This window comes from Pseudomonas sp. NFX15 (assembly GCF_049132105.1).
Taxonomy (GTDB): domain Bacteria; phylum Pseudomonadota; class Gammaproteobacteria; order Pseudomonadales; family Pseudomonadaceae; genus Aquipseudomonas.
Window position 1 is genome coordinate 172,518 of record NZ_JAFMPV010000004.1, and the last position, 56,819, is coordinate 229,336.

At 61.1% G+C, this 56,819-nt stretch carries 52 protein-coding genes (2 of these 52 cut by a window edge); 17 read left to right on the forward strand and 35 right to left on the reverse strand.

The genetic code is table 11. From position 1 onward, the window contains the following. Both J1D76_RS06155 and ilvD read left to right on the forward strand, forming a co-directional pair. On the forward strand, nt 1–175 hold the 3' end of the coding sequence (locus J1D76_RS06155) for a class I SAM-dependent rRNA methyltransferase (protein WP_421137506.1). Its footprint begins 1,022 nt before the window's first position; only the last 175 of its 1,197 coding nucleotides appear in the window; its start codon lies off the left edge, out of view; it ends in the stop codon at nt 173–175. Between the two features lie 376 nt (nt 176–551). After that, on the forward strand, nt 552–2,393 hold the full coding sequence (ilvD, locus tag J1D76_RS06160; RefSeq protein ID WP_421137507.1) for a dihydroxy-acid dehydratase: 1,842 nt from the start codon (nt 552–554) through the stop codon (nt 2,391–2,393). Between the two features lie 104 nt (nt 2,394–2,497). On the opposite strand, the gene J1D76_RS06165 is transcribed toward ilvD, so the two are convergent. Then, nucleotides 2,498–3,553, reverse strand: a complete 1,056-nt coding sequence (locus tag J1D76_RS06165; protein WP_421137508.1) for a haloacid dehalogenase-like hydrolase — start codon at nt 3,551–3,553, stop codon at nt 2,498–2,500. A gap of 240 nt (nt 3,554–3,793) precedes the next feature. Between J1D76_RS06165 and J1D76_RS06170 the strand changes: the two genes are divergently transcribed. Beyond that, nucleotides 3,794–5,185 carry an L-cystine transporter gene (locus J1D76_RS06170; protein WP_421137509.1) on the forward strand — a complete coding sequence of 464 codons (1,392 nt, stop codon included), beginning with the start codon at nt 3,794–3,796 and terminating at the stop codon, nt 5,183–5,185. A 98-nt stretch (nt 5,186–5,283) separates the two neighbouring features. Here the strand turns inward: J1D76_RS06170 and J1D76_RS06175 are convergent, their stop codons facing one another. Then, complete coding sequence (locus tag J1D76_RS06175) at nt 5,284–5,796, reverse strand: dihydrofolate reductase (protein ID WP_421137510.1); 513 nt, start codon at nt 5,794–5,796, stop codon at nt 5,284–5,286. Between the two features lie 85 nt (nt 5,797–5,881). Between J1D76_RS06175 and J1D76_RS06180 the strand changes: the two genes are divergently transcribed. After that, the gene (locus J1D76_RS06180) at nt 5,882–7,252 is read left to right on the forward strand and encodes a DUF2868 domain-containing protein (RefSeq protein WP_421137511.1); all 1,371 of its coding nucleotides are present in this window, start codon (nt 5,882–5,884) and stop codon (nt 7,250–7,252) included. Further along, nucleotides 7,245–8,621, forward strand: coding sequence for a GTPase/DUF3482 domain-containing protein (locus J1D76_RS06185; RefSeq protein WP_421137512.1), 1,377 nt, complete (start codon nt 7,245–7,247; stop codon nt 8,619–8,621). The genes J1D76_RS06180 and J1D76_RS06185 overlap by 8 nt, the downstream gene beginning before the upstream one ends. Before the next feature lie 12 nt (nt 8,622–8,633). Here J1D76_RS06185 and J1D76_RS06190 read toward each other — a convergent pair whose 3' ends face one another. From J1D76_RS06190 to J1D76_RS06225, 8 genes are all read right to left on the reverse strand, one after another. Continuing rightward, nucleotides 8,634–9,164: a hypothetical protein gene (locus J1D76_RS06190; RefSeq protein WP_421137513.1), complete on the reverse strand. Its 531-nt coding sequence runs from the start codon at nt 9,162–9,164 to the stop codon at nt 8,634–8,636. 108 nt (nt 9,165–9,272) lie between these two features. Continuing rightward, nucleotides 9,273–9,842: a phosphonate degradation HD-domain oxygenase gene (locus J1D76_RS06195; RefSeq protein ID WP_421137514.1), complete on the reverse strand. Its 570-nt coding sequence runs from the start codon at nt 9,840–9,842 to the stop codon at nt 9,273–9,275. Further along, nucleotides 9,842–10,975, reverse strand: a complete 1,134-nt coding sequence (locus J1D76_RS06200; protein WP_421137515.1) for a TIGR03364 family FAD-dependent oxidoreductase — start codon at nt 10,973–10,975, stop codon at nt 9,842–9,844. Before J1D76_RS06200 ends, J1D76_RS06195 begins: the two co-directional genes overlap by 1 nt. Before the next feature lie 117 nt (nt 10,976–11,092). Then, complete coding sequence (locus J1D76_RS06205) at nt 11,093–12,118, reverse strand: putative 2-aminoethylphosphonate ABC transporter substrate-binding protein (protein WP_421137516.1); 1,026 nt, start codon at nt 12,116–12,118, stop codon at nt 11,093–11,095. 37 nt (nt 12,119–12,155) lie between these two features. Further along, nucleotides 12,156–13,880 carry a putative 2-aminoethylphosphonate ABC transporter permease subunit gene (locus J1D76_RS06210; RefSeq protein ID WP_421137517.1) on the reverse strand — a complete coding sequence of 575 codons (1,725 nt, stop codon included), beginning with the start codon at nt 13,878–13,880 and terminating at the stop codon, nt 12,156–12,158. Further along, a complete protein-coding gene (locus tag J1D76_RS06215; protein ID WP_421137518.1) occupies nt 13,880–14,956 on the reverse strand; it encodes a putative 2-aminoethylphosphonate ABC transporter ATP-binding protein in 1,077 nt (358 codons plus the stop codon). The genes J1D76_RS06210 and J1D76_RS06215 overlap by 1 nt, the downstream gene beginning before the upstream one ends. Nucleotides 14,957–15,177: 221 nt before the next feature. Next, nucleotides 15,178–16,041, reverse strand: a complete 864-nt coding sequence (locus tag J1D76_RS06220; protein WP_421137519.1) for a LysR family transcriptional regulator — start codon at nt 16,039–16,041, stop codon at nt 15,178–15,180. Between the two features lie 15 nt (nt 16,042–16,056). Continuing rightward, complete coding sequence (locus tag J1D76_RS06225; RefSeq protein ID WP_421137520.1) at nt 16,057–18,318, reverse strand: heavy metal translocating P-type ATPase; 2,262 nt, start codon at nt 18,316–18,318, stop codon at nt 16,057–16,059. Between the two features lie 93 nt (nt 18,319–18,411). On the opposite strand from J1D76_RS06225, the gene cadR reads away from it, so the two are divergent. After that, complete coding sequence (cadR, locus tag J1D76_RS06230; protein WP_421137521.1) at nt 18,412–18,861, forward strand: Cd(II)/Pb(II)-responsive transcriptional regulator; 450 nt, start codon at nt 18,412–18,414, stop codon at nt 18,859–18,861. A 92-nt stretch (nt 18,862–18,953) separates the two neighbouring features. On the opposite strand, the gene J1D76_RS06235 is transcribed toward cadR, so the two are convergent. The 3 genes from J1D76_RS06235 to J1D76_RS06245 form a co-directional block, all read right to left on the reverse strand. Continuing rightward, nucleotides 18,954–19,925, reverse strand: a complete 972-nt coding sequence (locus J1D76_RS06235; RefSeq protein WP_421137522.1) for a thymidylate synthase — start codon at nt 19,923–19,925, stop codon at nt 18,954–18,956. Between the two features lie 50 nt (nt 19,926–19,975). Then, a complete protein-coding gene (lgt, locus tag J1D76_RS06240) occupies nt 19,976–20,788 on the reverse strand; it encodes a prolipoprotein diacylglyceryl transferase (RefSeq protein WP_047534642.1) in 813 nt (270 codons plus the stop codon). 83 nt (nt 20,789–20,871) lie between these two features. Continuing rightward, a complete protein-coding gene (locus tag J1D76_RS06245; protein WP_421137523.1) occupies nt 20,872–21,654 on the reverse strand; it encodes a sulfite exporter TauE/SafE family protein in 783 nt (260 codons plus the stop codon). A gap of 123 nt (nt 21,655–21,777) precedes the next feature. Here J1D76_RS06245 and J1D76_RS06250 point away from each other — a divergent pair, with 123 nt between their 5' ends. Next, complete coding sequence (locus tag J1D76_RS06250; RefSeq protein ID WP_421137524.1) at nt 21,778–22,524, forward strand: NRDE family protein; 747 nt, start codon at nt 21,778–21,780, stop codon at nt 22,522–22,524. A 114-nt stretch (nt 22,525–22,638) separates the two neighbouring features. Here J1D76_RS06250 and ptsP read toward each other — a convergent pair whose 3' ends face one another. Further along, on the reverse strand, nt 22,639–24,918 hold the full coding sequence (gene ptsP / locus J1D76_RS06255) for a phosphoenolpyruvate--protein phosphotransferase (protein ID WP_421137525.1): 2,280 nt from the start codon (nt 24,916–24,918) through the stop codon (nt 22,639–22,641). Between the two features lie 22 nt (nt 24,919–24,940). Beyond that, nucleotides 24,941–25,420 carry an RNA pyrophosphohydrolase gene (locus J1D76_RS06260; RefSeq protein ID WP_003229203.1) on the reverse strand — a complete coding sequence of 160 codons (480 nt, stop codon included), beginning with the start codon at nt 25,418–25,420 and terminating at the stop codon, nt 24,941–24,943. A gap of 143 nt (nt 25,421–25,563) precedes the next feature. Between J1D76_RS06260 and J1D76_RS06265 the strand changes: the two genes are divergently transcribed. Continuing rightward, nucleotides 25,564–26,220, forward strand: coding sequence for an HAD family hydrolase (locus tag J1D76_RS06265; protein WP_421137526.1), 657 nt, complete (start codon nt 25,564–25,566; stop codon nt 26,218–26,220). 93 nt (nt 26,221–26,313) lie between these two features. Here the strand turns inward: J1D76_RS06265 and J1D76_RS06270 are convergent, their stop codons facing one another. Then, on the reverse strand, nt 26,314–26,739 hold the full coding sequence (locus tag J1D76_RS06270; protein ID WP_421137527.1) for a DUF2269 domain-containing protein: 426 nt from the start codon (nt 26,737–26,739) through the stop codon (nt 26,314–26,316). 39 nt (nt 26,740–26,778) lie between these two features. Then, nucleotides 26,779–28,293 carry a threonine ammonia-lyase, biosynthetic gene (ilvA, locus tag J1D76_RS06275; protein WP_421137528.1) on the reverse strand — a complete coding sequence of 505 codons (1,515 nt, stop codon included), beginning with the start codon at nt 28,291–28,293 and terminating at the stop codon, nt 26,779–26,781. Between the two features lie 272 nt (nt 28,294–28,565). Here ilvA and rpiA point away from each other — a divergent pair, with 272 nt between their 5' ends. Continuing rightward, nucleotides 28,566–29,240 (forward strand): ribose-5-phosphate isomerase RpiA, encoded by a 675-nt coding sequence (gene rpiA / locus J1D76_RS06280; protein ID WP_421137529.1) that lies wholly within the window; start codon nt 28,566–28,568, stop codon nt 29,238–29,240. 132 nt (nt 29,241–29,372) lie between these two features. On the opposite strand, the gene J1D76_RS06285 is transcribed toward rpiA, so the two are convergent. From J1D76_RS06285 to J1D76_RS06300, 4 genes are all read right to left on the reverse strand, one after another. Then, nucleotides 29,373–30,290 (reverse strand): SdiA-regulated domain-containing protein, encoded by a 918-nt coding sequence (locus J1D76_RS06285; RefSeq protein WP_421137530.1) that lies wholly within the window; start codon nt 30,288–30,290, stop codon nt 29,373–29,375. 106 nt (nt 30,291–30,396) lie between these two features. Next, on the reverse strand, nt 30,397–31,323 hold the full coding sequence (locus tag J1D76_RS06290; RefSeq protein ID WP_421137531.1) for an SdiA-regulated domain-containing protein: 927 nt from the start codon (nt 31,321–31,323) through the stop codon (nt 30,397–30,399). Nucleotides 31,324–31,494: 171 nt separating this feature from the next. Beyond that, nucleotides 31,495–32,160, reverse strand: coding sequence for a fumarylacetoacetate hydrolase family protein (locus J1D76_RS06295; RefSeq protein ID WP_421137532.1), 666 nt, complete (start codon nt 32,158–32,160; stop codon nt 31,495–31,497). Nucleotides 32,161–32,200: 40 nt separating this feature from the next. After that, nucleotides 32,201–33,595 (reverse strand): FAD-binding oxidoreductase, encoded by a 1,395-nt coding sequence (locus J1D76_RS06300; protein WP_150719339.1) that lies wholly within the window; start codon nt 33,593–33,595, stop codon nt 32,201–32,203. Nucleotides 33,596–33,801: 206 nt separating this feature from the next. Between J1D76_RS06300 and serA the strand changes: the two genes are divergently transcribed. Continuing rightward, nucleotides 33,802–35,031, forward strand: coding sequence for a phosphoglycerate dehydrogenase (gene serA / locus J1D76_RS06305; protein WP_421137533.1), 1,230 nt, complete (start codon nt 33,802–33,804; stop codon nt 35,029–35,031). A 180-nt stretch (nt 35,032–35,211) separates the two neighbouring features. Here serA and J1D76_RS06310 read toward each other — a convergent pair whose 3' ends face one another. After that, on the reverse strand, nt 35,212–35,640 hold the full coding sequence (locus tag J1D76_RS06310) for a DUF4399 domain-containing protein (RefSeq protein WP_421137534.1): 429 nt from the start codon (nt 35,638–35,640) through the stop codon (nt 35,212–35,214). A 136-nt stretch (nt 35,641–35,776) separates the two neighbouring features. Between J1D76_RS06310 and J1D76_RS06315 the strand changes: the two genes are divergently transcribed. Next, nucleotides 35,777–36,358, forward strand: coding sequence for a transporter substrate-binding domain-containing protein (locus J1D76_RS06315; RefSeq protein ID WP_421137535.1), 582 nt, complete (start codon nt 35,777–35,779; stop codon nt 36,356–36,358). Between the two features lie 103 nt (nt 36,359–36,461). On the opposite strand, the gene J1D76_RS06320 is transcribed toward J1D76_RS06315, so the two are convergent. Continuing rightward, nucleotides 36,462–36,938, reverse strand: coding sequence for a DUF523 domain-containing protein (locus tag J1D76_RS06320; RefSeq protein ID WP_421137536.1), 477 nt, complete (start codon nt 36,936–36,938; stop codon nt 36,462–36,464). A 2-nt stretch (nt 36,939–36,940) separates the two neighbouring features. Continuing rightward, entirely contained in the window at nt 36,941–37,573 is a 633-nt protein-coding gene (locus J1D76_RS06325; protein ID WP_421137537.1) for a 2OG-Fe(II) oxygenase, read from the reverse strand. A gap of 108 nt (nt 37,574–37,681) precedes the next feature. On the opposite strand from J1D76_RS06325, the gene J1D76_RS06330 reads away from it, so the two are divergent. Continuing rightward, on the forward strand, nt 37,682–38,434 hold the full coding sequence (locus J1D76_RS06330; protein ID WP_421137538.1) for a DUF2059 domain-containing protein: 753 nt from the start codon (nt 37,682–37,684) through the stop codon (nt 38,432–38,434). A 129-nt stretch (nt 38,435–38,563) separates the two neighbouring features. On the opposite strand, the gene J1D76_RS06335 is transcribed toward J1D76_RS06330, so the two are convergent. After that, nucleotides 38,564–39,511 carry an alpha/beta hydrolase gene (locus J1D76_RS06335; protein ID WP_421137539.1) on the reverse strand — a complete coding sequence of 316 codons (948 nt, stop codon included), beginning with the start codon at nt 39,509–39,511 and terminating at the stop codon, nt 38,564–38,566. Between the two features lie 97 nt (nt 39,512–39,608). Here J1D76_RS06335 and J1D76_RS06340 point away from each other — a divergent pair, with 97 nt between their 5' ends. Continuing rightward, nucleotides 39,609–40,190, forward strand: coding sequence for a DUF6436 domain-containing protein (locus J1D76_RS06340; RefSeq protein WP_421137540.1), 582 nt, complete (start codon nt 39,609–39,611; stop codon nt 40,188–40,190). A 103-nt stretch (nt 40,191–40,293) separates the two neighbouring features. After that, complete coding sequence (locus tag J1D76_RS06345; protein ID WP_421137541.1) at nt 40,294–42,693, forward strand: penicillin acylase family protein; 2,400 nt, start codon at nt 40,294–40,296, stop codon at nt 42,691–42,693. A 112-nt stretch (nt 42,694–42,805) separates the two neighbouring features. On the opposite strand, the gene J1D76_RS06350 is transcribed toward J1D76_RS06345, so the two are convergent. Then, a complete protein-coding gene (locus tag J1D76_RS06350; RefSeq protein WP_421137542.1) occupies nt 42,806–43,771 on the reverse strand; it encodes a GlxA family transcriptional regulator in 966 nt (321 codons plus the stop codon). A gap of 200 nt (nt 43,772–43,971) precedes the next feature. Between J1D76_RS06350 and J1D76_RS06355 the strand changes: the two genes are divergently transcribed. After that, a complete protein-coding gene (locus J1D76_RS06355) occupies nt 43,972–44,613 on the forward strand; it encodes an HD domain-containing protein (protein WP_421137641.1) in 642 nt (213 codons plus the stop codon). A gap of 107 nt (nt 44,614–44,720) precedes the next feature. Here the strand turns inward: J1D76_RS06355 and J1D76_RS06360 are convergent, their stop codons facing one another. The 7 genes from J1D76_RS06360 to J1D76_RS06390 form a co-directional block, all read right to left on the reverse strand. Then, nucleotides 44,721–45,611 carry an ABC transporter permease subunit gene (locus J1D76_RS06360; RefSeq protein WP_421137543.1) on the reverse strand — a complete coding sequence of 297 codons (891 nt, stop codon included), beginning with the start codon at nt 45,609–45,611 and terminating at the stop codon, nt 44,721–44,723. Next, complete coding sequence (locus tag J1D76_RS06365; protein ID WP_421137642.1) at nt 45,608–46,489, reverse strand: ABC transporter permease subunit; 882 nt, start codon at nt 46,487–46,489, stop codon at nt 45,608–45,610. Before J1D76_RS06365 ends, J1D76_RS06360 begins: the two co-directional genes overlap by 4 nt. A 35-nt stretch (nt 46,490–46,524) precedes the next feature. After that, nucleotides 46,525–47,667, reverse strand: a complete 1,143-nt coding sequence (locus tag J1D76_RS06370) for an ABC transporter ATP-binding protein (protein WP_421137544.1) — start codon at nt 47,665–47,667, stop codon at nt 46,525–46,527. A gap of 73 nt (nt 47,668–47,740) precedes the next feature. Continuing rightward, nucleotides 47,741–48,838, reverse strand: a complete 1,098-nt coding sequence (locus tag J1D76_RS06375) for a polyamine ABC transporter substrate-binding protein (protein WP_421137545.1) — start codon at nt 48,836–48,838, stop codon at nt 47,741–47,743. Between the two features lie 243 nt (nt 48,839–49,081). Further along, the gene (locus J1D76_RS06380; protein WP_421137546.1) at nt 49,082–50,194 is read right to left on the reverse strand and encodes a polyamine ABC transporter substrate-binding protein; all 1,113 of its coding nucleotides are present in this window, start codon (nt 50,192–50,194) and stop codon (nt 49,082–49,084) included. A 187-nt stretch (nt 50,195–50,381) separates the two neighbouring features. Continuing rightward, nucleotides 50,382–51,746, reverse strand: coding sequence for an aspartate aminotransferase family protein (locus J1D76_RS06385; protein ID WP_421137547.1), 1,365 nt, complete (start codon nt 51,744–51,746; stop codon nt 50,382–50,384). A gap of 58 nt (nt 51,747–51,804) precedes the next feature. Further along, nucleotides 51,805–53,163 (reverse strand): glutamine synthetase family protein, encoded by a 1,359-nt coding sequence (locus J1D76_RS06390; RefSeq protein ID WP_421137548.1) that lies wholly within the window; start codon nt 53,161–53,163, stop codon nt 51,805–51,807. A 668-nt stretch (nt 53,164–53,831) separates the two neighbouring features. Here J1D76_RS06390 and J1D76_RS06395 point away from each other — a divergent pair. Both J1D76_RS06395 and J1D76_RS06400 read left to right on the forward strand, forming a co-directional pair. Beyond that, a complete protein-coding gene (locus J1D76_RS06395; RefSeq protein WP_421137549.1) occupies nt 53,832–55,208 on the forward strand; it encodes a glutamine synthetase family protein in 1,377 nt (458 codons plus the stop codon). A 200-nt stretch (nt 55,209–55,408) separates the two neighbouring features. Then, nucleotides 55,409–56,041, forward strand: a complete 633-nt coding sequence (locus tag J1D76_RS06400) for a TetR/AcrR family transcriptional regulator (protein ID WP_421137550.1) — start codon at nt 55,409–55,411, stop codon at nt 56,039–56,041. Nucleotides 56,042–56,203: 162 nt separating this feature from the next. On the opposite strand, the gene J1D76_RS06405 is transcribed toward J1D76_RS06400, so the two are convergent. Together J1D76_RS06405 and ssuB are read right to left on the reverse strand one after the other, a co-directional pair. Further along, a complete protein-coding gene (locus J1D76_RS06405) occupies nt 56,204–56,419 on the reverse strand; it encodes a TOBE domain-containing protein (protein ID WP_007967989.1) in 216 nt (71 codons plus the stop codon). Between the two features lie 33 nt (nt 56,420–56,452). Continuing rightward, nucleotides 56,453–56,819: the end of an aliphatic sulfonates ABC transporter ATP-binding protein gene (ssuB, locus tag J1D76_RS06410; protein ID WP_421137551.1), read on the reverse strand. It continues 440 nt past the right edge of the window; 367 of the gene's 807 nt are visible here — the last part of the coding sequence; its start codon lies beyond the right edge, outside the window — the gene reads right to left on this strand; it ends in the stop codon at nt 56,453–56,455.

Below are 56,819 nucleotides of genomic sequence, written 5' to 3' on the forward strand. Positions count from 1 at the left end.
GCACCTGCCGGAAGACGACCTGCAAAACATCCTGCTGACCAGCGCCCGCCACCTGGACCGCAATATCCAGATGCTGGAGCGCGGCGGCCAGGGCCCGGATCACCCGGTGCATCCAGCGATTGCTGAAACCCGCTACATCAAGAGCATTACTTGCCGGTTGCTGCCTAACAGCTAACCCCTTGTAGGAGCGAGCTCGCTCGCGATGGTCGTCAACGATAACCTGCGTGTCTGGTTATTCGTCGCGCCCTCAGGCTCATCGCGAGCAAGCTCGCTCCTACAGTAAATCGCTCTGTGATGTGCCGCAGGCCTGGCCGCACGTCTTGTGAATCCTGCCTCCACGCTTGCAGCCATTCCCTCCAGCCGCCAGCCGTGTAGAATCGCGAACATTCATCGCCAGTCATCCCCGGCGGGTTTATGAGCTCAAGCTGAAGCGCGCGGCGATCCCGCAAAGTTATCGGCAACTTCCGGACACCCGGCTATTTCTGAGTGTTCCAGACGTCAATAGAAGCTCACTTCCCTTTTGATACCTGATTAGCCGCCCGGAGTGCTTCATGCCTGATTACCGTTCGAAAACATCCACCCACGGCCGCAACATGGCCGGTGCCCGCGCACTGTGGCGCGCCACGGGGATGAAAGATGACGACTTCAAAAAGCCGATCATCGCCATTGCCAACTCGTTCACCCAGTTCGTACCGGGCCACGTGCACCTCAAGGACCTGGGCCAACTGGTCGCCCGCGAGATCGAACGCGCCGGTGGCGTGGCAAAAGAATTCAACACCATCGCGGTCGACGACGGCATCGCCATGGGCCATGACGGCATGCTGTATTCGCTGCCGAGCCGCGAGATCATCGCCGACTCCGTCGAGTACATGGTCAACGCCCACTGCGCCGACGCCATCGTCTGCATTTCCAACTGCGACAAGATCACCCCGGGCATGCTGATGGCATCCCTGCGCCTGAACATCCCGGTGATCTTCGTCTCCGGCGGCCCGATGGAAGCCGGCAAGACCAAACTCGCTTCCCACGGCCTCGACCTGGTCGACGCCATGGTGATCGCCGCCGACGCCAGCGCTTCTGACGAGAAAGTCGCCGAGTACGAGCGCAGCGCCTGCCCGACCTGCGGTTCGTGCTCCGGCATGTTCACCGCCAACTCGATGAACTGCCTGGTTGAAGCCCTGGGCCTGGCATTGCCGGGCAACGGTTCGACCCTGGCCACCCACAGCGACCGCGAACAGCTGTTCCTGCAGGCTGGCCGCACCATCGTCGAGCTGTGCAAGCGTTACTACGGCGACAACGATGAGTCGGTGTTGCCGCGCAACATCGCCAACTTCCAGGCGTTCGAGAACGCGATGACCCTGGACATCGCCATGGGCGGTTCCACCAACACCATCCTGCACCTGCTGGCCGCTGCCCAGGAAGCCGAGATCGATTTCGACCTGCGCGACATCGACCGTCTGTCCCGGCACGTGCCGCAACTGTGCAAGGTCGCGCCGAACATCCAGAAGTACCACATGGAAGACGTGCACCGCGCCGGCGGGATCTTCAGCATCCTCGGCTCGCTGGCCCGCGGCGGTTTGCTGCACACCCAACTGCCGACCGTGCACAGCCGCAGCATGGAAGAAGCCATCGCCAAGTGGGACATCACCCAGACCACCGACGAAGCCGTGCACCACTTCTTCAAGGCCGGTCCTGCAGGCATCCCGACGCAAACTGCATTCAGCCAGTCGACCCGTTGGGAAACCCTGGACGACGATCGTGAAAACGGCTGCATCCGCAGTGTCGAGCACGCGTACTCGCAAGAAGGCGGCCTGGCCGTGCTCTACGGCAACATCGCCCTGGACGGTTGCGTGGTGAAAACCGCCGGCGTCGACGAGTCGATCCACGTGTTCGAAGGCAACGCGAAGATCTTCGAAAGCCAGGACAGCGCCGTGCGCGGCATCCTCGCCGACGAAGTGAAGGAAGGCGACATCGTCATCATTCGCTACGAAGGCCCGAAAGGCGGCCCGGGCATGCAAGAGATGCTCTACCCGACCTCGTACCTGAAATCCAAAGGCCTGGGCAAAGCCTGCGCCCTGCTCACCGACGGCCGTTTCTCCGGAGGCACCTCGGGCCTGTCCATCGGCCACGCTTCGCCTGAAGCGGCTGCCGGTGGTGCAATCGGCCTGGTGCAGGACGGCGACAAGGTGTTGATCGACATCCCGAACCGCTCGATCAATCTGTTGGTCAGCGATGAAGAACTGGCCGTACGCCGGGTCGAGCAGGACAAGAAAGGCTGGAAACCGGTGGAAGTGCGTCCACGTAAAGTGACCACCGCGCTGAAAGCCTACGCCCTGCTGGCGACCAGCGCCGACAAGGGAGCTGTGCGTGACAAGGCGATGCTTGACGGTCTGTAAGCGTCAATCACCGACATAAAAATGCCCCGCCATGTGCGGGGCATTTTTTTGACCGCTCCGCTTCCTGTAGGAGCTGGCTTGCCAGCGATTGGAGCGCCTCGGTGTTACTGGATTTCTTCAGGCTTGACGATCACCCAGTTCTTGTCGGCCGTCACCGTCAACCCTTCCTTGGCCTGGGCTGCGGCGTTCTTGGCCATCATGCCCTGGAGCTGGGTCATGTATTTGTCCTTGCGGTTGACCCACAGGTGGATGCCGCCCTTGGCCACGTCAACGCTGTGGAACAACATGTAGCCGTCGCTGCTCGGGGTGTCGCCGCCGACCAGCACCGGTTTTTTCCACTCATCGATGTAGGTCAGGATCGCCGCTTGCTTGCCGGCCATCCAGGTGGCCGGGGTCCACAGGTACGGAGTCAGTTCGAGGCCGAGGTTGGCCTTCTCGTCATATTTGCCGGCGGTGATCTGCTTGCGTGCGGTGGTCAGCTCGCCGGTCTTCGGGTCCTTGAGCAGCAGCGAGACGCCGATCACGTTTTGCGGCTTGACGTTGTAGCCGTACTTCGGATCCGCCGCGACCATGCGCACCAGTTCTTCGGAGGCGGCGGTCATCACGTAGACCTCGATGCCGTTCTCCATCAACTTGTTGTACAGCTCTTGCTGGCCAGTGAAAAGCTTCGGCGGGTTGACGTCGAGTTTCTTGACCACATCGCCTTCGTAATACGTGGCCGGTACCGGTTTGCCGGACGCCATCATTTCGTCGACGTAGCCTTTGAGTTCCTTGAGCGTGAAGCCGGAAAACACCTGGGCGACCCATGGATAACAAACCATGTCGTCGACTTCGCAGAGGCGGTAGTAGTAGCTGAACAGGCTTTCCTTGTGGTCGGCGGTGTCCTTGAACGGCATCAGTTTCAGGGAGGGATCAAGCTTCTCGCGGGTGATCAGGCCCTTGTTCTCCATGTATGGCAGCAACGACTCTTCGAGGTCGTAGCGGTAACTGGTGTTGTCCATGTCGAACACCGCGTAGTTACCCTTGTTGGCGTTGGCGGCGATCATCGCGTCCAGCGCCTTGGCCTGGTCGGCCGGCCAGTGTTTCAGATCCGTTGCGAGAGCCTGGCCGGCAAGGCCGAGGCAAATGGCTGCAGCCAGAAATTTCGGTGCGAACTTCATGTGCATATCTCCCTGAATGAAAGACATCGACGCTAACAAATAAGTGTGACAGTCCTCGTCTGTCAGCGACCGCTGACGTACCTATCGCGCCAAGTGCATTACCGACAGCGACATCCGCTTATTCCAAAAACGACAGTCACCATGCGTTTTCGATATTAATTCATTACTTTTCAAGCTGTTAGGCTTGCCGGTTCGCGGTTGCCCCAGGGTGCAACCAGCACAAGTCTTATCGGAGTCTTCATGAATCTGCCGCTGATCCTCAATCTGCTGGTGTTCCTCGCCCTGCTCGTCGCGCTGGCACAAACCCGCCGCACCACCTGGAGCCTGGCGAAAAAAGTCCTGCTCGCGCTGGTGCTGGGCGTGGCATTTGGTGTGGCGTTGCACGCTGTTTACGGTGCCGGTGATCCGGTACTGAAAGCCTCGATCGGCTGGTTCGATCTGGTGGGCAACGGGTACGTGCAACTGCTGCAAATGATCGTGATCCCGCTGGTGTTCGCCTCGATCCTCAGCGCGGTGGCCCGCCTGCACAATGCTTCGTCGCTGGGCAAGATCAGCTTCTTGACCATCGGCACGCTGCTGTTCACCACGGCCATCGCCGCGTTGATCGGTATTGGCCTGACCAATCTGTTCGGCCTGACTGCCGAAGGCCTGGTGGCCGGCACCCAGGAATTGGCCCGGCTGCAAACCATCCAGACTGACTACGCCGGCAAGGTCGCCGACCTGAATGTGCCGCAGCTGTTGCTGTCGTTCATCCCACAGAATCCATTCGCCGACCTGGCACGGGCCAAGCCGACGTCGATCATCAGCGTGGTGATTTTCGCCGCGTTCCTCGGTGTCGCGGCGCTGCAGCTGCTCAAGGATGATGCCGAAAAAGGTCAGAAAGTGATAAACGCCATCGACACCCTGCAAGCCTGGGTGATGCGTTTGGTGCGCCTGGTAATGAAGCTGACCCCGTACGGCGTGCTGGCACTGATGACCAAAGTGGTCGCCGGCTCCAACCTGCAAGACATTATCAAGCTCGGCAGTTTCGTGGTGGTGTCCTACATCGGCCTGGGCCTGATGTTCGTGGTGCATGGCGTGCTGGTGTCGGCCGCCGGGATCAATCCGCTGCGCTTCTTCCGCAAGGTCTGGCCAGTGCTGACGTTTGCCTTCACCAGCCGCTCCAGCGCGGCGACTATTCCTTTAAGCATCGAAGCGCAGACCAGCCGCTTGGGCATCCCGCAATCCATCGCCAGTTTCGCCGCCTCGTTCGGCGCGACCATTGGCCAGAATGGCTGTGCCGGTCTATACCCGGCGATGTTGGCGGTGATGGTCGCGCCGACCGTGGGCATCAACCCGCTGGACCCACTGTGGATTGCAACGCTGGTGGCGATTGTCACGCTGAGTTCGGCCGGTGTGGCCGGGGTCGGTGGTGGCGCGACGTTTGCCGCCTTGATCGTGCTGCCGGCGATGGGCTTGCCGGTGTCACTGGTGGCGTTGCTGATTTCGGTCGAGCCGCTGATTGATATGGGGCGTACGGCGTTGAACGTCAGTGGTTCGATGACGGCCGGGGCGATCACCAGCCAGGTGATGCAGCAGACCGACAAGGCGCTGCTGGAGGCCGACGAGCATTCGGAGCTGGCTCACGCTTAAATTCTTTAGCGTCTGATCTGGCCTCTTCGCTGGCAAGCCAGCTCCTACAAGGGTTGAGTTGTACCCAACCTGTAGGAGCTGGCTTGCCAGCGAAGCTCTTAAACCTTCTCCCACACCTCAAAGTTGTACGCTGGCTTGTCGCCTTCCGCCGGGTTCGGCACATTCGACACCCGTTTCCATTGATTCAAATCAAACTCGGGAAACCACGCATCCCCTTCCGGGCTCAGCGCCACGCGGGTCAGGTACAAGCGATCGGCCTGGGCCAGCCCTTGCGTATACAACTGCGCGCCGCCAATCAGCATCAGCTCATCAACGCCCTGCTCTTTCGCCCAGGCTTGGGCGCGAACGATGGCCGCTTCCAGCGACGGATAGACTTCCGCGCCTTCGAGCTGTAAATCCGCCTGGCGGCTGACCACGATGTTCAAGCGCCCTGGCAACGGGCGACCGAGGGAATCCCAGGTCTTGCGACCCATGATGATCGGCTTGCCCAAGGTGGTGGCCTTGAAGTATTTGAAGTCCCCCGGCAGGTGCCAGGGCATGCTGTTGTCGACGCCGATCACACGGTTTTCACCGAGGGCTGCGATCAGGCTGAGGGGGAGTGATTTAGTCATGCGGGCGAGGATACCAGAGCCGTGCTTTCGCCGATAAGCGCCACAGCGGTTATGCTCACAGCTCAATTGAGCGACGGGATGCCGCGTGACTGAACTGAATAACCTCTGGCTGACAGAAACCATCCGCCTGCGCGAAGAACATGCCGGCCCCCTGGAAGACCTGGAAGCCAACCGACTGGCCCGCAGCGCTGGCGGCGATTTGCCGACGCGCATTCAACGCCGAGCCCTGTGGCTGGCGGAACGCGATGGCCTGGCCACCGCCCTCAACCACTGGCTGCAAGGCGCACGCCTGGCGCTGCTGGTGTTGGCGATATTGGCCGTCATCAGCGGCGCCGGCCTGGCGTTCGCCGCATTGAACGACGGGCAAACGCCGGTGAATGTGTTCTGGGCCTTGGGCAGCCTGCTCGGGCTCAATCTGATTCTGCTGCTCAGTTGGGCGCTGGGCCTGGTGTTTGCCGGCGAACACGGGGCCAGCCTCGGGCGCCTGTGGCTATGGCTCAGTGAAAAACTCGCCCGCGACGCCAAAGCCGCGCAACTGGCGCCCGCCCTGCTGTTGCTGCTGCAACGCCGGAAACTCAATCGTTGGGCCATCGGTGTGCTGGTCAACAGCCTGTGGTTGCTGGCGATGCTCAGCGCGCTGGTGATCCTGCTGATGTTGATGGCGACCCGGCGCTACGGCTTCGTCTGGGAAACCACCATTCTCAGCGCCGATACCTTCATTACCGTGACCCAGGCCCTCGGCGCGGTGCCAGCTCTGCTCGGCTTCAGCGTGCCGACGGTGGAGATGATCCGCGCCAGCGGCGATGCCGCGCTGAACATCGAAAGTGCCCGCCAGGCCTGGGCGGCTTGGCTGGTGGGTGTGCTGCTGGTCTATGGCGTTGTGCCGCGCCTGTTGCTGGCGCTGTTTTGCCTGTGGCGCTGGAAGACCGGGCGAACAGCACTGCGTCTGGATTTGAACCTGCCCGGTTACGCGCAACTGCGCGAACGTCTGATGCCCACCAGCGAACGCCTCGGCGTCAGCGATGCCGCGCCGGCACAACTGCATCGCGTGGAAAGCGGCGTCAGCGAGCATCAAAGCGACGGCGCGCTGCTGGTCGCCATCGAACTGGACGGCGACCGCCCATGGCCGCCGCCATTGCCGAAAAACGTCAGCAACGCCGGCGTCCTCGACAGCCGCGAATCGCGGCACAAACTCCTCGAACAACTGAGCCGCTTCCCGCCTGCACGCCTGGCTATCGCCTGCGACCCAAGGCGCTCGCCGGATCGCGGCAGCCTGGCCTTGATCGCCGAACTGGCCCGCAGCGCCAGCGCCACCCGCGTGTGGTTATTGCAGGCACCACCCGGTGAAGCGCTGGACGCCGAACGCCTCGGCGACTGGCACGTGGCGCTGCAACAGCTGGAGTTGCCGTTCGCCGATTGCGCGCCGATGAACTGGCTGGAGACGGGTCATGACTGACGTTCGCAAACCGCCGCTGAAACTCGCCGTGGTCGGCCACACCAACGTCGGTAAAACCTCGTTGCTGCGCACCCTTACCCGTGACGTGGGTTTCGGCGAAGTGTCCCATCGTCCCAGCACCACGCGGCATGTCGAGGGTGCACGGTTGTCGGTGGACGGCGAGCCCTTACTTGATCTCTACGATACGCCGGGGCTGGAAGACGCCATCGCCCTGCTCGACTACCTCGAACGCCTGGAGCGCCCCGGCGAACGCCTCGACGGGCCGGCGCGCCTGGCGCGTTTCCTGGAGGGCAGCGAAGCCCGGCAACGCTTCGAACAGGAAGCCAAGGTCCTGCGCCAGTTGCTCGCGTCGGACGCCGGACTCTATGTGATCGACGCCCGGGAACCGGTGCTGGCCAAGTATCGCGACGAGCTGGAAGTACTGGCCAGTTGCGGCAAACCCTTGCTGCCGGTGCTGAACTTCGTCAGCAGCGCCAACCACCGCGAGCTCGCCTGGCGGGAAGCGCTGGCGCGGCTGGGTTTGCACGCCCTGGTGCGCTTCGACAGTGTCGCGCCGCCGGAGGATGGCGAGCGTCGACTCTATGAAAGTCTCGCCCTGTTGCTGGAAACTGCCCGACCGCAACTTGAACGGCTGATCGCCGATCAGCAAGCCCAGCGCCTGGCTCGCCAACAAAGCGGCCAGCGATTGATTGCCGAATTGCTGATCGATTGCGCGGCTTGTCGGCGCAGCGTGGTCAGTGAAGCCGAGCAGGAACAACAGGCGACCAGCGAACTGCGCAAGTCCGTGCGGCAACGTGAACAACGTTGCGTCGAAGCCTTGCTCAAGCTCTACGCCTTCCACCCACAGGATGCCGCGGCCAGTGATTTGCCGTTGCTCGATGGCCGTTGGGGCGATGACCTGTTCAACCCGGAAACCCTCAAGCAACTGGGCGTGCGCGTCGGTGGTGGTATCGCCGCAGGCGCGGCTGCCGGAGCCGGGGTCGATTTGCTCGTGGGTGGGATTACGCTGGGTGCGGCGGCACTGGCCGGTGCCATCGCCGGCGGCGCGCTGCAAACCGCGCGCAGCTATGGCAGCCGCTTGCTCGGCAAGATCAAGGGCCAGCGTGAACTGACGGTGGACGACAATGTGCTGCGCCTGTTGGCACTGCGCCAGCGGCAATTGTTACAAGCGCTGAACACCCGAGGGCATGCAGCGATGGACGGCATTCAGGTGGCCACGCCCCAGGACAAGAGCTGGTGCGAAGGCAAACTGCCCGAGGCTTTGAACAAGGCGCGGGCGCATCCGCAGTGGTCGTCGCTCAATCCTCATCCCAAATTGAATCAGGCGGAGCGGCAGGAACAGGTTGAGGGTTTGGCGCAGCAACTTTGATGCGCTTTATCGTCAGCGCCATTTGAATTTCAGGTAAGTAGTGCTCAGCAGCGAAACCAGTTTCTGGTCCACCGCATCCTGATCACCGTCGTTGTCCATATCGAAATGGATCAACCAGTCCAGTTTGCCGTCATTGTTGGTGTCGTAAGCCGAAGCGGTGTAAACGATGGTTTCATCCTGCGGCTTACCGACGCCTTCATGAAAATGCAGACGTACGGTGTCTGGCGAACCGTCCTTGGCAAAGTCTTCGACGAATATTTTCAGATAGCGTGCCCAGGTGTTCTCGCAATTGAACCAGTTGAGCCGCAAAAAGGCATCCGCAAACGACTTGAGCAAACGCTCGTCCTTGGTGTTTTCCTTGCCGTCGTTGTTTACATCGCCGACCTGGAAATCGACCTTGCCATCGGCGGTGATATCCAGCGCGTAAGCCTTGTGGATGAGCGTGTCTTCGCAGCCGCTGGATTCCTCGAAAAAATGCAGGAGTACTGTATCGGCCCGGCCGTTCGCGCTCCGGTCTTGTGCGGTGACTTTCAAATAACGCATGGGGATAGCTCTCCTCAGTTAGGGGCCGATCAAGCTATCCCGTCTCGCTGAAACACTCTGCGCGAATAGTCTCTATTTCTCGTAGGGTGTTTCATCTGCGCTGGTCGTTTAAGCCGTATGGGGCAAAAGGGCTAAAGCCTTGCTCTTCAGAATGTGGAGATCCAGAAGCGGTACGTTCATTTCCTTGGCCAACTCATCCCACTGGCGCATGCGCAAACTCACCGCGCACAACGGGTCCTTTTCGAACGCCTCAGCCTCGGCCTCGGCCTCGGTCATCACCCCGCCCTGATATTCCAGGGTGCGGCGGCTGGCTTCGCTCAAGCGCTCGTAGTACCCCGGCTCTTTCAACGTCAGGTAACGCTTGGCCTGAACGTGGTATTCCACCAGCCGCGCCATGCGCTCGCTGAAACCGGCGCGACGCAGGTAGTCGGCACCGAGGCGTTCGTGGCTGACCACGCCGAAGCCGCCCATGTTCTCGCCGCTGTCGGCGCAGATATGCCCGATGTCGTGAAAGAACGCCGCCAGCACCACTTCATCGTCGAAGCCTTCGGCCATGGCCAATTCCGCGGCCTGGGACATGTGCTCGATCTGCGACACCGGCTCGCCGATGTAATCGCTGTCGCCAAAGCGTTCGTACAGGCCGAACACCTCGGCAATCACTTGCTCATTGCGCTGCATCAGATTTCCTCCAGTACGGTGGCGACGTTGTGCTCGGCCATCGCCGGGCCGACGCTCATGCCGACGCCGGTGTGCATCAACGCCACGCTCAGGCCTTTTGCCGGGCGCAGGAACGAGAACGGTCCCGGCCCCCGTGAACCATAGACACCCTGCCAGCGTTCGACCACTTGCACCTTGCAACCGAGGGTCTGCTCGGCCAGTTCGATCATCCAGTCATCGATCTGTTCGGCATTGAACGGCGACGGATCGCTGCCGTAATGGTGCGAGTCGCCGATGATCAACTCGCCATAGGGTGTCGGGCTGATCAGCAGGTGGATGCCGTTTTCGTGCAGGTGCGGTGCGTGCTGCAGGATCTCTTCCTGCACCGCAGCCGCCTCGGGCAAGTCGGCGAAAGCACCGTAATGCACGCAACTCAAACCGGTGAGCAACGCGTGTTGCAGGTTGAGGTTGATTTGCGGTCGGGCACGCAACATTTGCAGGCGACAGATTTGCGGGTCGAGTTCGGCGATCTGCTCGGCCAGCAAGGTCTGGTAGTCGTGGCCGGAGCAGACGATGATCTGCTCGGCACTGAAGCTGCCGGCGGTGCTGTACAAGCGACCTGGCTCAATGTCGCGCACCAGCGTGGAGAAGTGAAACTCGACGCCGAGGTCGCGGCGCAGGAAGTCGATCAGCGCCGGAATCGCTTCGCGCGAATACAGCTGCTGATCGTCCATGCCATGCAACGCGGCGCGGTGATGGCGGAACTGGCCGCCGTACAAGTCGCGCAATGCAGCACCGCGCAGCAGGTCGACGTGGTAGTCGTGTTCAATCGCACGGCCCGCGCAAAAGGCTTCAAGCAATTGTTCCTCTGCTTCGGTGCGGGCGAACAGGTACGAGCCATTGCGCTTGAGTTGCAGGCCGGCGAGTTGCGCCCAGTCACCCCAGATGCCGCGACTGGCACGGGCCAGTTCCAGCATCGGCCCTGGCGGCTGGCCGGTGACCAGGGCCTGGCCGAAATTACGCACCGAAGCGCCGACCGGCGTTGCGCTGCGTTCGAAAACGGTGACCTTGAGACCGCGCTTGGCAGCGGCATACGCGTGGGACAAACCCAGGATGCCGGCGCCGACGATCAGCATGTCGTTGTGTTGTGTCATTAAGTTTTGTCCTGCATTCGAGACCGCCTTCGCCGGCAAGCCGGCACCTACAGGGTTCGCGTCGCACTTGTAGGAGCTGGCTTGCCAGCGAAGAGGCCCTTTCAGCCGATAAAGATCTTACTTAGCCACGACTTTCTCGGACTTGCCGTCATAGCGCTTGCGCCATTCGGTCAGGATCTCGTCGCGGTTCTTCGACGCCCAGGCAAAGTCGTTCTTGATCAGGCGCTGCTCGTAGTCCGCCGGCAGCTCGGTCTGTGGCTTGGCGATGCCAGGCTGGGCCAGCACGGCGAAGTTTTCTTTGTACAGTTCCATCGCTTCAGGGCTGGCAGAGAAGTCAGCCAGTTTCTTCGCGGCTTCTTCGTGGGCGGTGCCCTTGATCACGGCAGTCGCTTCGATTTCCCAGCCCAGGCCTTCCTTCGGCAGGATGATGTCCAGCGGTGCGCCCTGGCGTTTCAACTGGACGGCCGGGTATTCAAAGGAAATACCGATCGGGAATTCGCCAGCGGCCGCCAGTTTGCAAGGCTTGGAACCGGAGTGAACGTACTGGCCGATGTTCTGGTGCAGTGCGTCCATGTAGGCCCAGCCCTGCTTCTCGCCGAAGGTTTGCAGCCAGGCGCTGACGTCGAGGAAACCGGTGCCGGACGAGGCCGGGTTCGGCATGACGATCTTGCCTTTGTATTCAGGCTTGGTCAGGTCTTGCCAGCTCACGGGCTTGGTCAGGCCCTGCTTCTCGGCTTCGACGGTGTTGAAGCAAATGGTCGCGGCCCAGACATCCATGCCGACCCAGGCTGGCGGGTTGGCGGCGTCGCGGTAGTTGCCGCCGATCTTGCCCAGGTCCTTCGGCGCGTAGCTTTGCAGCATGCCTTGCTGGTCGAGGATCGCCAGGCTGGAAGCCGCCAGGCCCCACACCGCGTCAGCCTGCGGACGGGCTTTTTCGGCCAGCAGCTTGGCGGTGATGATGCCGGTGGAATCGCGCACCCACTTGATTTCAACGTCCGGGTTGGTCTTTTCGAACGCGGCCTTGTAGGCGGTCAGCTGTTCGGCTTCGAGGGCGGTGTACACCGTCAACTCGGTTTTCGCCGCATAGGCGTTCAGGCTGAAAGCGGTGAGGACAGCAGCGGCCAGGGCCATAGGCTTGAACATGATCTTTTCCTGTTGTTGAGTTGAGGGTTGGGCACAATCAATGACCGGGCGCGGTCTGCCGCCAGGCTTGGGAGCGGCGCAGCAAACCACGCGAAGCCCAGGCCAGCAGCAGGGACACGCCCGCCGAGGTGAACAGAATCAGGGTCGACATCGCCGCCGCGCCGCCGACGTTGCCGGCGTCATCCATGTTCAGCACCGCCACCGCCGCAAGGATGGTGTCGGGGCTGTAGAGGAAGATCGCCGCCGAGACGGTGGTCATCGCCGAGACGAACAGGTAGCGCACGATGTCCAGCAGCGCAGGCAGGCAGATCGGCACGGTGACGCGCAGGTAGTGGCGGTACAGCGGCGCCTTGAGCGACAGCGCGGCGGCTTCGAACTCGGCATCGAGCTGGCGCAGCGCGGTGGTGGCGGTCATTTGCGCGGTGGTCAGATAGTGCGCAATGGTGCAGACGATGAGCAGCGTCATGGTCCCGTAGAGCACATGCAGCGGGTTGCCGGTGAGGTTGAAGAAGAAGACGTAACCCAGCCCCAGCACCAGGCCGGGCACCGCCATCGGCACGAAGCTGAGCATGCGCAAGGTCAGGTTCAGCCCGCGCTGGCCCTTGGTTTTTTCCATCAGGTAGGCGCCGGTGAAGATCAGCATGGAACCGACCAACGCCGTGCCCAAGGCCATTTTCAGGCTGTTGCTGTAGGCCAGCCAGCCACCGCCGGCGGTTTCGTTGAACTGGTAGTGGTTGAGCGACAGCGACAGGTTGTACGGCCAGAACTTCACCAGGGACGAGTACACGGCCATGCCGAACACCAACAGCAACGCGGCGCTGATCAACAACACGATGACCAGGTAGCAACCATCGCGCCGTTTCGACGGCGCCGGCTTGAACACCTGGGCTCGACCGCTCATGGAATCGCCGTGACGACGACGTAACCAGGCATCGACGCCGAAGCTGAACAGCGCTGGCAGCAACAGCACCATGCCGATCAAGGCACCGCGACCGAATTGCTGCTGACCGACCACCGCCTTGTAGGCTTCGAGCGCCAGCACTTGATAGTCGCCACCGACCACCACCGGCACACCAAAGTCAGTGATGGTCAGGGTGAACACCAGGCAGAACGCGGCAAACACAGCTTGGCGGGTCGCCGGCCAGGTGATGCTGCGGAAGGCTTTCGCCGGGCTAGCGCCCATGCTGGACGCGGCATCGAACAGCCGCGCATCCGCCAGGGACAGTGCCGACAACAAAATCATCAAGGCATGCGGGAAGGTGTAGATCACCTCACCCAGCACAATGCCCCAGAAGCCGTAGATGTTGTCCGAGAGCAGGCCACGCAACATGCCCTGGTTGCCGAACAGATAAACCAATGCGATGCCGGGCAACATCGACGGCGCCATCAAGGGCAGCAGCGAGATGCCGCGCCAGATGCCCTTGGCCGGAATCAACGTGCGTTGCAGGGCGTAGGCAAACAGGTAGGCCAGCGGTACGACAATCGCCGCGACGCTCAGGGAAACTTTCAGGCTGTTACCGAGCAACCAGTGGAAGTTCTCGCTGGTCACCAACTCCTTTGCTGCGACCCAACCACCGCCCTGCCCGGCTTCGGCACTGAAACCGCGCCAGAAAATCGCCAACAGCGGCATCAGCACGGCGACGGCCAACAACACCAGCAAAAAGACTTTGCCGCCGACCACGAACAGTCGGTCACCGATTTCTGCACGGGAGGTCTGCCGAGCCTGCTTGTGCGGTATCGGCAGCGCGATGTTCACGCTCATCAGGCGAACACCTGCAGGCTGCGCGGTGGCAAGGCGACCATGATCTGCTGGGCGCCGAGGCGCGGCATGGCTTCCGGCGCCAGCTCTGCCAACAACGCGTGGCCCGGCAGTTGATCGAGTTCGAAACTCATGCGGCAGCGGTTGCCGAGGAAGGTGATTTCACGAACCCTGGCCGGAAACAGGTTTTCCTCGTGCACCGGCGGGTTGACGTTGATCGCTTCCGGACGACAAAACAAACGGCCCGACGCGGTCTTGGCGCCGCCATCGGCCAGGCGCATGCTCAGGCCGCCAACCTGGGCGTGGCTGTCGCTGCTGCGCTGGAACGGCAACCAGTTGCCCTGGCCGACGAACTCCGCCACGAACGGCGTGGCCGGGCGGTTGTAGATTTCCTGCGGCGTGGCGTACTGCTCGACCTTGCCGTTGTTCATCACGGCGATACGGTCGGCCATCAGCATGGCCTCGTCCTGGTTGTGGGTGACCATCAGGGTGGTGATGCCGAGGCTGCGTTGCAGCTGGCGCAGTTCGGTGCACAGATGCTCGCGCACCCGGGCATCGAGCGCCGACATCGGCTCGTCGAGCAGCAACAGCGAAGGCGCCGGGGCCAGGGCTCGAGCCAATGCCACACGTTGCTGCTGGCCGCCGGACAATTGGCCGGGGTACTTTTTTTCGCTGCCGGTCAGGCCAACCAGTTCCAGCATCTGACCGACACGACGGCGCACTTCGTCACGACCACTGCCGGCGAGGCCGTAGGCAATGTTCGCTTCGACGGTGAGATTAGGGAACAACGCGTAGGACTGGAACAGGATTCCGTAGTCCCGGGCCTGGGGTGCCAGGTGGGAAACGTCGCGGTCACCCAGGTACAACTCGCCGCTGTCCTGCTTCTCCAGGCCGGCGATGCAGCGCAGCAAGGTGGTCTTGCCACAGCCCGACGGGCCAAGCAAGCACACCAGCTCACCGGCCGCCACGTCGAGGGAAACGTTATCCAGCGCCGTGAACGCGCCAAAGCGTTTCTGTACGCCGCGCACTTTCATCGGGGCGCCGGGGTGGGTCAGCGCAGTTGCGATCGAGTTGTTCATGGACAGGCCTCATCAAGCAGATGGGGCCATCCTAAAGTTGTAATGCGTCCGTCATGTGGCAGTGAGGCAAAAACTGCCGATAGTGGTATTCGAGGATTTTGGTTCAGGTGATGTGTTGTCAGGGCTGACGCCTTCGCTGGCAAGCCAGCTCCTACAAGGTTTCGCATTCCTCTGTAGGAGCTGGCTTGCCAGCGAAGAGGCCCGAACAGTCACCGCAGCGCTCAGACCGGCGCCATTTCCTGCGCCACGCCAAGGAACGCCGCCGGCAACCGGGCACCCTTGCGCTCCTTGAGGCAATACAGGTACTCGGGGATCTGCGGCGCATTCTCGAGGGTCAGCACCCGCAGCTGCGGATCGTGGGGCACTTCCTGACGGGCAATGATGCTGATACCGATGTTGCGCAGCACCGCTTCACGGATCGACTCACGGCTACCGATCTCCAGCAGCGGGCCGAAACTCACGCCGGCGCTGGCCAGCAGCTCTTCGGTCAGGCGACGGGTGGTCGAGCCCGGTTCGCGCATCAACAGGGTATGCCCGGCCAATGCACTCAGCGGAACATGATCGTGAACCGCCAGCGGATGGTGGCGATGCACCGCCAGCACCAGCGGGTCGCTGCCGAGCACCCGGCGAACCAGCCGAGCATCTTCGAGCAACTGCGACGACGCCGCGACATCCACCCGGTATTCCTCCAGCGCTTCAAGCACTTGCTGGGAGTTGCCGATCTCTACCGACACTTCCACCTGCGGCAGGCGTGCGCGAAAGGTCTTAACAAGGTCGAGGATGTAGTAAGGCGCCGTGGCCGCGATGCGCAAGGTGCCCTGGACCTGGCCGCAATTGCGCAGGAAAAACTCGATATCGGCTTCCTGCTGCATCAGCACCTTGACCATCGGCAACAACCGCGCGCCCTCTTCGCTGACGCTCAGTCGCCGGCCGCCACGGTAGAACAGCTCGACCGAATACTGGCTTTCGAGGTTGCGGATCTGCGTCGTCACCGTCGGCTGGCTCAGGCCGAGCTTTTTTGCAGCCTGGGTGATGCTGCCCAGGCGGGCCACCATGTAAAACGCCTTCAGCTCGGCACTCAGCACAACCGTCCCTCATTCTTACTTGCGCAGCAGGCGCAAACCGTTGAACACCACCAGCAGACTGACGCCCATGTCGGCGAATACCGCCATCCACATGGTAGCGAGCCCGGCGAAGGTTACCCCAAGAAAGATCGCCTTGATGACCAATGCCAGCGCAATGTTCTGCTTGAGGATGCTCGACGTTTGTCGCGACAGGCGAATGAACGCCGGAATCTTGCGCAGATCGTCGTCCATCAGGGCGACATCGGCGGTCTCGATGGCGGTATCGGTGCCCGCGGCGGCCATGGCAAAACCGATCTCGGAACGCGCCAGCGCCGGGGCATCGTTGATACCGTCGCCCACCATGCCGACCCGATGGCCTTGGGTATACAGGGCCTCGATAGACTGCAATTTATCACCCGGCAACAGGTCGCCCTTGGCCTCGTCGATGCCGACCTGCGCGGCAATGGCTTGGGCGGTGTGGACGTTATCGCCGGTGAGCATCAGGGTCTTGATGCCCAGTTCGTGCAACTGCTCAATGGCTTCGCGGCTGGATTCCTTGACCGTGTCCGCCACGGCAAACAGCGCCAGCGGGCCGGACTGATCGAGCAACAGCACCACTGATTTGCCCTGTTTTTCCAGGGCGAAGAGTTTCTCTTCCAGCGCAGGCGAGCACAGGCCCAATTCTTCAACGAGGCGATGGTTGCCCAAGTGATACAGCTGGCCGTTCACCTCGCCCCGCACGCCACGCCCGCCCAACGCTGCGAAGTTATCCACAGTCAGCGACGGGTAATCCTTATCCACAGCCGCGTTGGCAATGGCCAGCGACACCGGGTGATCGGAGCGGCCAGCCAGCGCCGCGGCAATGGCCGGGGCCGACGCGTCGGCGGTCGGGTCCAGCGACAGGTAATCGGTCTGCACCGGCTTGCCGTGGGTGAGGGTGCCGGTCTTGTCCAGCGCCAGGTAATCGAGCTTGTAACCGCCCTCCAGGTACACACCACCCTTGACCAGGATCCCTTTGCGCGCCGCCGCCGCGAGGCCGCTGACGATGGTCACCGGCGTGGAAATCACCAGCGCACACGGGCAGGCCACCACCAGCAACACCAGCGCTCGGTAGATCCAGTCGAACCACACGGCGCCCATGAACAACGGCGGGATCACGGCCACGGCCACGGCCAGCGCGAATACCGCCGGGGTGTAGATTTTCGAGAACTGATCAACGAACCGCTGGGTCGGCGCCCGCGCGCCCTGGGCCTGCTCGACGGCATGGATGATGCGGGCCAGGGTCGAGTTATCCGCCGCCGCCGTCACCGCGTATTCCAGGGAGCCGGCCTGGTTGATGGTGCCGGCAAACACTTTGTCGCCGACGGTTTTCTCCACCGGCAGGCTTTCGCCGGTAATCGGCGCCTGGTCGAGGGTCGAGCGACCGGACAGCACTTCGCCGTCCAGGCCAATACGCTCGCCGGGACGCACCCGCACCCGCGCGCCGAGCGCGACGGTTTTGACATCCTGCTCCAGCCAGCTGCCGTCGGCCTGCAACACGGTTGCCGTGTCCGGGGTCATCTGCATCAGGCCGCCGATGGCATTGCGTGCGCGGTCCAGGGATTTGGCCTCGATCAATTCGGCCACGGTGAACAGGAACATCACCATCGCCGCTTCCGGCCACTGCCCGATCAGCACCGCGCCGGTCACGGCAATGCTCATCAGCGCATTGATGTTCAGGTTGCGGTTTTTAAGGGCGATCCAGCCTTTTTTGTAAGTGCCCAGGCCGCCGCTGAGAATGGAGACCAGCGCGATAACCGCCACCACCGCGTTCGGTGCGGCGCCGGTGAAGTGGATGACTTCGGCCAGCAATGCACCAACACCGGACAGCGCCAGGGGCCACCATGACTTTTTCTGGGGCAAAGGCGCTGTGGCATCGGTGTCTTGATCCAGCGGTTCAGCGTGCATGCCGAGGGATTTGATCGCTTCGACAATCGGTTCCACACCCGGCAAGTCGTGGGTCACGCCGAGCACCCGGTTAATCAAATTGAACTCCAGCTGCTGTACGCCGGTCAGCTTGCTTAGCTTGTTCTGGATGAGCGTCTGCTCGGTCGGGCAATCCATCGCCTCAATGCGAAAACGGCTCAGTCGGGCCGCGGCCGTTGGCCCATCGCTCAGTTTGACCAGGACTGGCGTCGCTGTTTCGGTCCCGCAGCAGGTACCGCCGTGACCATGATGGTCATGCTTTTGCACGGGTTTGAGCGTGTGGCTGTGCTCATGCTCAGCCCCGGGTTTGTGGGAGTGCAGGGAATCGCTCATTGGTTGCGTCCATAAGAGTGCCTGTTGCCAAGTAAAGACCCTGTAGCCACTATAGGGTCAAGCACCCATTTTGGAGTTTTGGAGATTGTCGTCATGAAGATTGGTGAATTGGCGAAACTCACGGACTGCGCCGTGGAGACGATCCGCTATTACGAGCGCGAAAATCTGCTGCCAGAACCGGCCCGCAGCGACGGCAATTACCGGGTCTACACCCAGGCCCACGCCGAGCGCCTGACCTTCATCCGCAACTGTCGCACCCTCGACATGACCCTCGAGGAAATCCGCAGCCTGCTGGCGTTTCGCGACAGCCCGCAGGACCAGTGCGAGAGCGTCAACACGCTGATCGACGAACACATCCACCACGTCAAGGCACGGATCGACGGCTTGCTGGCCTTGCAGACACAACTGCTCGACCTGCGCCAACGTTGCGGCGAGGGGCCGGGAATCGATCAATGCGCGATTTTGCAGCGGTTGGAAGTGAGTGGTGGGGTGGTGGCGACGGAGGTTGAGCATTCCCACGTGGGCCGTAGTCACGGCCACTGAGCGCGTCTTCGCTGGCAAGCCAGCTCCTACAGGTTATCGCATCCCTTTGTAGGAGCTGGCTTGCCAGCGAACACCGCGAAGCGGTGTCGGATTCAGACCGCCATCGGCGCGGTCATTGGCGCGTGGTGTTGGTAGCCTTCGAGCGAGAAATCGCTCGGCTCGACCAACTCCAGCCACTCTGGCTGATACACACCCGTCTCGGCAAACGCCGGCACGCGGTCGGAAATCACCAGTTTCGGCATCGGGAACGGCTCGCGCTTGAGCTGTTCGTTGAGCATGTCCAGGTGGTTTTCGTAGACGTGGGCGTCACCGATGAAATAGGTGAACCAGCGCGGCGTGTAGCCAGTCAGGCGGCCGATCAGGCTCAGTAGCGCCGCGCCTTCGGTCAGGTTGAACGGCGTGCCCAGCCCCAAATCATTGGAACGAATGTAGAGCGTCAGGGAAATTTCCCTGGTCTGGACGTTCGGGTGGAACTGATACAGCAAGTGGCACGGCGGCAAGGCCATTTCATCGAGCTGGGCGCAGTTCCAGCCGTGGAACAGGATGCGACGGCTGCCCGGGTCCTTGATGATGGTGTCGACGCATTGGCGAACCTGGTCGATGGCCTTGTACAGCACCACATAGGCCTGGCCGTCTTCCTCGCCCTGAGCGATTTGCTTGTAGCCCTGGCTCAGCGTCTGCTCGATGGCGGCCGGATTGCTCAACGGGATCTGCTTGTACGCCGGCCATTTGCGCCATTGCACACCGTAGATTTCGCCGAGGTCGTCGTCGCCCTGACGGAACGGGTTGGCCAGCCACTGCGCGTTTTCGTTGGCGTTCTGGTCCCAGACCTTGCAACCCAATGCGCGGAATTGGGCAGCGTTGTTCACCCCACGCAGGAAACCGCACATTTCGCCGATGGCCGACTTGAAGGCCATCTTGCGGGTGGTGATCGCCGGGAAACCTTCCTGCAGGTCATAACGCAGCATCGCACCGGGAAAGCTGATGGTGTTCACGCCGGTACGGTTGGCCTGCTTGGTGCCGTTCTTGATGACGTGGGCGACCAGTTCGAGATATTGCTTCATGAGTTACCTGTGTCCTTGAGCCCCGCAACCATCGCTGCGGGGTTCGAATGTTATACGGCTGCCGCTGGCGTCGCCGGGGCGCGATGATAGGCCAGCCAGATCAGGAACAGCCCGCCGACGATCATCGGCACGCACAACACCTGGCCCATGGTCAGCCAGTTCCAGGCCAGATAGCCCAGTTGCGCGTCCGGTACACGGACGAATTCGACGATGAAACGGAAGATGCCGTAGAACAGCGCGAACATGCCCGAGACCGCCATGGTTGGCCGCGGCTTGCGCGAGAACAGCCACAAGATCAGGAACAGCGCCACGCCTTCGAGGGCGAACTGGTACAGCTGCGACGGGTGACGCGGCAACTGCGCCGGGTCGCTGAACGGCGGGAAGATCATCGCCCACGGCACGTCGGTCGGCTTGCCCCACAACTCGGCGTTGATGAAGTTGCCGATACGCCCGGCACCCAGGCCGATCGGTACCATCGGCGCGACGAAATCCATCAGTTGGAAGAACGACTTGTTGTTCTTCTTTCCGAACCACAACGCCGCCAGCATTACGCCAATGAATCCGCCGTGGAAGGACATGCCGCCCTTCCACACCTCGAAAATCAGCGTCGGGTTGGCCAGGTAAGCGCTCAGATCGTAGAACAGCACATAACCGAGTCGTCCGCCGACGATCACCCCCATCGACATCCAGAACACCATGTCGGAGAGTTTCTCCTTGGTCCAGGTCGGGTCGAAGCGGTTCAAGCGGCGGGACGCCAGCAGCCAGGCGCCGCCGATGCCGATCAGGTACATCAGACCGTACCAGTGGATTTTCAGCGGACCGATGGCCAGGGCCACCGGATCGATCTGCGGGTAAGGCAGCATTGCGACTCCTCGTTAGCGTTGAAACTTGAAAAATTCCCGGGTGACGCTGCCACCTCAGGATTAAGCCAGGATTGCGCTGTGCGTCAGAGCAGGAAGTTCAGGCCGACGCAGAACAGCAAAGCGGCAAACAGTCTTTTCAGCAACCTGGGCGACAGCTTGTGGGCCAGCCGTGCGCCGATCCGGGCGAAAAACATGCTGGTCAGGGCAATGCCCAGCAGCGCCGGCAAATAAAGAAAGCCGAGACTATGGGCCGGAAGCAACGGATCGTGCCAGCCCAGAATCATGAAACTTAATGCGCTGGCCACGGCAATCGGCAGGCCGCACGCCGATGACGTGGCCACGGCTTGTTGCATCGGCACGCTGCGCCAGGTCAGGAACGGCACGGTCAGCGAACCGCCGCCAATCCCGAAAATCGCCGAGGCCCAGCCAATCACGCTTCCCGCCGCCGTCAGACCGAGTTTGCCCGGTACAGTTCGGCTGGCCTTGGGTTTGACCTCCAGTGCCAACTGCGCGGCGATCACCAGGGCGAACACACCAATGAGTTTTTGCAGGTTCGGGCCGGAGATCGCTTCTGCCGTCATCGCACCAAACCCGGCGCCGATCAGGATACCGACGGTCATCCACATGAAAATCGGCCAGCGCACCGCACCCCGGCGGTGATGCTCGCGCACCGCATTGACCGAGGTAAAGATGATGGTCGCCAGGGACGTGCCCACCGCCAGGTGCGTGAGAATCGACGGATCGAAGCCCTGCGCCTTGAAACTGAACACCAGCACCGGGACGATGATGATCCCGCCGCCCACCCCGAACAGCCCGGCCAGCACGCCTGCGCAGGAGCCCAGCGCCAGATAGAGCAGAAATTCCATGGTGCATCCCCAATTGAGAGCGGCATGGTAACGGAAGCAGGCCCCAAGGCTCCACTGTGCAAGGCGATGGATCGATGAGCGATGTCTGCGTAGAGTGGGCAAAAAACACACAAGGACCGCCTTATGTGCCTGATTGTTTTTGCCTGGCGTCCAGGTCACGCCCAGCCGCTGATCGTCGCGGCCAACCGCGATGAGTTCTACGCCCGCCCCAGCCTGCCGCTGGCGCAGTGGCCCGATGCACCGCATGTGCATGCCGGCCGCGACCTGGAGGCTGGCGGCACCTGGCTCGGCCTCGGCGCCAATGGTCGCTTCGCCGCCCTCACCAATATTCGCGACCCTCATCAGCCGCCGGCCAGAAAATCCCGGGGCGAACTGGTGGCCGGTTTTCTCTGTGCAAGCGCGTCAATTGATGACTATTTGACCGACGTTGTCGCACGTTCACCGGAATACGCCGGGTTCAACCTGCTGTTGGGTAACAGCCACGAGCTGTGGCACTTCAATGCCCGTGAGTCACAAGCCGTGATGCTTCAACCGGGGGTTTATGGCCTGTCGAATGCCAGCCTGGATACGCCCTGGCCGAAATTGCTCAAAGCCAAGGCGGCGTTGAGTGAAGTGCTGGCAGATCCGCAGCCGCAGGCGCTGCTGGCGTTATTGGGCGATGCGCAGGCGGCGCCGTTTGCCGACTTGCCGGATACCGGGGTTGGGTTGGCGACCGAGACGTTGTTGTCGAGTGTGTTCATTGCCAGCCAGAGTTATGGAACGCGGGCGAGTACCGCGCTAATTGTGCAGGCGGACGGGACGCGGCAGATGGTCGAGCGCAGTTTCGGGCCGTTTGGGGGGCATTTGGGGGAAGTGGAGATCAGGCTTTAGTTTTGTGTTGCCTGGATAGGCATCTTTGCGAGCAGGCTCGCTCCTACAAGGGATCTGCATTGTCCATAGATCACCTGTAGGAGCGAGCCTGCTCGCGATTGGAGCGACGCAGATCTAAAGGGTTTTGACTGAAGCCGGATTGATCATCCGCGCCAACCCGAGGTTCTTCAGCGCCAGTTGCAGCGAGCTGTGGATAACTTGCGGGTTGTCGATGGTCATCAACTCCGCCAACAACTCCTTGGCCTTGCTCAGGTTGATCTGACGCAGCATCCACTTCACCTTCGGCAAGTTGGTGGCGTTCATCGACAGGCTGTCGAAGCCCATCGCCATCAACAGCACCGCCGCTGCCGGGTCACCGGCCATTTCACCGCAGATGCTCACCGGCTTGCCTTCGGCATGGGCGTCACGCACTACGTTTTGCAACGCCTGAAGCACCGCCGGGTGCAGGTAGTCGTAGAGGTCGGCGACCCGCGGGTTGTTGCGGTCCACCGCCAGCAGGTACTGGGTCAGGTCGTTGGAGCCGACCGACAGGAAGTCCACTTGCCGTGCCAGTTCCCTGGTCTGATAAACAGCGGCCGGAATTTCGATCATCACGCCAATCGGCGGCATCGGCACGTCGGTGCCTTCGTCGCGCACTTCGCCCCAGGCACGATGGATCAAGTGCAGGGCTTCTTCGAGTTCGTGGGTGCCGGAAATCATCGGCAGCAGGATGCGCAGGTTGTTCAGGCCTTCGCTGGCCTTGAGCATGGCGCGGGTCTGCACCAGGAAGATTTCCGGGTGGTCGAGGGTGACGCGGATACCGCGCCAGCCGAGGAATGGGTTGTCTTCCTTGATCGGGAAGTACGACAGCGCCTTGTCGCCGCCGATGTCCAGGCTGCGCATGGTCACCGGTTGCGGGTGGAACGCGGCCAGTTGCTCGCGGTAGATCGCCAGTTGTTCCTTTTCGCTCGGGAACCGCTGGTTGATCATGAACGGCACTTCGGTGCGGTACAGGCCAACGCCTTCGGCACCGCGCTTCTGCGCACGGGCCACGTCCGCCAGCAGGCCGGTGTTGACCCACAGCGGCATGCGGTGGCCATCGACCGTCACGCACGGCAGGTCGCGCAACGCATCCAGCCCGAGGGCCAGTTGTTTCTCTTCCTCGACCACCTCGGCGAACTGCTTGCGCAGCACGTCGCTGGGGTTGGTATAGACCTCGCCATGGTAGCCGTCGACGATCATCTGGATGCCGTCGACCTTGGAGTACGGCAGGTCGACCAGGCCCATCACCGTCGGGATACCCATGGCCCGGGCCAGGATGGCGACGTGGGAGTTACCCGAACCGAGTACCGACACCAGGCCGACCAGCTTGCCTTCCGGCACCTCGCCGAGCATCGCCGGCGTCAGTTCTTCGCTGACCAGAATGGTGTTGTCGGGGTAGACCAGGGTTTGCTGGCGCTCCTCCTGCAAGTAAGCCAGCAGGCGTCGGCCAAGGTCCTTGACGTCCGAGGCACGCTCACGCAGGTAGGCGTCGTCCATCAATTCGAAACGATTTACGTGATCGGTGACCACCTGGCGCAACGCGCCCTGGGCCCATTGGCCGGTCTTGATCACGGTGGTGACTTCGCTGCCCAGCGCGGCATCGTCGAGCATCATCAGGTAGACGTCGAACAAGGCCCGCTCTTCCGGGCGCAGCTGGGTAGCAAGCTTGGCCGAGAGGGTCCGCATGTCGGCGCGCACGCCTTCGATGGCGGTCTTGAACAGCCCCAGCTCAGCGTCGATGTCGGTGATGGTCTTGTCCGGCACCACATCCAGGTCCGCCGGTGGCAGCATGACCACCGCCGTACCGACCGCCGCACCCGGTGAACCCGGCACGCCGACGAACTTGGCTTCCTGGATGCCCTTGCCCTGACGACCGAGGCCGCGGATCGAGCCAGTGGCTTCGGCGTGAGCGATAACGCCGGCCAGCTGCGCGCTCATGGTCACGAGAAAGGCTTCTTCACCTTCATCGAACTGGCGACGCTCTTTTTGCTGGATGACCAATACGCCGACGACGCGGCGGTGGTGAATGATCGGTGCCCCGAGGAATGACGCGAAGCGCTCTTCACCGGTTTCGGCGAAGTAGCGGTAGCGCGGGTGATCCGCCGCGTTTTCGAGGTTCAGGGGTTCTTCGCGCGTACCGACCAGGCCAACCAGACCTTCGTTGGGCGCCATGCTGACTTTGCCGATCGAGCGCTTGTTCAAGCCCTCGGTGGCCATCAGCACGAAGCGGTTGGTCTCGGGGTCAAGCAGGTAGACCGAGCAGACCTGGCTGCCCATGGCCTCTTTGACGCGCAACACAATAATCCCCAACGCCGCCTTGAGATCCTTGGCGGAGTTAACTTCCTGGACGATCTTGCGCAGCGTATTGAGCATGGCTCGGGGTCGAACTCCGTCGTCAGTCGCGCGCTAAAAGGCGCGGGGCAAGCTCTTTGAGAGCGCGTCGATACACCTCGCGCTTGAATGTCACCACCTGGCCCAACGGATACCAATAGCTGACCCAGCGCCAGCCATCGAACTCCGGTTTACCGGTCAAATCCATCCGCACCCGCTGCTCGTTGGAGATCAGGCGCAGGAGAAACCATTTCTGTTTCTGGCCGATGCACAGCGGTTGGCTGTGGGTACGCACCAGACGTTGCGGCAAACGATAGCGCAACCAGCCCCGGGTGCAGGCCAGAATTTCAACATCTTCGCGCTCAAGGCCAACTTCTTCGTTCAGCTCGCGGTACAAGGCGTCTTCCGGCGTCTCTTCGGGGTTGATTCCCCCCTGCGGAAACTGCCAGGCATCTTGATTGATTCGGCGAGCCCATAGCACCTGGCCGGCGTCATTCGTCAGAATGATCCCGACATTGGGGCGAAAACCATCGGGGTCGATCACGGCAACAACCTCGCAAACGCATGTCGCCGCATTGTTCCACAAAGGTTGGGAGGGCGGCAACGAAGGTTCCTACCTTATGTGCACTCTTGTGAAAAGACCGTATTCTTGTCGCCTTTTTACTGACTTTTCAGCGGGTAACTGCAATGCGCCTGGCTCTATTCGATTTGGACAACACCCTTCTGGGCGGTGACAGCGATCACGCTTGGGGCGACTACCTGTGCGAACGCGGCTTGCTCGACGCCGTCGCCTACAAGACACGCAACGATGCGTTCTACCAGGATTACCTGACCGGCAAACTGGATAACGCGGCCTACCTGAACTTCTGCCTGGAAGTACTCGGTCGCACCGAAATGGCCACGCTGGATCAGTGGCACAGCGACTACATGCGCGACTGCATCGAACCGATCTTGCTGCCCAAGGCCATCGAGCTGCTGGCCAAACACCGCGCGGCCGGCGACAAACTGGTGATCATCACCGCGACCAACCGCTTCGTCACCGCACCGATTGCCGTGCGCCTGGGCGTCGAGACCCTGATCGCCACCGAGTGCGAGATGGTCGACGGCCGCTACACCGGGCGCAGCACCGACGTGCCGTGCTTCCGTGAAGGCAAGGTGACGCGCCTGAATCGCTGGCTGGTGGAAACCGGGTATTCGCTGCAAGACAGCTACTTCTATAGCGACTCGATGAATGACTTGCCGCTGCTGGAACAGGTGACCCATGCGGTGGCGGTCGACCCGGACCCGAATCTGCGGGCCGAGGCCGAGAAGCGGGGTTGGCCGGTGATTTCGTTGCGCGACTGATGACGCCTTCGCTGGCAAGCCAGCGCCTACAGGTCGTGCGCTGACTTTGTAGGAGCTGGCTTGCCAGCGAAGGGTCCAGCTCGGTTTCAAGCCCTAAACAGGCTTGGCGCCCATCAAACCGGCAATGGCGATAAAACAGACAAAACTGAACAGCGCCAGGGCAATGGTGATCTTGCCCACGCCGCCCGGCGCCTTGCGTACCTTGTTAAGCCGTACCAGCAACCAGAACCACGCCAGCGCCGCGACGGTGTACAGCACACTGGAGGCCAGCAGCCAGGTCTGCCCCAGTGGCCAGCCCACCAGATGCACCATCCACCAGCCGGTGAACGGCATGCTCAGCAACGCCAGGCCCATCAACAACCACACGAACACCCGTGGCCGTTGCAGGGTGCGACTGGCCGCCGTCGCATCACCCTTGCGCCGCGCCAGCAACACCCAGACGCCCAGCCCCAGCGCAGACAGCAGCAGTACAACCGTTGCCACCATGTGCGCCGTTTTCAGGGCAGTTAACGTTTCCATTGTCAGATTTCCTTATGGCCTGCCCATCAGCGTAGCCGTTCAGCCTAGAAACAGTTGATAGGCCGGGTTGTCGCTTTCATCCCAGTACGGGTAGCCGATTTCTTCCAGCGCCGCCGGCACCAGGTGGCGTTCGTCGTGAGGCACTTGCAGGCCCGCGACCACTCGGCCATCGGCCGCGCCATGGTTGCGGTAGTGGAACATCGAGATGTTCCAGCGCCCGCCGAGTTTGTTGAGGAAGTTGAACAGCGCGCCCGGACGCTCCGGGAACTCGAAGCGCAGGATCACTTCGTCGACCACGTGCGCGGCGCGACCACCGACCATGTGGCGGATGTGCAACTTGGCCAGTTCGTTGTCGGTCAGGTCCAGCACCGGGAAACCTTGCTCGCCCAGGCTGGCGATCAGCGTGCTGCGCGGGTCGTTTTCCGGGTGCGTTTGTACCCCGACGAAGATGTGCGCTTCGCTGCCGGTGTTGTAGCGGTAGTTGAATTCGGTGATCTGGCGCTTGCCGATGGCTTCGCAGAACGCCTTGAAGCTGCCCGGTTTCTCGGGAATGGTCACGGCGATGATCGCTTCACGGCCCTCGCCCAGTTCGGCACGCTCGGCGACGTGGCGCAGGCGGTCGAAATTGACGTTGGCACCGGAGTCGATGGCGACGAAGGTCTGGCCGCTGACACCGCGCTGCTCGACGTACTTCTTGATCCCGGCCACGCCCAACGCGCCGGCAGGTTCGGTGATCGAGCGGGTATCGTCGTAGATATCCTTGATCGCGGCGCAGATTTCGTCGGTGCTGACGGTGATCACCTCATCGACGTAGTCTTTGCAGATGTCGAACGTGTGCTGGCCGATCTGGGCCACCGCGACGCCGTCGGCGAAAATGCCCACGGTCGGCAACACCACGCGCTCACCGGCAGCCATGGCGGCTTGCAGGCAGTTGGAGTCGTCCGGCTCGACGCCGATGACCTTGATGTCCGGGCGCAGGTACTTCACGTACGCCGCGATGCCGGCAATCAGGCCGCCGCCGCCCACTGGGACGAAAATCGCGTCCAGGGGTTGCGGGTGCTGGCGCAGGATCTCCATCGCCACGGTGCCCTGCCCGGCAATGGTGTGGGGATCGTCATAGGGGTGAATGTAGACGTAGCCTTTTTCGTCGACCAGTTTCAGCGAGTAGGCCAGGGCTTCCGGGAAGGAATCGCCGTGCAGCACCACTTTGCCGCCACGCGAGCGCACGCCTTCGACCTTGATCTCGGGGGTGGTCTTGGGCATGACGATGGTCGCTTTCACGCCCAACACCTTGGCCGCCAGGGCCAGGCCTTGCGCATGGTTGCCCGCTGATGCGGTGACCACGCCGCGAGCGCGCTCTTCGTCGCTCAGCTGGGTCAGCTTGTTGTAGGCACCGCGAATCTTGAACGAGAACACCGGCTGCAAGTCTTCGCGCTTGAGCCAAATGCTGTTGCCCAGCCGCTCGGAGAGCTGGCGAGCAGACTGCAACGGGGTTTCTACGGCAACGTCATAAACGCGCGAGGTGAGGATCTTTTTGACGTACTGTTCAAGCATCGGAAAGCATCACTGAGCGGGTTGGGCAGGACCACGGAGTCTAACCCGGCTTTTGGCCGTACGACCACCTGTTGTAGGAGCGAGCTTGCTCGCGAAAAACGCAATGACGCCACTGAACACCTGTTTTTACGCGTTATCGTTAACGACCATCGCGAGCAAGCTCGCTCCTACAATGACCTGGGATGCCAACCCGCCAATCGGGCAATGACCTTCCCCGCCCCGAAGCCTATAATGCCGGCCTTTGTTTCCCTCCTCGGCACCCCGGAGCCCGCATGAACCAGGATCAACTCAAACAGGCAGTGGCTCAGGCCGCCGTCGACTTCATCCTTCCGAAACTCGACGACAAGAGCATCGTCGGGGTCGGCACCGGCTCCACCGCCAACTGCTTCATCGATGCCCTGGCCAAGCACAAGGGCGCATTCGATGGCGCCGTCGCCAGCTCCGAAGCCACCGCCGCACGCCTCAAGGGCCATGGCATTCCGGTGTACGAACTCAACACCGTCAGCGACCTTGAGTTCTACGTCGACGGCGCCGATGAAAGCGACGCGCACCTGAACCTGATCAAGGGCGGCGGCGCAGCCCTGACCCGCGAGAAGATTGTCGCGGCCGTGGCCAAGACCTTCATCTGCATCGCCGACGCCAGCAAGCTGGTACCGGTCCTCGGCAACTTCCCATTGCCGGTTGAAGTGATCCCGATGGCCCGCAGCCACGTGGCCCGCGAGCTGGTGAAGCTCGGCGGCGACCCGGTGTACCGCGAAGGCGTGTTGACCGACAACGGCAACATCATCCTCGACGTGTTCAACATGCAGATCACCAACCCGGTGGAACTGGAGACGCAGATCAATGCGATTGTCGGCGTGGTCACCAACGGCTTGTTCGCGGCGCGTCCGGCGGATCTGCTGTTGCTGGGTACGAGCGAAGGCGTGAAGACCCTGCGCGCCGAGTAAGGCACACACCCTGCAGGGACTGGCTTTTGTAGGAGCTGGCTTGCCAGCGAAAGCGGTGTAAGAGGCAACATCAATGTTGAATGTTACGGCCTATTCGCTGGCAAGCCAGTTCCTACAAAAAGCCAGTCGGAATCAGGGTTGTGCCGGTTTCTTGAACACGTAGAACAGGTTCGGCTCGCTCACCAGGTACAGCGTACCGTCGTCGCCCATGGCGATCCCTTCTGCTTGCGGCACGGCTTTTTGCAGGCCCTGGCGCCCCTTGTCCAGCGACAGGGTACTCAGCGGACGCCCGTCCACATCCAGCTCCAGAATCAGCCGCGACTCATCCGACAACGCCAGCAAATGCCCGCTGCGCTCGTCGTATTGCAGGCTCGACAGGTCGCGCACGAACATCCCGGCATCACGTTTGGGGTCGTTGATCACGTGTACCGAGTAGGATTCTTCAGGATTGAACCGGGGAAAACCGTGCACTTCGTAGATCAGCATCGGGTTGCGTTCCTTGGCGACAAACAAACGCTTGCCGACAGAATCGTAAGCCAGGCCCTCGAAGCCCTTGTTGCTGCCCATGTGCACACCGACGGTCATCTGCTCGGCGTCTGTCGCGTCGACGAAGACAGTGTCCGGCTCCAGGCGGATCTTGATCAGCCGCTGCTGGCTTTCATCCGTAACCACATAAACGTCTTCGCTGATGAACTCCACCGCCTCCGGATCGCCGAAACCGATCAACGCCACACGACGCAGGATCCGGCCGTCGAGGGACAGCTCGATCAACTCGCTGCGCTTGTTGGTGACGGTGAACAGGCTTTTGCGCACCGGATCGTAGGTCAACGCCGAGACGTTATCCGTCAGGCCATCGATCACCTGCGCCTCTGTCACGACCCGGTATTGATCCAGCCCCATCGACAGCGCACTCACCGGCTGCCAGAGCTTGTGCACATTGAACCAGGCACGCTCGAATAGCCGCTGGTATTGGCCGAGCGCAATCAATGCGATCAGCGCGATTGCCGACAGGATCAGAAACAGGGGCTTGGGACGGGCAAATCGGCGCATTCGGGCGGGCTCGGTTCGAAACAGGCGGATGAAATATCACGCCTGTCTGAACTGAAGCTTAAAGGTCACGGGCCTTTAACGTACAGGCCCCGTGCTCGCGAGCGGGTTACGGGTGCTTTTCGAAGCGATAGAACAGGTTCGGTTCACTCACCATGTACAGCGTGCCCGCTTCGTCCATGGCCACGCCTTCGGCACGCGGAATGGTGTTTTTCAGGCCGTTGAAGCCACGCAGCAGGGCGATGAAGCTGACTTGCTCGCCCTTCTTGTCCAGCTCCAGCAGCAGGTGCGAGTCAGCGGACAGCACCAGCATGTGACCGGTGCGGGGATCGATGGCCAGTGCCGACAGGTTGCGCATGTCCAGCGCATGGCTGGCCAGCTTCAGCTTGTCGCCGGTCAGCACCTGGCCGTCACCTTTCCAGGTGAACAATGCCGGTGGGCGCTCTTCGCCCAGCACCAATTGCTTGTTTTGCGAATCCCACACGACGCCTTCGAACGCCTTGTTCTGGTCCTTTGACGGCCCGAGGTCGTATTTCGGGAAGTCGGCGGCGTTCAGCTCGCGGGTAGTGGCATCGACCTTGACGAGGGTGATCAGGTGCTCGCGCTCATCGACAATCGCCAGTCGACCGTCACCCAGCACGGTGACGCCTTCCGGGTTGCTCCAGCCTTTCAAGGGCATTTTGCGCAGCACGTCGCCCTGCAAGGTCAGCTCGACCAGGAACGGGTTCTTGCCCATCACCGAAAACAGGGTCTTGGTCTGCGGGTCGTAGGAGAGGTCCGAGGCCTCGTCCTTCTCCATGCCCGGCAGCGGCTTGGCATCGATCACCGCGCGATAGTCCGGCAGCCAGATGCTCGCTTCACGCTCGGCCGGGCTCTTGAATTGCTCTTTCACCCAGAGCACGCCGCGTGAATCCCAATGCATGACAAACGCCACGCCGTAGGCGACAACCGCCACCAGCAGCAGCCAGGTGGACCAGCGCAAGGAAAAGCGTGGGCGGCGGGCAGGTTCAAGCGTGGAAAGCTTAGGAGTGGCCATCGGCGAATGCATTCCAGAAATTCAGGCTAGGGGTAATAGCACGACTGGGGACGGCCCAGCCGCACACAACCTCCTTGTAGGCGCTGGCTTGCCAGCGAAAGCGGTGTAACAGGCAACATAGATGTTGAATGTTATGCCGTCTTCGCTGGCAAGCCAGCGCCTACAGGGGGGTTAGCGGACGCTGCTGGTGAAGCGGCTGGCGCCCGGCAGTTCCAGGACGAGTTCGTCACCGACGTTCAACGGCCCGACACCCACTGGCGTGCCGGTGAGGATCACGTCGCCGGCCTGCAGCGAGAAGCAGCCGGCCATGTGCTGGATCATCGGCACGATCGGGTTGAGCATCACGCTGCTGTTACCGTCCTGGCGCACTTCGCCATTGATGGTCAGGCGGATGCCAATGTCGGTCAGGTCGGCAAAGGTGCTGCCGGACACGAATGGCGCAATCACCGCCGCTCCGTCGAAGGACTTGGCGATTTCCCACGGCAGGCCCTTGGATTTCAGCTCGGCCTGCTTGTCGCGCAGGGTCAGGTCCAGGGCCGGGGCGAAGCCGGAGATGGCGTCGAGCACTTCTTCACGGCTCGGCTTGGTCGACAACGGCTTGCCGATCAACACTGCGATTTCCGCTTCGTAGTGCACCGAACCACGCTCGGTCGGAATGCTGAAGCCACCTTCCAGCGGCACCACGCAACTGCCCGGCTTGATGAACAGCAGCGGCTCGGTGGGCACCGGGTTGTCCAGTTCCTTGGCGTGCTCGGCGTAGTTACGGCCGATGCACACCACTTTCCCCAGCGGGAAATGAATACGCGTACCGTCGACATACTGGTGCTGATAGCTCATTACCGACTCCTGCCTTCAATGGATGCTTAAGGATTGCAGATCAAACCGCGAAGATCTTGCCCGGGTTCATGATCCCGTTCGGGTCGAACACCGCCTTGACCGCTTTCATGTACTCGATCTCAACCGGGGAACGGCTGTAGGTCAAGTAATCGCGCTTGGTCATGCCCACGCCGTGTTCGGCGGAAATCGAACCGTTGTACTTCTCGACGGTTTCGAACACCCACTTGTTGACGGTGGCACACTTGGCGAAGAACTCATCCTTGCTCAGGTTATCCGGCTTGAGGATGTTCAAGTGCAGGTTGCCGTCGCCGATGTGGCCGAACCAGACGATTTCGAAGTCCGGGTAGTGTTCGCCGACGATCGCATCGATTTCCTTGAGGAACGCTGGCACTTTCGACACGGTGACCGAAATGTCGTTCTTGTACGGCGTCCAGTGGGAAATGGTTTCGGAGATGTATTCGCGCAGCTTCCACAGGTTGTGCAGCTGGGTTTCGCTCTGGCTCATCACGCCGTCCAGCACCCAGCCCTGCTCGACGCAGTGCTCGAAGGTTTCCAGGGCGTGGTTGGCCACTTCTTCGGTGGTCGCTTCGAATTCGAGCAATGCATAGAACGGGCAATCGGTTTCGAACGGCGCCGGAACGTCACCCCGGCCCATGACTTTGGCCAGGGCTTTGTCGGAGAAAAATTCGAAGGCGGTCAGGTCGAGCTTGCTCTGGAACGCGTGCAGTACCGGCATGATCGAGTCGAAATCGGCGGTGCCGAGGACCATCGCGGTGAGGTTTTTCGGCGCACGGTCCAGGCGCATGGTCGCTTCGACCACAAACCCCAGGGTGCCTTCGGCGCCGATGAACAGTTGGCGCATGTCGTAGCCGGTAGCGTTCTTGATCAGGTCGCGGTTCAGCTCCAGCACATCGCCCTTGCCGGTGACGACTTTCATGCCGGCCACCCAGTTGCGGGTCATGCCGTAGCGAATGACCTTGATCCCGCCGGCATTGGTGCCGATATTGCCGCCAATCTGGCTCGAACCGGACGAAGCAAAGTCCACCGGGTAGTACAAGCCTTTTTCTTCAGCGACGTTCTGCAATTGCTTGGTGACCACGCCCGGCTGGCAAACGGCAGTACGGTCGGTGAGGTTTACGTCGAGGATCTGGTTCATGTAGTCGAACGACACGACGACTTCGCCATTGGCGGCCACGGCAGCGGCGGACAACCCGGTACGTCCGCCGGATGGCACCAGCGCCACCTTGTGTTTGTTGGCCCACAGGACAATGGCCTGGACCTGCTCGGTGGTCTTGGGAAACACGATGGCGGTCGGGGCCGGGGCGAAATGCTTGGTCCAATCCTTTCCGTAGGCATTCAGGGAGTCGGCATCGGTCAACACCTTGCCAGGCTCAACCAGGGTCTTCAGCTCTTCAATCAGGGCAGGATTGGTCATCGACAGAACTCTCGAACAATTCATGGTCATCCTGAGAACGCTTCACGTCGCAGGAATGAGTGTTTAGCGGGGCGCATATGCTAGCATACCGACCCCGCAGGATAGTGCCCAACGGGTGTTCTGCGGTGACGGCTTTCTTGCCGTGCGGGTCAGCTCCGGGCTGCTCCCTTCCCTGCCATTTTTCTCCGGGATACAGGTTTACGCAGATGAGCAAGACTTCTCTCGATAAGAGCAAGATCAAGTTCCTTCTTCTCGAAGGCGTCCACCAATCGGCTGTCGACGTCCTCAAGGCGGCGGGCTACACCAGCATCGAGTACCTCACAGGTTCTCTGCCGGAAGCCCAGCTCAAGGAAAAGATCGCTGACGCTCACTTCATCGGCATTCGCTCGCGCACCCAGCTGACCGAAGAAATCTTCGATCACGCGAAGAAGCTGGTCGCGGTCGGCTGTTTCTGCATCGGCACCAACCAGGTCGACCTGAGCGCCGCTCGCGAACGCGGCATCGCCGTGTTCAACGCGCCGTATTCCAACACCCGTTCCGTGGCGGAACTGGTGCTGGCCGAAGCGATCCTGCTGCTGCGCGGCATCCCTGAGAAGAACGCTTCCTGCCACCGTGGCGGCTGGATCAAGAGCGCGGCCAACTCCTTCGAAATCCGTGGCAAGAAGCTGGGCATCGTCGGCTACGGCTCGATCGGCACCCAACTGTCGGTCCTGGCCGAAGGCCTGGGCATGCAGGTGTACTTCTACGATACCGTGACCAAGCTGCCACTGGGTAACGCCACCCAGGTCGGCAACCTGCACGAACTGCTGGCGATGTCCGACATCGTCACCCTGCACGTTCCGGAAACCGCTGCTACCCAGTGGATGATCGGCGAGAAGGAAATCCGCGCCATCAAGAAGGGCGGCATCCTGATCAACGCAGCCCGCGGCACCGTGGTCGAGCTGGACCACCTGGCGGCCGCCATCAAGGACAAGCACCTGATCGGCGCGGCCATCGACGTGTTCCCGGTGGAGCCACGCTCCAACGACGAAGAGTTCGAAAGCCCGCTGCGTGGCCTGGACAACGTGATCCTGACCCCGCACATCGGTGGTTCCACCGCCGAAGCGCAAGCCAACATCGGTCTGGAAGTGGCCGAGAAACTGGTCAAGTACAGCGACAACGGTACTTCCGTTTCGTCGGTGAACTTCCCGGAAGTGGCCCTGCCGGCTCACCCTGGCAAGCACCGCCTGCTGCACATCCACGAGAACATCCCGGGTGTGATGAGCGAGATCAACAAGGTCTTCGCCGAAAACGGCATCAACATCTCCGGTCAGTTCCTGCAGACCAACGAGAAGGTTGGCTACGTGGTCATCGACGTCGACGCCGAGTACTCGGAGTTGGCGCAAGAGAAGCTGCAACACGTCAACGGCACCATCCGTAGCCGCGTTCTGTTCTAAGAACAGGCGCCGTTGAAAAAAGGGAGCCCCCCCTCGGGGCTCCCTTTTTTGTGGGAGCGAGCCTGCTCGCGAAGGACGTTAACGATTACGCGTGCTGACTGGCTAAACACGGCGCTCTCGAGTCCTTCGCGAGCGAGCTCGCTCCTACAGAACAGCGTTAGCCCCAAAGGGCTGCCTTTTTTACTCGACGTTGACGGTGATTTTCTTCGACACGATCGGCGGATCGAACGGCATGTGGCCGCTGTCGCCCAGTTCCAACTGCAAGGTGTGCTTGCCCGGGGCCAGCTTGATGTCTGCCTGGGTCTGCGCCTTGCCGAAATGCATGATGTGCGGATTGCCCTGCGGAATCGGCTCACCTTCGGCCGGCAGTTTGTCGACGTCGATCAGCAGGTGGTGATGGCCGGTGTTCTTGGTGACGTCGCCTGCGGGCGCCAGCGCAATGTTCTCGACCGCGAACTTGACGGTGAACGTCTGTGGAACCGTAGCACCGTCTTCGGGTGAAACGATGGACACTTCGGCCCCTTTGGGCGCTGGTGTGGCGGCACTGGCCAGCACTGAAACGCCCATCAACAGGCCAGCCAGGGCTGCACGTGACATCAAGCTTTTCATTTTCTTCTCCAGTTTTTCCGTAAAATCCACGTGACCATGACAACTTCATGGCCATTCGTTGTCGAAGGCACTCGACAACCATAGCAAAGCGAGCCTGAATCAGAGGGTCCGCGATAATAAATTCAAAGGAGTGACCATGCGCCTTCTGCCTGGCCTGATCTGCCTGCTACCCCTTTTGAGCCCCTTGGCTCACGCCGAACTGATTGATGACGTCAACGACCGTGGCGAGTTGCGCATTGCCGTCGAGGCCAACACTCCCCCGTTCAACTTCAAAAAAGACGACAAACTCACCGGTTTCGAAGTCGAGCTGGGCCAACTGCTGGCCAGCGAACTCGATGTCCGGGCCGACTTTGTCGTCACCGACGGCAGCGACCTGTTGACCGGCGTGGAAAGTGGCAAATACGACATCGCCATCAACCACATAGCAGTGACCCCGGATCTCAAGGATCGTTTCGACTTCAGCGAGCCTTACATTCAAACCAGCGCCCAATTGCTCGCGCAGAAAGACGCGCCGCGCTCCCTGCTGCTGGTGCAATCGCTGAACGAACAGAAACCCAAGAGCAACCCGGCCGTGAGCCTGGCGATTCCGTTCCAGAAGGGCAATCCGGCGTTCCACGCGAGTCTGGAAAATGCGTTGCAGCGCATCAAGGACGATGGACGCCTGCATGCACTGGAGCAGAAGTGGCTGGAGAAGGATACGGAAGCAGTGTCCGAATAATGACCTGTAGGAGCTGGCTTGCCAGCGAAGGCGGCGTCCGGACCAACATTTGTGTTGACCGTGATGACCTCTTCGCTGGCAAGCCAGCTCCTACAAGGGTGTGTTAGTCCAAGGCTGCTGCGGCCTGCGGCAACTCCAGCTCGCTGAACACCTGCACCCCGTGGCGCTTGAGCAAGGCTGCCGTCACACCCTCGCCACTGACTTTCACCCCGCTGAAGGTGCCGTCATAGGTCAGCAAATTGCCACAGGACGGACTGTTGGCCTTGAGGATGGCGATGCGGATGCCATGCTGGCGGACCAACTCCAGCGCCTGATACGCCCCCGACAGGAACTGCGCACTGACATCCTCGCCCTCGGTGGTGATCACCGACGCCTGGCCATCGAGCACTTGCACGCCCTGCCCGCCCGGAATCTCCGCCGCCGCCCGCGGTGTCGGCAAGCCACCGGCCACCTCCGGGCACAACGGCACCACCCGGCCTTCATCCAGCCATTGCTGAAGCTGGTCGAACGGCCCGCTGGCCCCGCCGTCGTAGCGCACGCGGTGGCCCAACAGGCAGCGGCTGACGAGTATTTTCTGCATGATCAGAACGGCTCGTTACCGCGCCGGCGAAACCAGCCGGTCAACGACAGGCGATCGCGCAGGGCGGGCAGGACTTCATGGGGCACCTCACCGGAAAGAAACACCACCAGGCAACCGCCGATGGGCTGCACGTCATGGACTCGCCCGTTATCGAGGTACATGCGCAACTGGCCGCCGTGCTCGGGCAGCCAATGATCATTGAGGTAGACCACGGCCGATACCCTGCGCCGGTCGTCATCACGGAAGCGGTCGACGTGCTTGAGGTAAAAGGCACCCGGTGGGTACATGGCGAAATGGCTTTCGAAATCCTCAAGACCCATGAACAGGCCGCGATTGATCGCCTCGCGCAGGCTGTCCATCAGGCTCAGGTAGCTGTCGCATGCCTCAGCCTGCCCAGGGTCGATCCACTGGATATGGTCACCGCGAATCCCCTCGCGAATCTCCGAAGTCGGCCCACGCCCCACCGCTGCCGGCGCGAGCTCACCTTCGGCCGCACGTTGACGGCACTCGGCTGCCAGCGCTTGGGTCAGATCCTCGGGCAGGAAAATATTCTGCTGCGACCAGCCGTGCTCGGCCAGGTCGTCGACGATTCGTAACAGCAGCGGGTGATCAGAGGGTATTTGCATGCCGCGCATAGTATGCCTGTGCCCGGAAATCCGACAGAGCCACGCAGCGGGTTGATACGAATTCTCGACAAGTGCCGATACCGCACGGAGAATAGTCGCCTGCTGACAGGAGTCCCTATGCGCCGTTTGCTTTTATCCCTGCTGATGTTCTGCGTTGTGCCCGCCTGGGCAGACGGGCATGACCAGTTGTACAAGGTCGCCGGCTGGCCGGAACAACGCGCGCATTTCAACGACGCTCTCTCCGCGGCCCAACAACGCTACCAGGGCAGCCTGCCACCGGCGGTGTTCCAGGCACTGGTCAACAACAGCAACCAGCGTTTTGCCGCTCAGTCCGTGGACCAGCGCGCCGAAGCGCAATTGCGCAAGAACCTCGCCGACCCCAAGCCCGCACTGACGTTTTTCCAGTCGCCGCTGGGCAAGAAAGTCGTCTCCGCCGAGTTGCTGGCGACCCGCCGCGACCAACTGGCAAAAAACGCCAAGGGTTTGCCGAAGATGCAGGCCAGCGACAGCCGCCTGCTGATCATCGGCCATCTGGCACAAGCGCTGCCCGCACGCGAGGCCGGCGCGGAGGTCAGCCTGGCGATTGCCGGCGTTGCCGCCGACAGCCTGAGTTCGATGATTCCGGGACTGCTCGGCGCCGGCCAAGCCCAGGGCATGTTGAACGGGCAGCGCCAGCGCCTGATGGATCAGATCGGCAGCGACCTCGACAACACGCTGCTGTATGTTTATCGCGGCCTGTCGGATAACGAGCTGGAAGAGTTTGCGACCTTTGCCGAATCGGCCGAAGGCCAGGCTTATTACCAGGCGGCACTGGCGGCGATCCGGGCGGGGTTGGCGGTGGGGCAGAGCAATTCGAACCTGGCCCAGTGATGTTCGGCGCCCGATAGATCGCCTTCGCGGGCAAGCCCGCTCCTACAGTGTTTCGAGTCAACCCACATTTTTGTGATCGCCGCCAATCCTGTGGGAGCGTGCTTGCCCGCGAAGGGGCCGGGCCTGCCGCTAGGGATTGCGGCCTTTGATCCGTTTGGTCAAAAACCCGAAATACTCCACGCGCATCCCCAGCGTCTCATTCGCCAGATGATGCCGCGCCTGCGGCAACATCAACACCTGCGGCCGATCAAACTTGCCGCGCAACACCGCCAGGTTGTGTTCCCAATCCACCGTCATGTCGGCCTGCCCCTGCACGATCAGCGGCCGACGCAGGCTCGCAGGTGCCGCCTCGATGCGCTTGATCCAGCGCGCCAACGCCCCGACCCAGGCGGTCGGCAGACGCAGCGGCTGCAACGGGTCAGCTTGCAGGAACGGCAGGAAGGCCGGGTCGTTGGAGTTCTCGCTGAAACGCCGGGCAATGGCTTTGACGAACGGCTTGAGCAGGTAATAACTGAACTGCGACCAACCCCACGCTCGCGGCCGCACCAGTGGCGACAACAAAATCACCTGGCCCTGGGCCGGGCTGTTCGCCCCCGCATTCAACACATGATCGATCACGATCGCCCCGCCAGTGCTCTGCCCGCACAGGTGCCACGGCTGCGGCAGGTCGAGGGACTGCGCTTCGCTGAACAAGCCTTGCAGCGTGTCCTGATACTCGGCGAAATCCTTGATGCTCGCCCGTTCGCCGCTGGACAACCCATGCCCTGGCAAGTCGCACGCGATCACCGCAAAGCCCTGATCCAATGCCCATTCGATCACGTGCCGGTAGAGCCCGGTGTGGTCGTAGAAACCGTGGAACACAAACAGCGTCGCCTTGGCCTGCTCGGGCCACCAGAACTGGCTGACCAGTTCATACCCGTCGACCTCGAATCGCCCAAGGCCACTGCGCACCTGACGCGGCGCAAAATCCAGTCCGTAGAAGCGCTGGTACGCCTGCGCTTGCGCCGACAACGGCTGCCCGGCTGCCAGAGGCAGCAGACTTGCACGTAGAAGATCAGGGTCGAAAGTAGCGGGCATGGACGATTCCAGAACGTGAAACGGTGTTTATAGGCCTGCGATATTCTTCTGTCGCCGCAAGCATGGCAAGCTAGCCGACCTTCGAGGATTGAACCTGATGCGCTCGCCCCTTCGCGCCACCCTGTTTGCCAGCCTGCTCGCCGTGGTGTGCGCGGGTGTGTTGTGGGCGGCCTATGACTGGTTTCAGGGGCGTTACCTGCGCGCGTTCAGCGAACACACAGCGATGTTTTCCGGCGATCCGCTGCGCCTGCCCGACGACCTCGCCGGCCCCGGCGCCATCCGCCTGGTGCATTTCTGGGACCCGGCCTGCCCGTGCAATGTCGGCAATCAACAACACCTGACCGAACTGGTCGAGCGCTACGTCTCCCATGGCGTGGAGTTCTACGCGGTGCAAAAGCCCGGCAGTCACGGCCAGTTGCCGGGCACCTTGAGCCGCCTCAAGACCATCGACATCCTGCCAGGGTCCGAACAGATCCCCGCCAGCCCAGCCGTGGCGATCTGGGACCGCAGCGGCAAACTCGCGTACTTCGGCCCCTACAGCGAAGGCCTGACCTGCAATTCGAGCAACAGCTTTATCGAACCGATCCTGCAAGCGCTGGATGAGGGGCGTGAAGTGAGTGCAACGCACACACTGGCCGTGGGGTGTTACTGCCCGTGGTCGCTCGACACGGCGCGGTAGGGACAAACGCGGCAATACGAATCCCTCCTACAGGCGATGCGTCAGACCGGCGCGCCGTGTTACACAGTGGCACCAGGAATCACAATAACAACAAGGAGTCTCCATGAAACGCAGCTTGACCGCTCTCGCTCTGTTGATCGTCGTGCTGGCCGCCGGGGCCGGCGGGTATCTCTACAGCAAGCAGCCGTCACGCCAGGGCACGGTGGAACTGCAACACCTGCAAGGGCCGGTCTCGGTGCGCTACGACGAGCGCGGCGTGCCGCACATTCGCGCCGAAAACGAAGCCGACCTGTACCGCGCCCTCGGCTACGTGCATGCCCAGGACCGCTTGTTCCAGATGGAAGTCCTGCGGCGCCTGGCCCGTGGCGAACTGGCCGAAGTGCTCGGCCCGAAGCTGCTCGACACTGACAAGCTGATGCGCAGCCTGCGCATTCGCGAACGCGCCGAGACCTACCTGGCCGACCTCGACAAACAGTCGCCCGCCTTCATCGCCATGCAGGCCTACCTGGACGGCATCAACCAGTATCAGGACAGCCACGCCAGACCCGTGGAGTTCGATGTGCTGGGCATTCCCAAGCGTCCGTTCACCGCCCAGGACACCGTCAGCATCGCCGGCTACATGGCCTACAGCTTCGCCGTCGCGTTTCGTACCGAACCCTTGCTGACCTTTGTGCGCGATCAACTGGGGCCGCAATACCTGAACATCTTCGATCTCGACTGGCAGCCCAAGGGCGTGCTCAACGGGGCCGCACCTGCCTTGGCCAGTGCCGACTGGAAAGACCTCAACGCCCTCGCCCGCCTGAGCGAACAGGCACTGGCCGACAACGGCCTGCCGCAGTTCGAAGGCAGCAACGCCTGGGTCGTCGCGGGCAGCCGCACGCAAAGCGGCAAGCCTCTGTTGGCGGGCGATCCGCATATCCGTTTTTCCGCACCGTCGGTGTGGTACGAAGCACACCTCTCGGCGCCGGGCTTTGAGCTTTACGGCCACTATCAGGCGCTGATGCCGTTCGCTTCGCTGGGCATGAACCGTGACTTCGGCTGGAGCATCACCATGTTCCAGAACGACGACCTCGACCTGATCGCCGAGAAGGTCAACCCGGACAACCCCAATCAGGTCTGGTATCGCGGCAAGTGGGTGGACATGACCACCAGCGAGCAGCAGATTGCCGTCAAGGGCCAGGCACCGGTGACGCTGGTGCTGCGCCAGTCGCCCCATGGTCCGATCATTAACGATGCCTTGGGCCGTGGCGTCGGCAAGACGCCGATTGCCATGTGGTGGGCGTTTCTCGAAACCCAGAACCCGATCCTGGAGGGTTTCTACCAGCTCAACCGCGCCGACACCCTGGCCAAGGCCCGCAGTGCCGCCGCAAAAATCCAGGCACCGGGCCTGAACGTGGTCTGGGCCAATGCCAAGGGTGACATCGGCTGGTGGGCGGCGGCGCAATTGCCCAAGCGGCCGGCGGGTGTAAAGCCATGGTTCATCCTCGACGGCAGTACCGCCGAGGCCGACAAGGACGGTTTCTACCCGTTCAGCGCCAACCCGCAGGAGGAAAACCCGGCACGCGGCTACATCGTCTCGGCCAACTTCCAGCCGGTTTCGCCGACCGGCATGGAGATCCCCGGTTACTACAACCTCGCCGACCGTGGTCAACAGCTCAATCGCCAGCTCAGCGACAAAGCGGTCAAGTGGGACCTGGAGAACAGCCAGCAACTGCAATTGGGCACCACCACCGCCTACGGCCCGCGTCTGTTGGCGCCGCTGCTGCCGGTACTGCGCGAAGTGGTGAGCGATCCCGCCGAACGCCAACTGGTGGAGCAACTGGCTCAGTGGAAAGGCGATTACCCGCTCGAGTCGACCAGCGCCACGCTGTTCAACCAGTTCCTGTTCAACCTCGCTGACGCGACCCTGCACGATGAGCTGGGTGACGACTTCTTCGAAACGCTGTTGTCGACCCGGGTGATCGACGCCGCGCTACCGCGCCTGGCCGCTGACGCCAACTCGCCGTGGTGGGACAACCGCAACACCCTCGGCAAGGAAACCCGCGCCGACACGGTGAAGGCGGCGTGGCAGGCCAGCATCGCGCACCTCAAGACCAGCCTCGGTGAAGACTCTACGCAATGGCAGTGGGGCAACGCGCACACGCTGACCCATGGTCATCCGCTGGGCCAACAAAAGCCGTTGGACCTGATTTTCAATGTCGGCCCCTTCGCCGCCCCCGGCAGCCATGAAGTGCCGAACAACCTCTCGGCCAAGATCGGCCCGGCGCCGTGGGCAGTGACCTACGGTCCCTCGACCCGACGCCTGATCGACTTCGCCGACCCGGCCCACAGCCTGACGGTCAACCCGGTCGGCCAGAGCGGCGTGCCGACTGACAGTCACTATGAGGATCAGGCCGAGGCGTATGTCGAAGGGATGTACTTCCAGGCGCATCTGAATGACGAAGAGGTGAGCGCCAATACGCGCAGTACGTTGAAGCTGATGCCGGCGCGCGCTGCGCAGTAAATCTTCATTGGCCGCACTGGCCTCTTCGCGGGCAAGCCCGCTCCCACAGTTGACCGAGTTGTCTGGATGAACACGGTCCGCTGTGGGAGCGGGCTTGCCTGCGAAAGGGCCCTCAAACCATCGCCGCAAAATTCAGCCTGAACTGCTGCGGCGTCACGCCCAACCTGCGATTGAACACGCTGCGCATGTGCTGGGCATCGCGAAAACCGCACTGGTAAGCCACGGTCTTGAGCGGCGCCCGTGTGCTTTCGAGCATCACCCGCGCTGCATCTACCCGCGCCCGCTCAACGAACTCGGCCGGGGTGATTTTCGCCTCCCTGGCAAACACCCGGGAAAAATTGCGTGCGCTCATGTTGGCCGCGTTGGCCAGGTCAGCGATGGTCAGGTCACCGGTGAGGTTGGCCAGCACGTAATGCTGAACCATTGCGACCGCCGACGTCGGTTCGGCATGGGGCGTGAGGAACGGGCTGAATTGCGATTGTCCGCCTGAGCGTTGGGTAAACACCACGAGGCGCTTGGCGACGCTCAGCGCCACTTCCGGCCCATGATCGCGACCCAATAAGTACAGCGACAGATCGATGCCCGCCGTAACACCAGCCGAGGTGAACAACTCGCCGTCCTCGACGTACAGCCGATCCGCTTCGACCCGGGACGAGGGGCACAGCGCCGCAAGGTCCGCGGCGTCCTGCCAATGGGTGGTGACCGTACGTCCCTCAAGCAACCCGGCGCGGGCGAGCATGAAGGCGCCATTGCAGATCGAGCCAAAGCGGCGGGCCCGCGCACAGGCGTCGCGCAACCAGCCATCGAATGCCCGGCCGAAATCCATGAACGGCAACTGCGGCCCGCCCGCCACCAGCAACAGGTCGTAGGCCTCCAGCGCTTCGCTGAAGTGCCGGTGGGCATTGAGTGCCAAGCCGTTGGAACACGCCATGATCCCGCGCTCCACGCCGATCACCTCCAGTCGATAGTGATCCTGCGGGGCCAGGAATCGATTGGCCTCGGAAAACACATCCAAGGGGCCGGTGACATCCAGCGACTGGACGCCGGCGAACACCACGATGGCGACGGTTTTACTCATGGTTCAAAACGCCTCTGATGGCATTGAATGGCAATACGTACCTGTAGGCACCCTAGCCAATCCACACCCAACAAGCGAGGTTGGCACGATATGCACGCTCATTGGCCGGGATCGCAGCCATGGCGCGATTGCCCGGTTTTTGGGGCCGCAACAAACTGAACCCTCAGTACCGCCACGGCAATCACTTCGAGGAAAACCCCATGAGCACCACCATCGCCGGTATCAAGATCCCCGACAGCGCACTGGCCAGGGCCACCACCGAATACATCCGCGACATTGAATCGGACCTGCTCTACCACCACTCGCGCCGAGTGTTCCTGTTCGGCGCACTGAGCGGTGAACGCAAGCAACTGACCTACAACCCCGAGCTTTTGTACGTCGGCGCGATGTTCCATGACCTGGGCCTGGTGGAAGGCCACCGCAGCGACAATGAGCGCTTCGAAGTGGATGGCGCCAACGCGGCAGCCGCGTTCCTCAAGCCTTACGGTTTGAGCGATGACGACATCGAGCAGGTCTGGCTGTCGATTGCGCTGCACACCACGCCGGGCGTTCCGCGGCATCTGCGGCCGACGGTTGCGCTGGTGACCGCCGGCGTCGAAATGGACGTGCTGGGCATGGACTACGCGGCGTTTTCCACCGTGCAGCGTGAAGCGGTGGTGCATGCGCATCCACGGGGCGAGGGGTTCAAGGAGTGCATCATCTGCGCGTTTGCCGATGGCTTGCGTCATCGTCCGCAGACCACGTTCGGCAACGTGAAGACCGATGTGCTGGTGGATCAGGCACCAGGGTTCAAGCCGATGAACTTCGTCGAGGTCATCCGCAAATCCCCGTGGGCCGCATAAGTCGCCTGTAGGAGCCGGCTTGCTGGCGATGGCGCGTCAGTCGAAATCAATGTGTCTGACACATCATCGCCAGCAAGCCGGCTCCTACAGAGGGCATGGGACCAGGCTCAAGCCGCTTCCGGAGCCTGTGCGCGACGCACGTCCGGTTGCTTCCACGAATCGGCGGCTGCCTCTTCGATGGCTTGCTGGATTGCACGCTTGCGGCTTTCTTCGGCGCGACGGCTGAAGAACCAGACCAGGAAGGTCACGATCGACACCGCCAGCAGGATCAGGCTTGCCACGGCGTTGATCTCGGGTTTCACGCCCAGACGTACCGCCGAGAACACTTCCATCGGCAGGGTCGTCGAACCCGGACCCGACACGAAGCTCGCCAACACCAGGTCATCGAGGGACAACGCGAACGACATCATGCCGCCCGCTGCCAGCGACGGCGCGATCATCGGGATGGTGATCAGGAAGAACACTTTCCACGGCTTCGCACCGAGGTCCATGGCCGCCTCTTCGATGGACAGGTCCAGCTCACGCAGGCGAGCCGACACTACCACCGCGACATAGGCCGCGCAGAACGTGGTGTGAGCGATCCAGATGGTGACGATGCCGCGCTCCTGCGGCCAGCCAATCATCTGCGCCATGGCCACGAACAGCAGCAACAGCGACAGACCGGTGATTACCTCAGGCATGACCAGTGGCGCGGTGACCAGGCCACCGAACAACGTGCGGCCCTTGAAGCGCGTGATGCGCGTCAGGACGAACGCTGCCAGGGTACCCAGTGCCACCGCCGCCACCGCCGTGTAGCAGGCGATTTCCAGCGAGCGCACCACCGAGCCCATCAGTTGGGTGTTGTCGAGCAGGCCGACGTACCACTTGATCGACCAGCCGCCCCATACCGTCACCAGTTTGGAGGCGTTGAACGAGTAGATCACCAGGATCAGCATCGGCAGGTAGATGAACAACAACCCCAGGATCAGCATCATGCTGGAGAAACGGAAGCGCTTCATTCTTTACCCTCCATTTCCTTGGCCTGACTGCGGTTGAACAGGATGATCGGCACAATCAGGATCGCCAGCATCACCACCGCCAGGGCGGATGCCACCGGCCAGTCACGGTTGTTGAAGAACTCTTGCCAGAGCACTTTACCGATCATCAGGGTTTCCGGACCGCCGAGCAGTTCCGGGATCACGAACTCGCCCACTACCGGGATGAACACCAGCATGCAGCCAGCGATGATGCCGTTTTTCGACAGCGGCACGGTGATTTTCCAGAAGCTGTTGAAGGTGCTCGACCCGAGGTCCGAAGCGGCTTCCAGCAAGCTGTGGTCGTGCTTCACCAGGTTGGCGTACAGCGGCAGGATCATGAACGGCAGGTACGAATAGACAACGCCGATGTACACCGCCAGGTTGGTGTTGAGGATCTGCAGCGGTTCGTTGATCCAGCCCATGCTCATCAGGAAACCATTGAGCAGGCCGTTGTTGCTGAGGATGCCCATCCACGCGTAGACGCGGATCAGGATCGCGGTCCAGGTCGGCATCATGATCAGCAGCACCAGCACCGTCTGCACTTCCTTGCGGGCAACGGAGATGCCGTAGGCCATCGGGTAACCGATCAACAGGCAAAGGATGGTGCTGAAAAACGCCATCTTCAACGAGCCGAGGTAGGCGGCGATGTACAGCTCGTCACCGGCCAGCATCGCGTAGTTGCCGAGGTTAAGCAGCAGTTGCAGCTTTTGTTCGGCGTAGGTGTAGATTTCGGTGTACGGCGGAATGGCCACGTCTGCTTCGGCGAAGCTGATCTTCAGAACGATGAAGAACGGCAGCATGAAGAACAGGAACAGCCAGATGAATGGGATGCCGATGACCATCTGACGGCCACCGGGAATTATTCGATTGAGACGGCGTTTGAATTTGCGCATGTTCATGAGCGAAGTACCACGCCGCTGTCGTCTTCCCACCACACGTAGACCTGGTCACCCCAGGTCGGACGTGCACCACGGCGTTCGGCGTTGGCCACGAACGATTGCACGATCTTGCCGCTTGGCAGCTCGACGTAGAACACCGAGTGACCGCCGAGGTAGGCGATGTCGTGCACCTTGCCGCTGGACCAGTTGTATTCGCAGGTCGGTTTGTCGGCGGTGACCAGCAGCTTCTCCGGACGGATTGCGTAGGTGACCGACTTGTCCTGCACCGACGTGCTGATGCCGTGGCCCACGTAGATCTGGTGGTCCATGTCTTTGCAGGTAATGATCGCGTGGCCTTCGGCGTCGTCGATCACTTCGCCTTCGAAGATGTTCACGTTACCGATGAATTCGCAGACCAGGCGGCTGGTCGGGGTTTCGTAGATGTCGATCGGGCTGCCGATCTGCGCGATCCAGCCCAGGTGCATGATCGCGATGCGCTCGGCCATGGTCATGGCCTCTTCCTGGTCGTGGGTCACCATGACGCAGGTTACGCCGACGCGCTCGATGATCTCCACCAGTTCCAGCTGCATTTGCGAACGCAGCTTCTTGTCCAGTGCACCCATCGGTTCGTCGAGCAGCAACAGCTTCGGTTTCTTGGCCAGCGAACGGGCCAGGGCCACACGCTGACGCTGACCGCCGGACAACTGGTGAGGCTTGCGCTTGGCGTACTGGCTCATCTGTACCAGCTTGAGCATTTCGGCCACGCGGGCATCGATTTCAGAGTTCGAAATCTTGTCCTGCTTGAGGCCGAAGGCGATGTTCTGCGCCACGGTCATGTGCGGGAACAAGGCGTACGACTGGAACATCATGTTGATCGGCCGCTCGTACGGCGGCATGTCGGTGATGTCTACGCCATCGAGGAAAATCCGCCCCTCTGTCGGCCGTTCGAAACCTGCGAGCATGCGCAGCAAGGTGGATTTGCCCGATCCCGAACCGCCGAGCAGGGCGAAAATTTCGCCTTTCTTGATTTCCAGGGACACATCGTCCACGGCAATCGTCTCGTCGAACTTCTTCGTGACCCGGTCGATTTTGACCAGCACCTGTTTAGGTTGCTGGTCGCCCTCGAGGGCTTTCTTATAGGCGCCGGAGGCAACTGCCATTTACGAAACTCCCAGAAAAAAAGAGTGCAGTTCGCTCAAGGTGAGCCAACCTTGGATAGTTTGAGCCTTGAAACTATTTACCCGTCTTGACCGTGGTCCAGCTGCGGGTCATCAAACGTTGAATATTTGGCGGCAACTCGACCGACACGTAGGTCTTGTCGAGCACGGCTTGCGGTGGATAAACCGCTTCGTCGGTGCGAATGGACTGTTCCATCAGTTTGTCCGACCCAGGATTTGGGTTGGCGTAGCCGACGTAATCACTGACCTGGGCAATCACCTCAGGCTTCAGTAAATAGTTGATGAAGGCGTGGGCCTCCTTGACGTTTTTCGAATCCTTGGGGATCGCCAGCATGTCGAACCAGAGCGCGCCGCCCTCTTTGGGGATCGAGTAGGCGATGTTCACGCCTTTCTTGGCTTCTTCGGCACGGTGCTTGGCCTGGAAGATGTCGCCGGAGAAACCGATCGCCACGCAAATGTCGCCGTTGGCCAGGTCCGCGATGTATTTGGATGAGTGGAAGTAGGTCACGAACGGACGCACGGCGAGCAACTTCTCAGTGGCCTTTTTGTAATCGTCAGGGTTGGTGCTGTTGGCATTCAAGCCCATGTAGTTGAGCACCGTCGGCATCATTTCATCGGCCGAATCAAGGAACGCTACGCCGCAGCTGTGCAGTTTCTTGATGTTTTCCGGTTCGAACAACACGCCCCAGGAATCGATCTTGTCGACGCCCAGCACAGCCTTGACCTTGTCGACGTTGTAACCGATGCCGTTGGTGCCCCAGAGGTACGGTACGGCATACAGGTTGCCCGGATCGTTCTGTTCCAGGCGCTTGAGCAGCACCGGGTCGAGGTTCGAGTAATTGGTCAGCTGCGACTTGTCGAGCTTCTGGAAAGCCCCGGCCTTGATCTGCTTGCCGAGGAAGTGGTTCGACGGCACGACCACGTCGTAACCGGTACGCCCGGCCAGCAACTTGCCTTCCAGGGTTTCGTTGGAGTCGAAGACGTCATAAACCGGTTTGATGCCGGTCTCTTTCTGGAAATCGGCCAGGGTGGTCTCGCCGATGTAGTCCGACCAGTTATAAATATGCACAGTACCGGCCGCCTGGACACTGACAGCAATCGTCAGTCCGGCGCCGACCAGCATGGCATTGCGCAACATAGAAAAAATAGGCAAGTGGAGGTCCTCTGAAATTAGTTGGGCCCAAGTTGCCCCGCGTTACATGACAACCGTGGTTGCCCAGTAACAAAACCGGCGCGCAACTTACCCTCGAAAAACCGTTCCAGCAAAACTTTTATGCACATATACCTGTGGGAGCGAGCCTGCTCGCGATGATCGTCAACGATAACGATGGGTGCCTGACACCCCGCGGCATTGCGATTTTTTTCGCGAGCAGGCTGGCTCCTACAAGGTCATTACTTATTTACCCGATTTAATCTTGGTCCAGCTGCGGGTCATGATCCGCTGGGTCGCGGCCGGCAAGTCGGCAATCGCGTACAGCTTGGCCAGCACGTCTGCCGGTGGGTAAACGCCCGGGTCGCTGGTGATGTCTTTATCGACCAGTGGGGTTGCAGCGGCGTTACCGTTCGGGAAGCGCACGGCGTTGGTGATGGCCGCCATGACTTCCGGCTTCTGCAGGTAGGTCATGAACTTGTAGGCGCCTTCGACGTTTTCGGCATCCTTGGGGATGGCGACCATGTCGTAGAAGCTGCCGGCACCTTCTTTCGGAATGTTGTAGCTGACTTTCACCTTGTCACCGGCTTCAGCAGCGCGGGACTTGGCCTGGTACACGTCACCCGAGTAACCCACGGCTACGCAGATGTTGCCGTTGGCCAGGTCGGAGATGTACTTGGAGGAGTGGAAGTAGGCGATCGAAGGACGGACTTTGAGCAGCAGCGCTTCAGCCTTGTCGATGTCTTCTTTCTTCTGGCTGTCGGTTGGCAGGCCCAGGTAGTGCAGTGCCACCGGAATCATCTCGGTTGGCGAGTCCAGCAGGCTGATGCCACAGGCCTTCAGCTTGGCGGCGTTTTCCGGCTTGAAGATCAGGTCCCAGGAATCCACAGGTGCGTCGGCACCCAGTGCAGCCTTGACCTTCTCGGCGTTGAAGCCGATACCGATCGAGCCCCACATGTAAGGGAATGCGTGTTCGTTACCCGGGTCGCTCACCGATACCGCTTTGAGCAGGTCCGGGTTCAGGTTCTTCCAGTTAGGCAGCTTGGACTTGTCCAGCTTCTGGTAAACGCCAGCCTTGATCTGCTTGGCCAGGAAGTTGTTCGACGGTACGACGATGTCGTAGCCGGACTTGCCTGCCAGCAACTTGGCTTCCAGTGTTTCGTTGCTGTCGAAAACGTCGTACACCACCTTGATGCCGGACTCTTTTTCGAAGTTGGCAATGGTGTCCGGTGCGATGTAGTCGGACCAGTTGTACACGTGCAGAACTTTGTCATCGGCCTGAACCGCGCCCGCCATCAACCCCGCCAGGGACATGGCAAGAAGAGTCTTGCCAGCAAGCTTTTTACCTAGTGCCTTCATGCGTAATGCTCCAAATTTTTCTTTTTTGAACCACTTTGTTCAGCAGCCGAACCCAGGCAACTGGAACCGCGGCTAGTCTGGCAATTTCCACACCGGTCTTTCAAGGAAAGGTCTGGCTTTCTGACATCTCTGAGCGAAAGTAGCAGTCTTGATACAAACGCCGTGACTTGCGCTCAGAGCCTAGCACTTAGCCCTGTAATGCACTCAGGGTCAGGTCAAGACACTTGCGCGCCTTGGTCACCAACTCATCGATTTCCGATTCGGTAATAACCAGCGGTGGCGCGATGATCATGGTGTCGCCGACGGCGCGCATGATCAGGCCGTTATCGAAGCAGAACTGCCGGCAGATCATGCCGACACCCTTGCCTTCGTAACGCTTGCGAGTGGCCTTGTCCTGAACCAGTTCGATGGCCCCCAACAGGCCTACCCCACGAACTTCACCCACCAGCGGGTGATCGTTCAACTCCCGCAGACGCTTTTGCAAATATGGTGCCGTTTGTGCATGAACGCGCTCGATAATTTTCTCGTCGCGCATGATGCGGATGTTTTCCAGCGCCACTGCCGCAGCGACCGGGTGACCGGAGTAAGTGAAACCATGGTTGAAATCACCGCCTTCGTTCAGGACGTCGACCACTTCGTCACGCACGATCAGGCCGCCCATCGGGATGTAGCCCGAGGTCAGGCCCTTGGCGATGGTCATCATGTCCGGCTTGAGGTCGTAGAAATCGGAACCGAACCACTCGCCGGTACGGCCGAAACCGCAAATCACTTCGTCAGCCACGAACAGGATGTCGTACTTGGCGAGGATTTCCTTGATGCGCGGCCAGTAGGACGCTGGCGGAATGATCACGCCGCCCGCGCCCTGGATCGGCTCGGCAATAAAGGCACCGACGTTGTCGACGCCAACTTCCAGGATCTTCTCTTCGAGCTGGTTGGCCGCCCACACACCGAACTCTTCCGGGGTCATGTCGCCGCCTTCGGCGAACCAGTACGGCTGGGCAATGTGGACGATGCCCGGGATCGGCAAGTCGCCCTGTTCGTGCATGTAGGTCATGCCACCCAGGCTCGCGCCGGCCACGGTGGAACCGTGATAGCCGTTCTTGCGGCTGATGATGACTTTCTTGTTCGGCTGGCCCTTGATTGCCCAGTAATGACGCACCATGCGCAACATGGTGTCGTTGCCTTCGGAGCCGGAACCGGTGAAGAACACGTGGTTCATGCCTTCAGGCGCGATGTCGGCGATGGCCTTGGCGAGTTCCAGTACCGGCGGGTGCGCGGTCTGGAAGAACAGGTTGTAGTACGGCAGTTCGCGCATTTGTTTGCTGGCGGCATCGGCCAGTTCGTCGCGACCATAACCAATTGCGACACACCACAGGCCGGCCATACCGTCGAGGATCTGATTGCCTTCGCTGTCCCAGAGGTAAACGCCCTTGGCATGGGTGATGATCCGCGGGCCTTTCTCTTTCAGCTGCTTGAAGTCGCTGAACGGAGCCAGGTGGTGATCGTTGCTCAGGGTTTGCCATTCACGGGTTTGCGGATTGTTGCTGGTCATACGAATCTCCTAAAAAATCAGGTGAAAGCGCCGCCCGAAAGCGACGGCGCCTGGCGTATCAGACGGCAAAGAGCAGGAATTCCCTTTCCCACGAACTGATCACGCGCTTGAAGTTTTCATGCTCGGCCCGCTTGACCGCGACGTAGCCAGTGATGAAATTCTTGCCCAGGTAACGCTCGATGGTCGCGCTGTTTTCCATGCGTTCCAGCGCGTCTTCGATGGTCAGCGGCAGGCGCAGGTTGCGGCGTTCATAGCCACGGCCCACCACCGGCGCGCTTGGGTTCAGGCCTTCGACCATGCCGATGTAGCCGCAGAGCAGGCTCGCGGCAATCGCCAGGTAGGGGTTGGCATCGGCGCCCGGCAGGCGGTTTTCCACCCGACGGTTCTGTGGTCCGGCATCCGGTACGCGCAGGCCCACGGTGCGGTTTTCTTCGCCCCACTCCACGTTCACCGGTGCCGAGGTGTCCGGCAGGAAGCGGCGGAACGAGTTGACGTTGGGCGCGAACAGCGGCAACAGCTCGGGAATGAGTTTCTGCAGGCCTCCGATGTGGTGCAGGAACAACTGGCTCATGGTCCCGTCTTCATTGGAGAAGATGTTCTTGCCGGTCTCGATGTCGATGATGCTCTGGTGCAAGTGCATCGCGCTGCCCGGCTCGCCGGTCATCGGTTTGGCCATGAAGGTCGCGGCCACGTCGTGCTTGAGCGCGGCTTCGCGCATGGTGCGCTTGAACACCAGGATCTGGTCGGCCAGGGACAGGGCATCGCCGTGACGGAAGTTGATTTCCATCTGCGCGGTGCCGTCCTCGTGGATCAGCGTATCGAGGTCCAGCTCCTGCAGTTCGCACCAGTCGTAGACGTCTTCGAACAGCGGGTCGAACTCGTTCGCCGCTTCAATGGAGAACGACTGGCGACCGGTTTCCGGGCGGCCGGAGCGGCCGATTGGCGGCTGCAATGGGTAGTCCGGGTCGTCGCTGCGCTTGGTCAGGTAAAACTCCATTTCCGGCGCCACGATCGGCTGCCAGCCCTTGTCGGCATAGAGTTTCAGGACTTTCTTGAGGACGTTGCGCGGCGACAGCTCGATCGGGTTGCCTTGCTTGTCGTAGGTATCGTGGATCACGATGGCGGTCGGCTCGATGGCCCACGGCACCACGTACACCGCACTCTGGTCGGGACGGCAGATCATGTCGATGTCGGCCGGGTCGAGCAGGTCGTAATAGATGTCGTCTTCGACGTAATCGCCGGTCACGGTCTGCAACAGCACGCTCTCTGGCAGGCGCATGCCTTTTTCGGCGATGAATTTGTTGGTCGGCGAAATCTTGCCCCGGGTAATCCCGGTCAAGTCGGCGATCATGCATTCGACTTCTGTGATCTTGTGGTCTTTCAACCAATCGGTGAGCTGGTCGAGGTTGTGACTCATAAATGCCTCTAGGCTTTGAGTTGTCCGACCCTTTTAAGGCCAGGCGTTGTTTGACGCATCGGCGTCGCGTTGTAGAGCGTTTCAGCAGCAGGTTAGCGTGTTTGTTAACACCGCTGCAGAGGCCGGGCGTGCACAATCGCGAGCGGTAACCCGAACGATCGCTGGGCCGCTATTGTGAATCGGTTCTATATTGAATGGAGTAACCGTAATGGGGGTGCCATCGCGACCGTCCAGAATAACGGACGGGGACGGTTGGACCGTCACGGATGAGAGGTTCACCGGCGCCGCTGAGGCCATGCAATGGACGGACGTGTCTTCACTGATGTGAAAAACATGCCGGCCGACCTGTCTTGAGCAGTCGGTGACGCCGATTATCGGCAGGCGAGACATGAAGCACCCCGGTATTATTGCTGTTATGGGTTTGATTCGAGCTTAGCCTTGTTCATTTTTTTACACAACACCCCCGTAAAAAATACAACACGGCCCGCTCAAGCCCGCGGTCGTCGTTACGTCCAACAGAGTGAAAACGCCCCAAAGTGCCTCAAAAAAGCCACACGAGCGCTTTTTTAGGGCAAAAAAGGCCTCGCTTGACTTCGACATGCCGTTCGGGTTGACTGAGATCAGAAAAGATCAATGATTGATATTTTTAACAACAAAGGTGTTGCATCATGTCGGTACCCCCGCGTGCCGTTCAGCTTAACGAAGCGAACGCGTTCCTTAAGGAACATCCTGAGGTTCTGTACGTTGACCTTCTGATTGCGGATATGAATGGTGTGGTGCGCGGCAAGCGCATCGAACGCACCAGTCTTCACAAGGTTTACGAGAAAGGCATCAACCTGCCGGCCTCTTTATTTGCTCTGGATATCAACGGCTCCACGGTGGAAAGCACCGGCCTGGGCCTGGACATCGGCGACGCCGATCGTATCTGCTATCCAATTCCCGATACCCTGTGCAACGAGCCATGGCAGAAGCGCCCTACCGCGCAACTGTTGATGACCATGCACGAACTCGAAGGCGCTCCTTTCTTCGCCGACCCGCGCGAAGTGCTGCGACAGGTCGTGGCCAAGTTCGATGAGATGGGCCTGACCATCTGCGCAGCCTTTGAACTCGAGTTCTACCTGATCGACCAGGAAAACGTGAACGGCCGTCCACAACCGCCACGTTCGCCAGTGTCGGGCAAGCGTCCGATGTCGACCCAGGTCTACCTGATCGATGACCTCGACGAATACGTCGACTGCCTCCAGGACATTCTGGAAGGTGCGAAAGAGCAAGGTATCCCGGCTGACGCCATCGTCAAGGAAAGTGCCCCGGCTCAATTCGAAGTCAACCTGCACCACGTCAAGGACGCGATCAAGGCCTGCGATTACGCCGTACTGCTCAAGCGCCTGATCAAGAACATTGCCTACGACCATGAAATGGACACCACCTTCATGGCCAAGCCTTACCCAGGCCAGGCGGGCAATGGCCTGCACGTGCACATTTCGATTCTCGACAAGGAAGGCAACAACATCTTCGCCAGCGAGGATCCCGAGCAGAACGCCGCGCTGCGACATGCGATCGGCGGTGTGCTCGAGACCCTGCCTGCACAGATGGCGTTCCTCTGCCCTAACGTCAACTCCTACCGTCGTTTCGGCGCACAGTTCTACGTGCCGAACTCGCCGAGCTGGGGCCTGGACAACCGCACCGTGGCCGTGCGCGTACCGACCGGTGCGCCGGACTCCGTGCGTATCGAGCATCGCGTTGCCGGTGCCGACGCCAACCCGTACCTGCTGATGGCTTCGGTGCTGGCCGGCATTCACCATGGCCTGACCAACAAGGTCGAGCCAGGTGCTCCGGTGGAAGGCAACAGCTACGAGCAGAACGAACAGAGCCTGCCGAACAACCTGCGCGATGCACTGCGCGAGCTGGACGACAGCGAAGTCATGGCCAAGTACATCGATCCGAAATACATCGATATCTTCGTGGCTTGTAAAGAGAGCGAGCTGGAGGAGTTCGAACACTCCATCTCCGACCTCGAGTACAACTGGTACCTGCATACCGTGTAAGCGCTTGCAGTAGAAAAAACGCCGCCGGCCTCACAGCCTGCGGCGTTTTTTTTTATGGCCGCCTGCGGCGGTTCGCTGGCAAGCCAGCTCCTACAGGAGGAATGCATTCAATTGTAGGAGCTGGCTTGCCAGCGAAGGCGGCCGACAAGACAACACACAACCCTGCTCGTACAATGCCCGCTGCCCCGCAGGAGACTTCAATGACACGCGTAGCCACCCCCCGCAAACCCCGCGCACGCAGCCAGGCCCGGATCGATTCGATTCTCGATGCCGCCCGTACGCTGCTGGCTGCCGAGGGTGTGGCCAGCCTGTCGATCTACAGCGTCGCCGAGCGTGCGCAGATTCCGCCCTCCTCGGTCTACCACTTTTTCGCCAGCGTGCCGGCCCTGCTCGAAGCCCTGACCGCCGATGTCCATGCCGCCTTTCGCGCCTGCCTGCAAGCGCCCATCGATCATGCTGCGCTGAACGGCTGGCGTGATCTGTCGCGACTGGTGGAACAGCGCATGCTCGACATCTACGCCGAGGACGCCGCCGCTCGCCAATTGATCCTCGCCCAGCATGGCCTGACCGAAGTCACCCAGGCTGACCGCCAGCACGACATCGAACTGGGCGACCTGATGCACAAGCTGTTCGACCATCACTTCGAACTGCCGACATTGCCGAGTGACGTCGATGTGTTCGCCTTGGCGATGGAGTTGGGCGACCGGGTGTATGCGCGCTCGGTGCAGCAGCAGGGGCGGATTACGCCGCGCATGGCCGAGGAAGGGATGCGGGTGTTTGATGCGTATGTGGGGTTGTATTTACCGCCGTATTTGCCCAAGCGGAATCTCTAGTGCACTCACCGTCCCCTTCGCTGGCAAGCCAGCCCCTACAGGGGAACGCATTCCAAATGTAGGAGCTGGCTTGCCAGCGAAGGCCGCACACCGACCTCAAGACCCCACACAAAAAACCCCGAAGGGCTCAAACCTTTCGGGGTTGTTGTTGACGCATGCCGCTTACAACTTGGCGATCGACACCTCGGTGGATTTCACAAACGCGATCACTTCGCTGCCCACTGCCAATTCCAGTTCTTTCACCGAGCGCGTGGTGATCACCGACGTGACGATGCCGGATGCGGTCTGTACGTCGATTTCCGACAGCACGTCGCCGAGCACGATTTCCTTGATGGAGCCTTTGAACTGGTTGCGAACGTTGATGGCTTTAATAGTCATGATGTTGATTCCTGTCGTGGGATAAGGCTTGAGTTATTGAGCCCAGCGCAACTGCGTGGGCAAGGGTGAAACAGGTTCCGGTTCCGGCGGCTGGCCGGGCAGCGCCAGCACGCGATTGAGCACTTCGGTTTCCAGCGCCGCCAGCCGATGTGAACCCCGCACCCGAGGGCGCGGCAGTTCCACCTGCAGGTCGAGCCCGACTTCGCCGTCCTCGATCAGAATCACCCGGTCGGCAATTGCCACCGCTTCGCTGACGTCGTGGGTCACCAGCAACACCGTGAAGCCGTGCTGCTGCCAGAGCCGTTCGATCAGTTGCTGCATTTCAATGCGGGTCAGGGCATCCAGCGCGCCCAGGGGTTCGTCGAGCAACAGCAGGCGCGGTTGATGAATCAGTGCGCGA

Bases quoted from the DNA above. Each gene is read 5' to 3' on its own strand.
- lgt (WP_047534642.1), bottom strand. From the start codon at position 20,788: ATGCTGCCTTACCCGCAGATCGATCCGGTGGCCCTGGCCATCGGTCCG.
- J1D76_RS06350 (WP_421137542.1), bottom strand. From the start codon at position 43,771: ATGAGTAAAACCGTCGCCATCGTGGTGTTCGCCGGCGTCCAGTCGCTG.
- J1D76_RS06380 (WP_421137546.1), bottom strand. From the start codon at position 50,194: ATGAAGGCACTAGGTAAAAAGCTTGCTGGCAAGACTCTTCTTGCCATG.
- J1D76_RS06190 (WP_421137513.1), bottom strand. From the start codon at position 9,164: ATGCGTTATTTGAAAGTCACCGCACAAGACCGGAGCGCGAACGGCCGG.
- J1D76_RS06345 (WP_421137541.1), top strand. From the start codon at position 40,294: ATGAAACGCAGCTTGACCGCTCTCGCTCTGTTGATCGTCGTGCTGGCC.
- J1D76_RS06320 (WP_421137536.1), bottom strand. From the start codon at position 36,938: ATGCAGAAAATACTCGTCAGCCGCTGCCTGTTGGGCCACCGCGTGCGC.
- J1D76_RS06340 (WP_421137540.1), top strand. From the start codon at position 39,609: ATGCGCTCGCCCCTTCGCGCCACCCTGTTTGCCAGCCTGCTCGCCGTG.
- ilvA (WP_421137528.1), bottom strand. From the start codon at position 28,293: ATGCTTGAACAGTACGTCAAAAAGATCCTCACCTCGCGCGTTTATGAC.
- J1D76_RS06205 (WP_421137516.1), bottom strand. From the start codon at position 12,118: ATGTTCAAGCCTATGGCCCTGGCCGCTGCTGTCCTCACCGCTTTCAGC.
- cadR (WP_421137521.1), top strand. From the start codon at position 18,412: ATGAAGATTGGTGAATTGGCGAAACTCACGGACTGCGCCGTGGAGACG.
- J1D76_RS06355 (WP_421137641.1), top strand. From the start codon at position 43,972: ATGAGCACCACCATCGCCGGTATCAAGATCCCCGACAGCGCACTGGCC.
- J1D76_RS06235 (WP_421137522.1), bottom strand. From the start codon at position 19,925: ATGAAGCAATATCTCGAACTGGTCGCCCACGTCATCAAGAACGGCACC.
- ptsP (WP_421137525.1), bottom strand. From the start codon at position 24,918: ATGCTCAATACGCTGCGCAAGATCGTCCAGGAAGTTAACTCCGCCAAG.
- serA (WP_421137533.1), top strand. From the start codon at position 33,802: ATGAGCAAGACTTCTCTCGATAAGAGCAAGATCAAGTTCCTTCTTCTC.
- J1D76_RS06385 (WP_421137547.1), bottom strand. From the start codon at position 51,746: ATGACCAGCAACAATCCGCAAACCCGTGAATGGCAAACCCTGAGCAAC.
- J1D76_RS06405 (WP_007967989.1), bottom strand. From the start codon at position 56,419: ATGACTATTAAAGCCATCAACGTTCGCAACCAGTTCAAAGGCTCCATC.
- J1D76_RS06310 (WP_421137534.1), bottom strand. From the start codon at position 35,640: ATGAAAAGCTTGATGTCACGTGCAGCCCTGGCTGGCCTGTTGATGGGC.
- J1D76_RS06225 (WP_421137520.1), bottom strand. From the start codon at position 18,318: ATGAGCGATTCCCTGCACTCCCACAAACCCGGGGCTGAGCATGAGCAC.
- J1D76_RS06370 (WP_421137544.1), bottom strand. From the start codon at position 47,667: ATGGCAGTTGCCTCCGGCGCCTATAAGAAAGCCCTCGAGGGCGACCAG.
- J1D76_RS06285 (WP_421137530.1), bottom strand. From the start codon at position 30,290: ATGCGCCGATTTGCCCGTCCCAAGCCCCTGTTTCTGATCCTGTCGGCA.
- J1D76_RS06175 (WP_421137510.1), bottom strand. From the start codon at position 5,796: ATGACTAAATCACTCCCCCTCAGCCTGATCGCAGCCCTCGGTGAAAAC.
- J1D76_RS06270 (WP_421137527.1), bottom strand. From the start codon at position 26,739: ATGGAAACGTTAACTGCCCTGAAAACGGCGCACATGGTGGCAACGGTT.
- J1D76_RS06185 (WP_421137512.1), top strand. From the start codon at position 7,245: ATGACTGACGTTCGCAAACCGCCGCTGAAACTCGCCGTGGTCGGCCAC.
- ilvD (WP_421137507.1), top strand. From the start codon at position 552: ATGCCTGATTACCGTTCGAAAACATCCACCCACGGCCGCAACATGGCC.
- J1D76_RS06195 (WP_421137514.1), bottom strand. From the start codon at position 9,842: ATGCAGCGCAATGAGCAAGTGATTGCCGAGGTGTTCGGCCTGTACGAA.
- J1D76_RS06400 (WP_421137550.1), top strand. From the start codon at position 55,409: ATGACACGCGTAGCCACCCCCCGCAAACCCCGCGCACGCAGCCAGGCC.
- J1D76_RS06265 (WP_421137526.1), top strand. From the start codon at position 25,564: ATGCGCCTGGCTCTATTCGATTTGGACAACACCCTTCTGGGCGGTGAC.
- J1D76_RS06290 (WP_421137531.1), bottom strand. From the start codon at position 31,323: ATGGCCACTCCTAAGCTTTCCACGCTTGAACCTGCCCGCCGCCCACGC.
- J1D76_RS06200 (WP_421137515.1), bottom strand. From the start codon at position 10,975: ATGACACAACACAACGACATGCTGATCGTCGGCGCCGGCATCCTGGGT.
- J1D76_RS06360 (WP_421137543.1), bottom strand. From the start codon at position 45,611: ATGAAGCGCTTCCGTTTCTCCAGCATGATGCTGATCCTGGGGTTGTTG.
- J1D76_RS06170 (WP_421137509.1), top strand. From the start codon at position 3,794: ATGAATCTGCCGCTGATCCTCAATCTGCTGGTGTTCCTCGCCCTGCTC.
- J1D76_RS06335 (WP_421137539.1), bottom strand. From the start codon at position 39,511: ATGCCCGCTACTTTCGACCCTGATCTTCTACGTGCAAGTCTGCTGCCT.
- rpiA (WP_421137529.1), top strand. From the start codon at position 28,566: ATGAACCAGGATCAACTCAAACAGGCAGTGGCTCAGGCCGCCGTCGAC.
- J1D76_RS06330 (WP_421137538.1), top strand. From the start codon at position 37,682: ATGCGCCGTTTGCTTTTATCCCTGCTGATGTTCTGCGTTGTGCCCGCC.
- J1D76_RS06295 (WP_421137532.1), bottom strand. From the start codon at position 32,160: ATGAGCTATCAGCACCAGTATGTCGACGGTACGCGTATTCATTTCCCG.
- J1D76_RS06210 (WP_421137517.1), bottom strand. From the start codon at position 13,880: ATGAGCGTGAACATCGCGCTGCCGATACCGCACAAGCAGGCTCGGCAG.
- J1D76_RS06315 (WP_421137535.1), top strand. From the start codon at position 35,777: ATGCGCCTTCTGCCTGGCCTGATCTGCCTGCTACCCCTTTTGAGCCCC.
- J1D76_RS06395 (WP_421137549.1), top strand. From the start codon at position 53,832: ATGTCGGTACCCCCGCGTGCCGTTCAGCTTAACGAAGCGAACGCGTTC.
- J1D76_RS06165 (WP_421137508.1), bottom strand. From the start codon at position 3,553: ATGAAGTTCGCACCGAAATTTCTGGCTGCAGCCATTTGCCTCGGCCTT.
- J1D76_RS06215 (WP_421137518.1), bottom strand. From the start codon at position 14,956: ATGAACAACTCGATCGCAACTGCGCTGACCCACCCCGGCGCCCCGATG.
- J1D76_RS06325 (WP_421137537.1), bottom strand. From the start codon at position 37,573: ATGCGCGGCATGCAAATACCCTCTGATCACCCGCTGCTGTTACGAATC.
- J1D76_RS06300 (WP_150719339.1), bottom strand. From the start codon at position 33,595: ATGACCAATCCTGCCCTGATTGAAGAGCTGAAGACCCTGGTTGAGCCT.
- J1D76_RS06390 (WP_421137548.1), bottom strand. From the start codon at position 53,163: ATGAGTCACAACCTCGACCAGCTCACCGATTGGTTGAAAGACCACAAG.
- J1D76_RS06250 (WP_421137524.1), top strand. From the start codon at position 21,778: ATGTGCCTGATTGTTTTTGCCTGGCGTCCAGGTCACGCCCAGCCGCTG.
- J1D76_RS06245 (WP_421137523.1), bottom strand. From the start codon at position 21,654: ATGGAATTTCTGCTCTATCTGGCGCTGGGCTCCTGCGCAGGCGTGCTG.